The sequence below is a fragment of the Streptomyces sp. NPDC005202 genome, from assembly GCF_040608235.1.
In the GTDB taxonomy this organism is placed as follows: domain Bacteria; phylum Actinomycetota; class Actinomycetes; order Streptomycetales; family Streptomycetaceae; genus Streptomyces.
In genome coordinates this window covers 1-56223 of the sequence record NZ_JBEXHW010000003.1, presented here as the reverse complement: position 1 = coordinate 56223, position 56223 = coordinate 1, and the positions used below count along the sequence as shown (strand labels likewise).

At 71.3% G+C, this 56223-nt stretch carries 44 protein-coding genes and 12 pseudogenes (1 of these 56 only partly in view); 32 read left to right on the top strand and 24 right to left on the bottom strand.

Annotated features, from left to right (window positions below; translation table 11 throughout):
- Positions 1 to 325, bottom strand: partial view of a LysR family substrate-binding domain-containing protein gene (locus tag ABZV31_RS06920; protein WP_355889188.1) — the start only. The gene continues 455 nt to the left of window position 1, outside the view; 325 of the gene's 780 nt are visible here — the first part of the coding sequence; the start codon lies at positions 323 to 325; the stop codon falls past the left edge of the window.
- A 58-nt stretch (positions 326 to 383) separates the two neighbouring features.
- Between ABZV31_RS06920 and ABZV31_RS06915 the strand changes: the two genes are divergently transcribed.
- Complete coding sequence (locus ABZV31_RS06915; protein WP_355889185.1) at positions 384 to 788, top strand: DUF5997 family protein; 405 nt, start codon at positions 384 to 386, stop codon at positions 786 to 788.
- Positions 789 to 1268: 480 nt separating this feature from the next.
- Positions 1269 to 2140: pseudogene (locus ABZV31_RS06910) on the top strand (cytochrome P450); the annotation flags it as partial.
- Between the two features lie 54 nt (positions 2141 to 2194).
- On the opposite strand, the pseudogene ABZV31_RS06905 reads toward ABZV31_RS06910, so the two are convergent.
- The 4 genes and pseudogenes from ABZV31_RS06905 to ABZV31_RS06890 form a co-directional block, all read right to left on the bottom strand.
- A pseudogene (locus ABZV31_RS06905) lies at positions 2195 to 2638 on the bottom strand (XdhC family protein); the annotation flags it as partial.
- Positions 2631 to 4769 carry a xanthine dehydrogenase family protein molybdopterin-binding subunit gene (locus tag ABZV31_RS06900; RefSeq protein ID WP_355889183.1) on the bottom strand — a complete coding sequence of 713 codons (2139 nt, stop codon included), beginning with the start codon at positions 4767 to 4769 and terminating at the stop codon, positions 2631 to 2633. The pseudogene ABZV31_RS06905 and the gene ABZV31_RS06900, both read right to left, overlap by 8 nt.
- Positions 4766 to 5758 (bottom strand): xanthine dehydrogenase family protein subunit M, encoded by a 993-nt coding sequence (locus ABZV31_RS06895; RefSeq protein WP_355889180.1) that lies wholly within the window; start codon positions 5756 to 5758, stop codon positions 4766 to 4768. The genes ABZV31_RS06900 and ABZV31_RS06895 overlap by 4 nt, the downstream gene beginning before the upstream one ends.
- The gene (locus ABZV31_RS06890) at positions 5755 to 6327 is read right to left on the bottom strand and encodes a 2Fe-2S iron-sulfur cluster-binding protein (protein WP_355889177.1); all 573 of its coding nucleotides are present in this window, start codon (positions 6325 to 6327) and stop codon (positions 5755 to 5757) included. The genes ABZV31_RS06895 and ABZV31_RS06890 overlap by 4 nt, the downstream gene beginning before the upstream one ends.
- Positions 6328 to 6626: 299 nt before the next feature.
- On the opposite strand from ABZV31_RS06890, the gene ABZV31_RS06885 reads away from it, so the two are divergent.
- A complete protein-coding gene (locus tag ABZV31_RS06885) occupies positions 6627 to 7205 on the top strand; it encodes a TetR/AcrR family transcriptional regulator (RefSeq protein ID WP_355889174.1) in 579 nt (192 codons plus the stop codon).
- Positions 7206 to 7267: 62 nt separating this feature from the next.
- Here ABZV31_RS06885 and ABZV31_RS06880 read toward each other — a convergent pair whose 3' ends face one another.
- Positions 7268 to 7696 carry a secondary thiamine-phosphate synthase enzyme YjbQ gene (locus ABZV31_RS06880; protein ID WP_355889171.1) on the bottom strand — a complete coding sequence of 143 codons (429 nt, stop codon included), beginning with the start codon at positions 7694 to 7696 and terminating at the stop codon, positions 7268 to 7270.
- A gap of 123 nt (positions 7697 to 7819) precedes the next feature.
- Here ABZV31_RS06880 and ABZV31_RS06875 point away from each other — a divergent pair, with 123 nt between their 5' ends.
- The 4 genes and pseudogenes from ABZV31_RS06875 to ABZV31_RS06860 form a co-directional block, all read left to right on the top strand.
- Complete coding sequence (locus ABZV31_RS06875) at positions 7820 to 7903, top strand: putative leader peptide (RefSeq protein ID WP_313884353.1); 84 nt, start codon at positions 7820 to 7822, stop codon at positions 7901 to 7903.
- A gap of 137 nt (positions 7904 to 8040) precedes the next feature.
- Entirely contained in the window at positions 8041 to 8943 is a 903-nt protein-coding gene (locus ABZV31_RS06870) for an ABC transporter permease (RefSeq protein WP_355889168.1), read from the top strand.
- A complete protein-coding gene (locus ABZV31_RS06865) occupies positions 8916 to 9653 on the top strand; it encodes an ABC transporter ATP-binding protein (RefSeq protein ID WP_355889165.1) in 738 nt (245 codons plus the stop codon). Before ABZV31_RS06870 ends, ABZV31_RS06865 begins: the two co-directional genes overlap by 28 nt.
- A 37-nt stretch (positions 9654 to 9690) precedes the next feature.
- Positions 9691 to 10230: pseudogene (locus tag ABZV31_RS06860) on the top strand (ABC transporter substrate-binding protein); the annotation flags it as partial.
- Here the strand turns inward: ABZV31_RS06860 and ABZV31_RS06855 are convergent.
- Positions 10192 to 11065, bottom strand: a pseudogene (locus ABZV31_RS06855) (LLM class flavin-dependent oxidoreductase); the annotation flags it as partial. The pseudogenes ABZV31_RS06860 and ABZV31_RS06855 overlap by 39 nt on opposite strands.
- Before the next feature lie 69 nt (positions 11066 to 11134).
- Between ABZV31_RS06855 and ABZV31_RS06850 the strand changes: the two are divergent.
- The 3 genes and pseudogenes from ABZV31_RS06850 to ABZV31_RS06840 form a co-directional block, all read left to right on the top strand.
- A pseudogene (locus ABZV31_RS06850) lies at positions 11135 to 11506 on the top strand (ABC transporter substrate-binding protein); the annotation flags it as partial.
- Between the two features lie 2 nt (positions 11507 to 11508).
- Positions 11509 to 11883: pseudogene (locus ABZV31_RS06845) on the top strand (LLM class flavin-dependent oxidoreductase); the annotation flags it as partial.
- 42 nt (positions 11884 to 11925) lie between these two features.
- Complete coding sequence (locus ABZV31_RS06840) at positions 11926 to 13005, top strand: NAD(P)-binding domain-containing protein (protein ID WP_355889162.1); 1080 nt, start codon at positions 11926 to 11928, stop codon at positions 13003 to 13005.
- 40 nt (positions 13006 to 13045) lie between these two features.
- Here ABZV31_RS06840 and mltG read toward each other — a convergent pair whose 3' ends face one another.
- Together mltG and ABZV31_RS06830 are read right to left on the bottom strand one after the other, a co-directional pair.
- Entirely contained in the window at positions 13046 to 13891 is an 846-nt protein-coding gene (mltG, locus tag ABZV31_RS06835; RefSeq protein ID WP_355889159.1) for an endolytic transglycosylase MltG, read from the bottom strand.
- A 43-nt stretch (positions 13892 to 13934) separates the two neighbouring features.
- Complete coding sequence (locus tag ABZV31_RS06830; RefSeq protein ID WP_355889156.1) at positions 13935 to 15737, bottom strand: ABC transporter ATP-binding protein; 1803 nt, start codon at positions 15735 to 15737, stop codon at positions 13935 to 13937.
- Positions 15738 to 15850: 113 nt separating this feature from the next.
- On the opposite strand from ABZV31_RS06830, the gene ABZV31_RS06825 reads away from it, so the two are divergent.
- Positions 15851 to 16306, top strand: coding sequence for a MarR family transcriptional regulator (locus ABZV31_RS06825; protein ID WP_355889153.1), 456 nt, complete (start codon positions 15851 to 15853; stop codon positions 16304 to 16306).
- Positions 16307 to 16583: 277 nt separating this feature from the next.
- Here ABZV31_RS06825 and ABZV31_RS06820 read toward each other — a convergent pair.
- Positions 16584 to 16967: pseudogene (locus ABZV31_RS06820) on the bottom strand (peptide-N4-asparagine amidase); the annotation flags it as partial.
- Between the two features lie 134 nt (positions 16968 to 17101).
- Positions 17102 to 17848 (bottom strand): L,D-transpeptidase family protein, encoded by a 747-nt coding sequence (locus tag ABZV31_RS06815; protein ID WP_355889149.1) that lies wholly within the window; start codon positions 17846 to 17848, stop codon positions 17102 to 17104.
- 407 nt (positions 17849 to 18255) lie between these two features.
- Here ABZV31_RS06815 and ABZV31_RS06810 point away from each other — a divergent pair.
- From ABZV31_RS06810 to ABZV31_RS06795, 4 genes and pseudogenes are all read left to right on the top strand, one after another.
- Positions 18256 to 20244, top strand: a pseudogene (locus ABZV31_RS06810) (ABC transporter ATP-binding protein).
- A pseudogene (locus ABZV31_RS06805) lies at positions 20241 to 22022 on the top strand (ABC transporter ATP-binding protein). The pseudogenes ABZV31_RS06810 and ABZV31_RS06805 overlap by 4 nt, the downstream one beginning before the upstream one ends.
- 558 nt (positions 22023 to 22580) lie before the next feature.
- Entirely contained in the window at positions 22581 to 23051 is a 471-nt protein-coding gene (locus ABZV31_RS06800; RefSeq protein ID WP_355889146.1) for a DUF5709 domain-containing protein, read from the top strand.
- Between the two features lie 63 nt (positions 23052 to 23114).
- Positions 23115 to 23393: a type B 50S ribosomal protein L31 gene (locus ABZV31_RS06795; RefSeq protein ID WP_355889143.1), complete on the top strand. Its 279-nt coding sequence runs from the start codon at positions 23115 to 23117 to the stop codon at positions 23391 to 23393.
- Between the two features lie 59 nt (positions 23394 to 23452).
- Here the strand turns inward: ABZV31_RS06795 and ABZV31_RS06790 are convergent, their stop codons facing one another.
- Positions 23453 to 24247: a metal-dependent hydrolase gene (locus tag ABZV31_RS06790; protein WP_355889140.1), complete on the bottom strand. Its 795-nt coding sequence runs from the start codon at positions 24245 to 24247 to the stop codon at positions 23453 to 23455.
- A 145-nt stretch (positions 24248 to 24392) separates the two neighbouring features.
- Here ABZV31_RS06790 and ABZV31_RS06785 point away from each other — a divergent pair, with 145 nt between their 5' ends.
- Entirely contained in the window at positions 24393 to 26906 is a 2514-nt protein-coding gene (locus tag ABZV31_RS06785; RefSeq protein WP_355889137.1) for a DUF3516 domain-containing protein, read from the top strand.
- 19 nt (positions 26907 to 26925) lie between these two features.
- A complete protein-coding gene (locus tag ABZV31_RS06780) occupies positions 26926 to 27792 on the top strand; it encodes an acyl-CoA thioesterase II (protein ID WP_355889134.1) in 867 nt (288 codons plus the stop codon).
- 138 nt (positions 27793 to 27930) lie between these two features.
- Here the strand turns inward: ABZV31_RS06780 and ABZV31_RS06775 are convergent, their stop codons facing one another.
- Positions 27931 to 28878 (bottom strand): DUF6397 family protein, encoded by a 948-nt coding sequence (locus ABZV31_RS06775; protein WP_355889131.1) that lies wholly within the window; start codon positions 28876 to 28878, stop codon positions 27931 to 27933.
- A 124-nt stretch (positions 28879 to 29002) separates the two neighbouring features.
- Positions 29003 to 29416, bottom strand: coding sequence for a roadblock/LC7 domain-containing protein (locus ABZV31_RS06770; protein WP_355889128.1), 414 nt, complete (start codon positions 29414 to 29416; stop codon positions 29003 to 29005).
- A 93-nt stretch (positions 29417 to 29509) separates the two neighbouring features.
- Between ABZV31_RS06770 and ABZV31_RS06765 the strand changes: the two genes are divergently transcribed.
- On the top strand, positions 29510 to 29938 hold the full coding sequence (locus ABZV31_RS06765; RefSeq protein WP_355889126.1) for a PPOX class F420-dependent oxidoreductase: 429 nt from the start codon (positions 29510 to 29512) through the stop codon (positions 29936 to 29938).
- A 62-nt stretch (positions 29939 to 30000) separates the two neighbouring features.
- Here the strand turns inward: ABZV31_RS06765 and ABZV31_RS06760 are convergent, their stop codons facing one another.
- The 4 genes and pseudogenes from ABZV31_RS06760 to ABZV31_RS06745 all read right to left on the bottom strand — a co-directional run bounded on the left by ABZV31_RS06760 (position 30001) and on the right by ABZV31_RS06745 (position 34193).
- The gene (locus ABZV31_RS06760; protein ID WP_355889123.1) at positions 30001 to 30606 is read right to left on the bottom strand and encodes an ATP/GTP-binding protein; all 606 of its coding nucleotides are present in this window, start codon (positions 30604 to 30606) and stop codon (positions 30001 to 30003) included.
- Between the two features lie 239 nt (positions 30607 to 30845).
- Positions 30846 to 31259 (bottom strand): DUF742 domain-containing protein, encoded by a 414-nt coding sequence (locus ABZV31_RS06755; protein ID WP_355890047.1) that lies wholly within the window; start codon positions 31257 to 31259, stop codon positions 30846 to 30848.
- A 149-nt stretch (positions 31260 to 31408) separates the two neighbouring features.
- Positions 31409 to 33360, bottom strand: a pseudogene (locus ABZV31_RS06750) (ATP-binding protein).
- 59 nt (positions 33361 to 33419) lie between these two features.
- Entirely contained in the window at positions 33420 to 34193 is a 774-nt protein-coding gene (locus tag ABZV31_RS06745) for an MHYT domain-containing protein (protein WP_355889120.1), read from the bottom strand.
- 152 nt (positions 34194 to 34345) lie between these two features.
- On the opposite strand from ABZV31_RS06745, the gene ABZV31_RS06740 reads away from it, so the two are divergent.
- The gene (locus ABZV31_RS06740; RefSeq protein ID WP_355889117.1) at positions 34346 to 34945 is read left to right on the top strand and encodes a class I SAM-dependent methyltransferase; all 600 of its coding nucleotides are present in this window, start codon (positions 34346 to 34348) and stop codon (positions 34943 to 34945) included.
- Between the two features lie 4 nt (positions 34946 to 34949).
- Here ABZV31_RS06740 and ABZV31_RS06735 read toward each other — a convergent pair whose 3' ends face one another.
- Complete coding sequence (locus ABZV31_RS06735; protein ID WP_355889114.1) at positions 34950 to 35705, bottom strand: alpha/beta hydrolase; 756 nt, start codon at positions 35703 to 35705, stop codon at positions 34950 to 34952.
- 129 nt (positions 35706 to 35834) lie between these two features.
- On the opposite strand from ABZV31_RS06735, the gene ABZV31_RS06730 reads away from it, so the two are divergent.
- On the top strand, positions 35835 to 36368 hold the full coding sequence (locus ABZV31_RS06730; RefSeq protein WP_355889111.1) for a PadR family transcriptional regulator: 534 nt from the start codon (positions 35835 to 35837) through the stop codon (positions 36366 to 36368).
- On the opposite strand, the gene ABZV31_RS06725 is transcribed toward ABZV31_RS06730, so the two are convergent.
- A complete protein-coding gene (locus ABZV31_RS06725) occupies positions 36345 to 37250 on the bottom strand; it encodes an oxygenase MpaB family protein (protein WP_355889109.1) in 906 nt (301 codons plus the stop codon). The two genes, ABZV31_RS06730 and ABZV31_RS06725, sit on opposite strands and share 24 nt — an antisense overlap.
- 98 nt (positions 37251 to 37348) lie before the next feature.
- Here ABZV31_RS06725 and ABZV31_RS06720 point away from each other — a divergent pair, with 98 nt between their 5' ends.
- From ABZV31_RS06720 to ABZV31_RS06710, 3 genes are all read left to right on the top strand, one after another.
- Entirely contained in the window at positions 37349 to 37645 is a 297-nt protein-coding gene (locus ABZV31_RS06720; RefSeq protein ID WP_355889106.1) for a hypothetical protein, read from the top strand.
- A 135-nt stretch (positions 37646 to 37780) separates the two neighbouring features.
- Positions 37781 to 38623 carry a hypothetical protein gene (locus ABZV31_RS06715; protein WP_355889104.1) on the top strand — a complete coding sequence of 281 codons (843 nt, stop codon included), beginning with the start codon at positions 37781 to 37783 and terminating at the stop codon, positions 38621 to 38623.
- A 217-nt stretch (positions 38624 to 38840) separates the two neighbouring features.
- Positions 38841 to 40229, top strand: coding sequence for a tannase/feruloyl esterase family alpha/beta hydrolase (locus ABZV31_RS06710; protein WP_355889101.1), 1389 nt, complete (start codon positions 38841 to 38843; stop codon positions 40227 to 40229).
- Positions 40230 to 40233: 4 nt separating this feature from the next.
- On the opposite strand, the gene ABZV31_RS06705 is transcribed toward ABZV31_RS06710, so the two are convergent.
- Positions 40234 to 40416: a hypothetical protein gene (locus ABZV31_RS06705; RefSeq protein WP_355889098.1), complete on the bottom strand. Its 183-nt coding sequence runs from the start codon at positions 40414 to 40416 to the stop codon at positions 40234 to 40236.
- 70 nt (positions 40417 to 40486) lie between these two features.
- Positions 40487 to 41644, bottom strand: a pseudogene (locus ABZV31_RS06700) (acyl-CoA desaturase).
- A gap of 521 nt (positions 41645 to 42165) precedes the next feature.
- On the opposite strand from ABZV31_RS06700, the gene ABZV31_RS06695 reads away from it, so the two are divergent.
- On the top strand, positions 42166 to 43506 hold the full coding sequence (locus ABZV31_RS06695; protein WP_355889096.1) for an esterase-like activity of phytase family protein: 1341 nt from the start codon (positions 42166 to 42168) through the stop codon (positions 43504 to 43506).
- A 5-nt stretch (positions 43507 to 43511) separates the two neighbouring features.
- Here ABZV31_RS06695 and ABZV31_RS06690 read toward each other — a convergent pair whose 3' ends face one another.
- Both ABZV31_RS06690 and xylA read right to left on the bottom strand, forming a co-directional pair.
- Complete coding sequence (locus ABZV31_RS06690) at positions 43512 to 43781, bottom strand: hypothetical protein (RefSeq protein WP_355889093.1); 270 nt, start codon at positions 43779 to 43781, stop codon at positions 43512 to 43514.
- A gap of 495 nt (positions 43782 to 44276) precedes the next feature.
- Positions 44277 to 45443, bottom strand: coding sequence for a xylose isomerase (gene xylA, locus ABZV31_RS06685; RefSeq protein ID WP_355889090.1), 1167 nt, complete (start codon positions 45441 to 45443; stop codon positions 44277 to 44279).
- Positions 45444 to 45623: 180 nt separating this feature from the next.
- On the opposite strand from xylA, the gene xylB reads away from it, so the two are divergent.
- The 8 genes and pseudogenes from xylB to ABZV31_RS06645 all read left to right on the top strand — a co-directional run.
- The gene (gene xylB, locus ABZV31_RS06680; protein WP_355889087.1) at positions 45624 to 47069 is read left to right on the top strand and encodes a xylulokinase; all 1446 of its coding nucleotides are present in this window, start codon (positions 45624 to 45626) and stop codon (positions 47067 to 47069) included.
- Positions 47070 to 47112: 43 nt separating this feature from the next.
- Positions 47113 to 48321 (top strand): ROK family transcriptional regulator, encoded by a 1209-nt coding sequence (locus ABZV31_RS06675; protein WP_355889085.1) that lies wholly within the window; start codon positions 47113 to 47115, stop codon positions 48319 to 48321.
- Positions 48322 to 48538: 217 nt separating this feature from the next.
- Positions 48539 to 49747: pseudogene (locus tag ABZV31_RS06670) on the top strand (APC family permease); the annotation flags it as partial.
- Between the two features lie 273 nt (positions 49748 to 50020).
- A complete protein-coding gene (locus ABZV31_RS06665) occupies positions 50021 to 51034 on the top strand; it encodes an acetamidase/formamidase family protein (protein ID WP_355890045.1) in 1014 nt (337 codons plus the stop codon).
- Between the two features lie 49 nt (positions 51035 to 51083).
- The gene (locus tag ABZV31_RS06660; RefSeq protein WP_355889083.1) at positions 51084 to 51683 is read left to right on the top strand and encodes an N-acetylmuramoyl-L-alanine amidase; all 600 of its coding nucleotides are present in this window, start codon (positions 51084 to 51086) and stop codon (positions 51681 to 51683) included.
- Between the two features lie 178 nt (positions 51684 to 51861).
- Complete coding sequence (locus tag ABZV31_RS06655; RefSeq protein ID WP_355889081.1) at positions 51862 to 53139, top strand: GAF domain-containing protein; 1278 nt, start codon at positions 51862 to 51864, stop codon at positions 53137 to 53139.
- Between the two features lie 211 nt (positions 53140 to 53350).
- A complete protein-coding gene (adh, locus tag ABZV31_RS06650) occupies positions 53351 to 54874 on the top strand; it encodes an aldehyde dehydrogenase (RefSeq protein WP_355889079.1) in 1524 nt (507 codons plus the stop codon).
- A 1127-nt stretch (positions 54875 to 56001) separates the two neighbouring features.
- Positions 56002 to 56223, top strand: a 222-nt coding sequence (locus ABZV31_RS06645) for a hypothetical protein (RefSeq protein ID WP_355889076.1), incomplete at its 3' end; no start/stop codon positions are given.

The following is a 56223-nucleotide window of genomic DNA, read 5'->3' as shown; positions in this document are numbered from 1 at the left end:
GGGGATGGAAGACGACCTCGTCGGCGAGATCCTCGACGGACACCTCGTCCACGGCCGTCACCAGGTGGTCCTTGGGAACCACGACCACGGTCGTCTCGGTGTAGAGGGGGATCGCGCTGAAGACCGAACGGTCGACCGGCAGCCGTACGATCCCCGCGTCCGCCTCGCCGCTGCGCAGCACATCGGAGGCCTCGGCGGCCGGGACCTGCACGAGAGTCAGGGGGACGTCGGGCAGGCGCTCGTTCCAGATCCGCACCCACTTGGCGGGCACCACCCCGGGGACGTACGCGAGCCGGAACGAGGGGGATGCTTCCAAGCCTGTCACACCGCCAGGTTACCCGGCGTGGTCGGACCTCTCGTCCCGGGTCGATAGCCTTGACACCATGAAGTCGCACCAGACCACCCAGACGATGAAGCCCGCGACCGCGGCGAAGAAGCTGGGTGTGTACCTCCCCGCCACGCCCGCCGAATTCCAGGAGGGCGTCGTCTCACGTGCCGAGCTCGACGAGCTCCACGCCAATCCGCCGGAGTGGCTGCGGGAGCTGCGACGCAACGGTCCGCACCCCCGTCCGGTCGCCGCGGCCAAGCTGGGCGTCTCCATCGCCGGTCTTGCGCGCGGCGGGGTCACGGAACCCCTCACCACCGAGCAGATCAAGGCCCTGACGCAGGCCCGGCCCGAGTGGCTGGAGAAGGAGCGCGCCACCCAGGCCGAGGTCCGCAAGGGGGCAGCACGCCTCAGGAAGCGGAACGCCGAGCGCGCCGAGCAGAGCGCGGAGCCGCGCTCCTGAGCTGTCCCTCGGGGATCAGCCTCCTTCCCACGGCCCGCCGCCTCCCCCCTGCCTGTGCCCCCTGCTCCGGTCGCCTCGGGCGGAAACGTACGCGGAAGACCGCTCGGGCGACGGAAGCAGTTGTCAATTGATGCCACACGCATCAAAGACGAGTCACCCAGCGCTCCCCCGCGCTCCCCCGCGCTCCTGTGCGCCCCCGCGGACAGAGGATTCGGGAGCCGAGAACAGGTTGAACTGGGCAGGACATGAATCGAGCACCAAGCCAGTGAAAGACCGCGCAACTTTCGTGTGTCGACCGAGGCAGGTGGTATTCGATGAACGGTGCCGGGCCCGAAACAGAGCGCGCATGGAAGGTGGGTAGGCATATTCCCGTTCTTCAGTCACGGTATTTCCTTGTTCTGGCGGCCGCTGGCCTTTCTGAATTCCTTACCCGCGCAGGGAGACCTGGTCCAGATACGCCTGGGCCCCCTGCGCGCCTGGATGGTGTGCCACCCCGAACTCGTCCACCGGATGCTCATGGACACGCGCACCTTCGACAAGGGGGGCCCGCAGTACGACAGGCTCCGGATGCTGATGGGCGACGGCCTGGTCACGAGCCGTCAGGAAGCGCATCGCCGACAGCGGCGGCTGCTGCTGCAACCGCGCTTCCGCCCTTCCCACATCGCCGAGTACACGGAACTGATGGGCGAGGAAGCCGAGTCGGTGTGCCGCGCCTGGCGGGCAGGGCAGAAGATCGACGTCAGCGCGGCGATGATGGCGCTGACGACACGGGTGACCAGCCGCGTCCTGCTCTCCGACACGCTTGACGAAGCGACGGCCGCCGAGGTGAGGGACTGTCTGTCCACCATCGTGCGCGGCCTGTTCGTCCGCACGGTCGTACCGGTCGACGCCCCCTTCCGCGTCCCCACACCCGCGAACCGCCGTTACCGGCACGCGGTCGACCGTCTTCACGCGATCATCGACTCGACCATCGCGGAGCGCCGTCGGAGCGCTCCCCGCGACGACCTGCTGGGCACCCTGCTGGCAGCCGCGCAGGGTGAGGACGCAGCAGCAGCGATCACCGAACAGGAAGTCCACGACCACCTCATCACGCTTCTGCTCACCGGAGTCGAGACCACCGCGCTGTGCCTGGCCTCCGCCTTCAGCCTGCTGGCCCGCCATCCGGAGATGGAGCGCCGCACGCCGAAGTTGACGCGGTGCTCGCCGGACGACCGCCCGGCCTCGAGGAGTTGCCGCGCCTCGTCCACACCCGATGCGTCGTCACCGAGACGCTGCGCCACTGCCCGCCCGGCTGGCTCTTCACCCGCGTCACCACCAAAGAGACGGATCTCGCCGGGTGCCGTCTCCCCCGGGGAGCCACCGTCCTGTACAGCCCCTACCTCCTGCACCACGACCCCGCGTCGTTCCCCGATGGGGCGCACGAGCAGGGCCCCGCCGAGGAGTTCGACCGGGCCGCGGGCGACCCGGGCGACGGCCGCCGGCTCGCCCCGGACGGCGGCCGACAGTGCCGACCGGAACACCGCCCTGACGGGCGCTTCCGCGCCGACCGGCGTGATCAGGACGTCGACGACCCCGCCGCAGGTCAGCCCGACGGCGAAGGCGTCCTCGTCGCTGTAGCCGAAGCGTTCCAGGACGGTCGTGTTCTCCTGGAGTGCCTGGAGGCACAGGTCGTACACCGCTCCTTCCACGCAGCCGCCGGAGACGGAACCGATGGCCGTGCCTTCGCTGTCGACGGCGAGAGCGGCGCCGGGCTCGCGCGGCGCACTGCCGCCGACGGCCACGACGGTGGCGACGGCGAAGTCCCGGCCCTCCTCGACCCAGCGGTGCAACTCCTCGGCGAGGTCAAGCATCCCGGGCTCCCGTACCCGCCCGCAGGACGCGGTCGGGCCGGATGGGCAGGCTCCGGTGGCGTACGCCGGTCGCGTGCCAGACCGCGTTGGCGATCGCCGCCGCGGCGCCCACGATGCCGATCTCCCCGATGCCCTTGATCCCGACCGGATCGTCCGGGTCCGGGTCGTCGATCCAGTCCGCCTCGATGAGCGGTACGTCGGCGTGCGTGGCGACGTGATAGCCCGCGAGGTCGGCGCCGACGTGGCCGCCCGAGGCCTGGTCCCGGATCGCTTCCTCGTGCAGGGCCATGGAGATGCCCCAGGTCATACCGCCGACGAACTGGTTGTGCGCGGTGAGCGGGTTGACGATCCGGCCCGCCGCGAAGATGCCGAGCATGCGCCGCACCCGCACCTCGCCGGTGATGACGTCCACGGCGACCTCGGCGAACTGCGCTCCGAAGGAGTGCCGTTCCTTCTGTGCGAGGGCGCCGATGGCCGCGGAGGTGTCCGACCGTACCGTGATCCCCTCCGGCGGAATGCCGGCACTCAGGGCGAGCCGCTCCCGCAGCTCTCCGGCCGCGGCCGTGACCGCCCACGCCCAGGAGCGGGTGCCCATCGAACCTCCGGCGATCATCGCCGGTCCGAAGTCGCTGTCCCCGATCCGCACCCGGACACGGTCCGGCGCCACCTCCAGCGCGTCGGCGGCCACCAGGGTGAGCGCAGTCCGTGCCCCAGTTCCGATGTCCGCCGCGGAGATCCGGACGGTGAAGGTGCCGTCGGCCTCCGCCGTCACGGCCGCCGTGGACGGTGCGGCCCCCGCGGGGAAGGAGGCCGCCGCCGTGCCGGTGCCGAGCAGCCGGTGCCCCTCACGGCGCAGGCCGGGGCGCGGATCCCGGTCCGCCCAGCCGAACCTGCGGGCGCCCTCCCGGAAACAGGCGAGCAGGTTGCGGCTGCCGAACGGCAGCCCGGACACGGGACCTCGCTCGGGCTCGTTGCGTGCGCGCAGTTCGATCGGGTCGATGCCGCACTTCTCGGCGAGTTCGTCGAGCGCCGACTCCAGCGCGAACGATCCCGGTGCCTCACCCGGCGCGCGCATCCACGTCGGTGTCGGCACGTCGAGCCGTACGACCCGGTTGGCGGTGTGGTGGGCGTCGGCGTCGTACATCGCCCGTGCCACTCCGGCGCTCGGCTCGACGAATTCGTGCACGGTGGAGGTGAGGCTCAGGGAGCGGTGCTCCAGCGCGCGCAGCCGCCCGTCGGCGTCGGCGCCGAGCCTGATCCGCTGCGTGGTGGGGCTGCGGTAGCCGGCGAGCGAGAACATCTGGCGGCGAGTCATGACGACCCGCACCGGGCGCTGCAGGACGGTCGCGGCCATCACGGCGGCGACCTGGTGCGCGCGGACCCCTTTGCTCCCGAAGCCGCCACCGACGTGTTCGGACCGCACTCGCACGGAGGCCGGGTCGAGCGAGAACAGTTTGGCGAGTTCGCTCGCGACCCAGGTGGTGCCCTGGTTGGAGTCGACGACCTCGAGCCGGCCGCCGTCCCAACGGGCCGTCGCCGCATGGGGTTCCATGGGGTTGTGGTGCTCTTCCGGGGTGGTGTACTCGGCGTCCACCACGACGGCGGACGCGACGAGTGCCGACTCCAGGTCCCCCTTCTCCGTCACCGCCGGCATGTGGCCGTCCAGCGGGTAGGCGTCCGGGCGTCCGGCGGAGAACGCCACGTCGTGCGGCTCCTCCTCGTAGTGCACCACGAGCGCTTCGGCGGCCTCCCTGGCCTGCTCGGACGTCTCGGCGACGACCAGCGCCACCGGCCAGCCCATGTGGGGCACCCGGTCGTGCTGGAAGACGGCACAGGTCGGGTCCGGCGGAACGCCCAGCAGGCCGACGTAGTCGGTATCGACACGCGGGGCGTTGTGGTGGTGCAGGACGGTGAGAACGCCCGGCATCCCGAGGACGGGGGCGGTCTCCAGCGAGCGGATCCGGCCGCGGGCGACGGAGGACAGCACCAGCCAGCCGTGGGCGAGGTCGGCGAACGGGATCTCTCCTGCGTAGCGGGCCGCTCCGGTGACCTTGTCCCGGCCCTCCACGCGGGTGTGCGCGGTGCCGACGGAACCCTGCGCCGTCGTGGTCGGGGTCGTGGCGGTGGTCATCGGGCGGCCTCCTCGACGAGTTCGGTCAGCACGGCCACCACGAGGTTGCGCATCAGTGTCACCTTGTACTGGTTGTGGGGCAGCGGCTCTGCCGCCGCCAGTTCGGTGTCCGCGGCGGCGGCGAAGGTCTCGCCGTCGGCCGGTGCCCCGGTCAGCACCCGTTCGGCCGCCCGGGCCCGCCACGGCCGGGACGCGACCGCCCCGAAGGCCAGGCGGACGTCGTGGACGACGCCGTCGCGGACGTCGAGCGCGGCGGCGATCGAGCCGATCGCGAACGCGTACGAGGCACGCTCGCGCACCTTCCGGTAGCGCGAGCGGGCGGCGACCGGAGCGGGCGGCAGGGTGACGCCGGTGATCAGCGCTCCTGGCGGCAGGGCGGTCTCCCGGTGCGGGGTGTCGCCCACCGGCAGATAGAACTCGGTGAGCGGCAACTCGCCCGGCCCGTCGGCTGTTTCGTACGCGACGACGGCGTCGAACGCCGTCAGTGCCACGCCCATGTCCGAGGGGTGGACGGCCACGCAGTGGTCGGAGGCGCCCAGGATCGCGTGGTTGTGGTGTTCGCCCTGGATGGCGGGACAACCGCTGCCGGGGACGCGCTTGTTGCACGATTTGGTCACGTCGGTGAAGTAGCCGCAGCGAGTGCGCTGGAGCAGGTTCCCACCGACCGTGGCCATGTTGCGCAGTTGTCCGGAGGCGCCGGCCAGTACCGCCTGCGTCAACGCCGGGTAGCGGCGGCGGACTTCGGGGTGCGCGGCGAGGTCGCTGTTGGTGACGGTCGCGCCGATGAGCAGGCCGCCGTCCTTGGCCGGCTCGATCCGGTCCAGGGGAAGTGCGCGGATGTCGACGAGCCGGGCCGGCCGCTCGACGCCGGTCTTCATCAGGTCGACGAGGTTGGTGCCGCCGCCGAGGAAGCGTGCGTCCGGATCGGCACCGAGCAGCGCGACCGCGCCGGCGACGTCGGACGCCCTCTGATAGCCGAACTCCCTCATGCCAGCGCCTCCGTGGCTTGCGCCCCGACCGTGGTGTCCGCCTCGGCCGCGGCCGCCCGGGCGACCGCCTGGACGATCGACACGTACGCGCCGCAGCGGCACAGGTTGCCGCTCATCCGCTCCCGGATCTCCTCGGCGGTCAGCGGGGGTGGGCCCGCTTCGGGCCGGATGTCATCGGTGACGGCGCTGGGCCAGCCCGCCGCGTGTTCCTGGATCACCGCGACGGCCGAGCAGATCTGCCCCGGGGTGCAGTAGCCGCACTGGTAGCCGTCGAGGTCGAGGAAAGCCTGCTGCACCGGATGCAGGCGGCCACCCTCGGCCACGCCTTCGATGGTGGTGATCTCGCGCCCCTCGGCCGCCACCGCGAGTTGCAGACAGACCACGGTCCGGCGCCCGTCGAGCAGGACGGTGCAGGCACCGCATTGTCCCTGGTCACAGCTCTTCTTGGTGCCGGTCAGGTCGAGGCGCTCGCGCAGTGCATCGAGCAGGGTGGTGCGGTGGTCGACGGACAGCGTGTACTTCTCGCCGTTGATGTTCAAGGTGACGGCGCTGGACGTCGATGGGCCCATGATCAGCTTCTTTCGCGTATCCGGAACGCGTCGAGGGGACGGTCCGGCAGACAGACGAATCAGGAGTAAGGAGATGGCGCTGTACGTGGAACGAGTGAGGGCTGTACGCGGCGAGAGGGCTTCGGGAGCAGGCCGGATGCGGGGAAGGAACGCCGGTGGCGAGGGCCACGGCCGCCCGGGCAGGCCGCATCCGCCGCTATGGTGGAGCTGACCGGACAGCTGTCCGGTATCAGCGAACCTACCGGACAGTTGTCCGGTTAGCAAGGCCCGGACTGGCCACGAGCCCGCGAGGAGGACGAGTGCAGCAGAAGAAGGACGCGCCTCTTCGCTCGGACGCGCAACGGAATCGTGAGCGCATCCTGGAAGTGGCACTGGCCGAGCTGACGCGCTCGGCGGACACCCCGCTGAGCGTGATCGCCAAGAAGGCGGGCGTCGGGCAGGGCACGTTCTACCGCAACTTCCCCCATCGCGAGGCGCTCGTCCTCGAGGTGTATCGCTACGAGATGCAGCAGGTCGCCGACAGCGCGGCCCAGCTTCTCGAGAGCCGGGAACCCGACCGGGCCCTGCGCGAGTGGATGGACCGCCTCGCCCGGTTCGCCATGGCCAAGGCCGGCCTGGCGGACGCCATCCGGCAGGCCACCAGCGCACCGGGGAGCCCGGCGAAACCCGGACACACCCCGGTGAGCTCCGCGGCCGAACTCCTGCTCCGCGCCAACGAGGAGGCCGGCACCATCCGCCCGGGAGTGAGCGCGGACGACTTCTTCCTCGCCATCGCCGGCCTCTGGCAGATCGACCCCCGTGGGGACTGGGAGCCGCGCGCCACCCGGCTCCTGGACCTCGTCATGGACGGTCTGCGCGCGGGAGCACCCGGGCGGTGAACGCCGCCCGGCCCGCACGGGCCGGCCCCGATGTCCAACACCACGGGGAGATCGAGGCGGGCTCACGAACCCGCAAGGAAGCTCAACCGCACCTCTCGGTTCGGGTTGTCCTTGTTGGTGTCCACCAGGCACACCGACTGCCACGTCCCGAGCTCCAGGCGTCCGCCGAGCACCGGGATCGTCGCGTGCGGTGGGACCAGGGCCGGGACGACGTGGTCGCGGCCGTGGCCGGGGCTGCCGTGGCGGTGCTGCCAGCGGTCGTCGGCCGGGAGGAGGGTGTGCAGGGCGGCGAGGAGGTCGTCGTCGCTGCCGGAGCCCGTCTCGATGATCGCGATTCCGGCGGTCGCGTGCGGTACGAACACGTTCAGGAGGCCGTCGCGGCCGGCGGCGGTCTCCCGCAGGAAGGCCTCGCAGTCGCGGGTGAGGTCGACGACCGTCTCCCGGGAGCCGGAGGCGACGGTCAGCACTCGGGTGGTGAAGGCATCTGACATGCCTCCATCCTCACCCCTGCGCCGGGTTTCGCACGCGATCACCCGCCCGCCCGGTGATACGAGGGGTCCACTCCGCGAGACACCCGTTGACCATGCCGGCGCCACCTGGCTACTTTCATCGGCATGTTGCGTTCAGCCCTGCTCACCACGCGCGGTCACATCGACCTGCTGCGGGTGGCCTCTGCCGCGTGTCGCCGCGGCCGCTGACGCCCTTTCACCGTTTTTCTCGCCTTCGCCCGCCCCACCCGCACGTCCGGTCCGAGCTCTGACCCGAGCCTTCCCTGACACGGCGGCGCACAGGCGCGTTTCCCCACCCGGCCGCTCTCCTCCCCCATGGAGCACTCATGAGCATCAGCCACGCCCCGCCCGGCTCGACCGAACCCGATATTTCAGATATCTCCCGGCCTGACCTGGGCAAGACCGACGCCCCCGACCGGTCTGCCATCGATCTCGTCCCCCTGGTCCCCAGCTCCTCCCGCCGCACCCGCGTGCCCCGCTGGCTGCGCCGTACCACCGGGCCGCTCCTGCTGCTGGCGATGTGGCAACTCCTCAGCAGCACCGGCGTGTTGAGGGCCGACGTGCTCGCCTCCCCCGGCCGCATCGCCCAGGTCGCCGGGGATCTGATCTCCGACGGCTCGCTGCCCTCGGCCATGGGGACGTCGCTCCAGCACGTCGCTGTCGGTCTGCTGCTGGGCACCGTCATCGGCACCGGCCTCGCCCTGGTCTCCGGGCTGTTCCGGATCGGCGAGGATCTCGTGGACGCGCCCGTCCAGATGCTGCGGACCGTGCCGTTCGTGGGGCTCATCCCGCTGTTCATCATCTGGTTCGGCATCGGTGAGGCCCCGAAGGTCGCGATCATCACGCTGGGCGTGACCTTCCCGCTCTACCTCAACGTCTACGCCGGCATCCGCGGCGTCGACGCCCAGCTGATCGAGGCCGGGGAGTCCCTCGGGCTGTCGCGCTGGGGACTGGTGCGGCACATGGTGCTGCCGGGCGCGCTGCCCGGCGCGATGACCGGGCTGCGCTACTCCCTCGGCATCTCCTGGCTCGCCCTCGTCTTCGCCGAGCAGGTCAACGCGGACTCCGGCATCGGCTTCCTCATGGTGCAGGCGCGGGACTTCCTGCGGACCGATGTGATCGTGGTCTGCCTGATCGTCTACGCCTTCCTCGGCCTGCTCGCCGACTTCGTCGTCCGCTCCCTCGAAAGGCTGCTGCTGCAATGGCGACCGACGTTCACCGTCTGGTGATCAACCAGACGGTGCACGTCGAGGGGCTGACCCGCTCCTTCGACGGCCGCACCGTCCTCGACAACCTCCAACTCGACGTTCGCCCCGGCGAGTTCGTCGCGCTGCTCGGCCGCAGCGGCTGCGGCAAGTCCACGCTGCTGCGCATCCTCGCCGGCCTCGACCGCGACATCGAGGGCACCGTCCTCGTCCCGCGGCGCAAGGCCGTCGCCTTCCAGGCACCCCGGCTGATGCCATGGAAGAAGGTGTGGCGCAACGTGCTGCTGGGCCTGCCCGGCAAGCCCGCACGCGCCGTCGCCGAGCAGGCGCTCACCGAAGTCGGTCTCTCCCACCGCTCGGACGCCTGGCCCAAGACCCTCTCCGGTGGCGAGGCCCAGCGTGCCTCCCTGGCCCGGGCGCTGGTGCGCGAGCCCGATCTGCTGCTGCTCGACGAGCCCTTCGGCGCGCTCGACGCGCTCACCCGCATCAAGGCCCAGCGCCTGGTGGGCGAGCTGTGGCAGCGCCGGGGCTGCGCCGTGCTGCTGGTGACGCACGACGTCGAGGAGGCGGTCCTGCTCGCCGACCGCGTCCTGGTGATGGCCAGCGGCGTCATCGCGCACGAGCAGTCCATCGAGCTCGACCGCCCGCGCGACATCACCGACCCCCGGTTCGCCGAGCTGCGCGCCGGACTGCTGGAACGCCTCGGCGTCGACACGGCCGCCGAAGCCGCCTGATCCCTCTTCATCTCCCTTGAACACGAACGGAACCGCCATGCGACGACGCGTCGTCCCCGCCGCGCTGCTCCTCCCTTTCGCCCTTCTGCTCACCGCCTGCGGCGGGAACTCGGCAGCCGAGACCTCGGCCGGCGCCGGCCGCACCGACGGCAAGGGCTTCCTCACGCTCAACGTCGGTGACCAGAAGGGTGGTTCGGAGGCCGTACTGCGCGCCGCCGGTGAACTGAAGAACCTCGACTACAAGATCAAGTGGTCGACCTTCACCTCCGGCCCGCCGCTGCTGGAGGCCGTCAACGCGGGGGCCGTCGACGTCGGCGGCGTCGGCAACACCCCGCCGGTCTTCGCGGCGGGCGCCAACTCGAAGATCACGGTGGTGGCGGCCTGGCACGGCACGTCCGAGGGCGACGCCATCCTCGTACCGAACAACTCGAAGCTGACCGAACCCCAGCAGCTCAAGGGCAGGTCCATCACCGTCGCGCAGGGTTCGTCCGCGCACTACCAGCTGATCGCCTCCCTCAACAAGGCCGGGCTGAAGCTCGCCGACGTGAAGGTGAAGTACCTCCAGCCGGCCGACGCACTGGCCGCGTTCACCAGCGGCAAGGTGGAGGCGTGGGCGGTGTGGGACCCGTACTCCAGCAGCCGGTCGGCGGTCGCCCAGGCCTCGGCGGCGGAGTCGCGGGAGATGGTGTGCAGCCGGATGCCGAAGCGGACCGTGCGGCCCTCCTGCTCGGCGAGCGACCGGATCCAGTCGATCTTCTCCTTCACCTGGGCCGGCGGCTCGCCCCAGGTCAGGTACACGTCCGCGTGCCGCGCCGCGACCGGCCCGGCCGCCGCCGACGAGCCGCCGAAGAACAGCTGCGGCACGGGGTCCGGCGGCAGCGCGGTCAGCCCGCCGTCGATCTGGTAGTGCGCGCCGTGGAAGTCGTACGGCTCTCCCCGCCACACCCCTCGGACGACGGACAGGAACTCGTCCGTGCGGGCATAGCGCAGGTCATGGTCGAGCCGGTCGCCGAAGCGGCGCTGCTCGGTGGAGTCGCCGCCGGTGACGACGTTGAGCAGCAGCCGCCCGCGGGTGACCCGCTGATACGTCGCCGCCATCTGCGCGGCCAGCGTCGGCGAGATCAGCCCCGGCCGGAACGCGACCAGGAACTTCAGCCGTTCGGTGTGCTGGGCGAGGGCCACGGTCGTCAGCCACGCGTCCTCGCACCAGGTACCGGTCGGGGTCAGCACCGCCTCGAAGCCCAACTGCTCGGCCGCCTTGGCGATCTGGGCGAGGTACTCGATGTCCGGCGGACGTACCCCGCGTACCTGCCGGGCGGCGCCGACGTCGGGTTCGGCGCGTACGCATGCCGGTCGACGAGCGTACGGCCGTCGCCGCCAGTCGGCAGGAACCAGTGGAGACGGACGGTCATCTCAGGACCCCTTCAGGACGCGGGGGGCCGAAGTGGACGGCGGCAGGCTGCCGTTGAACTCGGTGAAACTCACAGGTGCTCCAGGCCAAGCAGGGCCGGGTCCTCACCACCGGCGAGGGGATCACCAACGGCCTCACCTTCCAGGTGGCGGCGCCGAGCGCGCTGAAGGACAAGAAGAAGGCCGCGGCCATCAGGGACTACCTCCAGCGGCTGCGGCGTGCCCAGGACTGGGTTTACGCGCACCCGGAGGAGTGGGCCAAGGTGTGGGCGAAGAACACAGGTCTGCCCTACGAGGTGGCGCTCGCCTCCGTGAAGCGCACCAACGCCTCCCGGGTCCCGGTCGCCGTGGACAAGCCGCTGATCGCCTCCGAGCAGCAGATCGCGGACACCTTCACGAGCCTGAAGCTCATCCCGCGCAAGGTGGACTTCGGCGACTTCGTGGCGACCTCGACGCGGACACCATCGCGGCCGCGCAGGCGGCGCTCGGGCGCAGCGAGTCGGTGGGCCAGCAACGCATGCTGGCCCTGCACGGCGGCTCCCGCGACAAACTGGAGATCCACCCCAACCTGTGGGCGGGCGTCGGTCTGGTCCGCGGCGGCGCGGGCACCGCGCTGGTCGGCAGCCATGCCGAGGTCGCCGACCGGATCGAGGAGTACCACGCCCTCGGCGTGGAGCACTTCGTGCTCTCCGGCTATCCGCACCTGGAGGAGGCGTACTGGTTCGGGGAAGGGGTGATCCCGGAGCTTGCGGCCCGCGGGCTGCTGAACGGTGCGGCCGGTCCGGCCGGTGCGCCGGTCCTCGTCGCGAGCGGGCGCTGAGCGGGCGGGAAGATCCACGCCCGCGGCGCCGTAAGTAGAAGCGTGAACAACACGCGCGAGGTCGAGGTAGTCGTCATAGGCGCTGGTCAGTCCGGACTGTCCAGCGCCTATCACCTGCGGCGCACCGGCTTCGAGCCGGACCGCGACTTCGTGGTGCTCGATCACTCCCCCGGTCCCGGCGGCGCCTGGCAGTTCCGGTGGCCGTCGCTGACGTACGACAAGGTGCACGGCATGCACGCGCTGCCGGGGATGGAGCTGACGGGCGCCGATCCCTCGCGGCCCTCCTCGGATGTCATCGGCGAGTACTTCGCCGCGTACGAGCGCACCTTCGATCTGCGGGTGCGGCGGCCGGTGGATGTACGCGCGGTGCGGGAGGGTTCCGGCGGGCGGCTGCTCGTCGAGACCTCCGACGGCACGTGGTCGACGCGGGCGCTGATCAACGCGACCGGCACCTGGGACCGGCCGTTCTGGCCGCGCTATCGGGGCCAGGAGACCTTCCGCGGGCGGCAGTTGCACACCGCGCAGTACGCAAGACCCGAGGAGTTCGCCGGGCAGCGGGTCGTCGTCGTGGGCGGGGGCGCGTCCGGCACGCAGCACCTGCTGGAGATCGCCCCGTACGCGGCCGCCACCACGTGGGTGACCCGACGGCTGCCGGTCTTCCGCGAGGCGCCGTTCGACGAGAACGCGGGCCGTGCCGCAGTCGCGCTCGTCGAGGAGCGGGTGCGGCAGGGACTGCCGCCCAGGAGTGTCGTCTCGGTCACCGCCCTGATCCTCAACGACGCAATCCGGCAGGGACTGAAGGACGGGATCCTTGACCGGCAGCCGATGTTCGACCGGATCACCCCGGACGGCGTCGAATGGAAGGACGGGCGGCGGGTGGACGCCGACGTCATCCTGTGGGCGACCGGGTTCCGGGCCGCCCTCGACCATCTGGCGCCGCTGAAGCTGCGCGAGCCGGGGGGCGGGATCCGCGTCGAGGGCACCAGCGCAGTCGCCGACGCCCGCATCCATCTGGTCGGTTACGGCCCCTCGGCGAGCACCATCGGCGCCAACCGGGCCGGGCGTGCGGCCGTACGGGACATCAGGCGGCTGCTGGCGGAGGAGCCGGCCGCCGCCGCGTGAGGCCTCGCGTGAGGCCCCCGCGTGACGTCCTCCACACGGCTCACTTCGCCGGCTGCGGGCTGCGGCTTTTTGGGACGGCGTTGAACTCGGCGATGTTGCGCAGGTGCTCGGCGTAGTCGGCCGTGAAGCGCGTGTCGCCCGGCTTGACCGTGACGAAGTAAAGCCAGTTGCCCGGGGGCGGGTTGATCGCGGCGCGCATCGCGTCCTCGCCGGGGCTGTCAATGGGAGTCGGCGGCAGCCCCATGCGCTGGTAGGAGTTGTACGGGCTTTCCACCCGCGTGTCGTTCGCGCTCGTGCGGAGCGTGGAGCGGTTCAGGGCGTAGTTGATGGTGGAGTCCATCTGCAGCGGCATGCCGCGCTCCAGCCGGTTGAAGACGACCCGGGCCACCTTTCCCAAGTCGGCCTTCGAGGCGGCCTCGGCCTGGACGATGCTCGCGATGGTGACCGCCTGGTAGAGGTTCATCGAGTTGCGCTGCGCGCCGGCGGCGATCGGGGCTCCGTTGAACTTCTTGTTCGCGGTGTCGACCATGAAGGACAGCAGCGACTCCGGGGTCGCCTTGTCGTCGACCGGGTACGTCGCCGGGAAGAGGTAGCCCTCCGGGTTGCCCTCGGCCTCGTTCGGCAGCTTCAGGTCGGCCCTCGCGAGCGACTTCTTCGTGGTGCCGGCGGGCAGGGCGAGGGCCTTGTCGACGGCGTCGTAGACCTGGCTCGCGCGCCAGCCCTCGGGGATCACGAGGGTTCTGAGGCGCGTGTCCCCGTCGTCGCCCAGGGTCAGCAGCGGCACCGCCACGGCGATGCCGGCCACGACGGCCCCGGACACGACGAGGGCCAACCGGCCCCGGCGCGTCAGTCGGATCGTGCTCCGTGACGGAGTGTTCGTCTGCATGCGGGCACGGTAACCCGCACAGGGTCACAAACCCGGCATATGGTCAGCTTGTCGGCTCCAGTTGCGCGTCCCGGCGGACCAGGGCCGCATAGCGCCCGTCGAGCCGGAGCAGCTCCTCGTGCGTGCCGCGTTCGGCCACGCGCCCGGAGTCGAGGACCACGATCTGGTCGGCGCTGCGGATGGTGGACAGGCGGTGCGCGATGGTGAGGGTGGTGCGGTTGGCGGACAGGGCGTCGATGGCCTCCTGAACGGCGGCTTCCGTACGGGTGTCCAGGGCGCTGGTCGCCTCGTCGAGGAGGAGGACCGGCGGGTCGCGCAGAATGGTGCGGGCGATGGCCAGGCGCTGCTTCTCGCCGCCGGAGAAGCGGTGGCCGCGCTCGCCGACGATCGTGTCGTAGCCGTCGGGCAGGGCCGCGATGTGGTCGTGTATCTGGGCCGCCTTCGCCGCCGCGTACAGCTCCTCGTCGGTGGCGTCGGGCTTGGCGAAGCGGAGGTTCTCGGCAACCGAGGCGTGGAAGAGGTACGTCTCCTGGGAGACGACACCGACCGCGCGGGCGAGGGTGTCGAAGTCGAGGTCGCGGACGTCGACGCCGTCGAGGGTCACGCGGCCGCCCGTCACGTCGTACAGCCGGGGCACCAGATAGCCGAGCGTGGACTTGCCGGCGCCGGTCGGGCCGACGATCGCGAGGCTGCTGCCCGCCGGGACCGTGATGTCGATGCCGTCGAGGATCGGGCCGCTCTTGTCGTCGTAGTGGAACGTGACGTCCTCGAAGCGGACCTCGCCCTTGACGCGGTCGAGGTGGACCCGCTCCTCGCGCTCGGTGATGTCGATCGGCAGGTCCAGGTACTCGAAGATGCGCTGGAAGAGCGCGAGCGAGGTCTGGATCTGGACGCCGGTCGACAGCAGGCTGACGGTCGGCCGGAACAGGCCCTGCTGGAGCGAGACGAACGCGACGATCGTGCCGATGGAGACCTTCGGGCCGCCGAGCTGGAGAGCGACGCCCGCGGTCCAGTAGATGACGGCCGGCATGGCGGCCATGACGATCGCGATGACGGCCATGCGCCAGCGCCCGGCCATGTTGGACCTCACCTCGAGGTCGACCAGGCTCTCGGACTCCTCGGCGAAGGCCCGGGTCAGCGAGTCGGAGCGGCCCATCGTGCGGCCGAGCAGGATGCCGCTGACGGAGAGCGACTCGGTGACCGTGGCGGCCATCGCGGCCATCTGCTCCTGGCGCTGCGTGGTGATCTTCTTGCGTTCGTTGCCCACGCGGCGGCTGATCCACACGAACACCGGCAGCAACAGCAGCGAGACGACGGTCAGCCGCCAGTCGAGGGCGACCATCGCGACGATCGTGGCGACCACGCTGGTGAGGTTGGAGACCAGGGAGGTGGCGGTGGAGGTGACGGTGGCCTGCATGCCGCCGATGTCGTTGGCGATGCGGGACTGCACCTCGCCCGTGCGCGTGCGCGTGAAGAAGGCGAGCGACATGCGCTGGAGGCGGCCGTAGACGGCGGTGCGCAGGTCGTGCATGACGCGCTGGCCGACGGTCGTGGAGATCAGGGTCTGCAGGACGCCGAAGACGCTGGTGAGAACGGCACTGAGGATCATGCCGAGGGCGAGCAGGCTCAGCAGGCCGGTGCGGCCCTGCGGGATCGCGATGTCTAGGGTCGCCCTGAGCAGGAAAGGCGTGGCGACGGAGACCAGCGAGGCGGCGCCCACCAGCAGGCCGACGATCGTGAGACGACCACGGTAGGGACGGAAGAGCTTCAGGATGCGACGGACCTGCCGCGGCTGTTCCCTGGCATCGGCAGGCGGGGTCCAGGAGGGCTGATGGTCGGGATGCATGGGCTCCTACGGAGAGGGGAGGGCGCCGACCCATGAGCCGGCCACGACGCTGACACATCCTACCTTATTGTTACCCATACTCACAATGAACAAGGTCCTGATATTGTTCCCGCATGACCACCCCCGATCACGACGGCCCGCTCGCCGAGCAGCTGCTGCGGCTCACCCGCCGGGTGCACCGCATCCAGAAGCGGCATCTGGAGCAGCGCGACCTGGGCATCACCCCGGCCCAGTCCCGGCTGCTGCGCACCCTCGCACACTTCAGCGACCCGCCCCGCATGGCGGATCTCGCCGAGTCCCTGGAGGTCGTGCCCCGCGCGGTGACCACGCTCGTGGACGGGCTGGAGGCGAGCGGCAAGGTGCGCCGCGTCCCCGACCCCGCCAATCGCCGGGTGATCCGGATCGAGCTCACCGACGACGGGCGCAAGGCCCTGCGCGAGCTCCGCTCCGCGCGCAGGGCCGCCGCGGAGGAAATCCTCGCCCCTTTGACGGACGGGCAGCGCGAGGTGCTCGGCGAGCTGCTGGACACGCTGGTGGGAGACATGCCCGAGCGGGGACGCCGCTGCTGAGCCGGGCCTTGGCACCCGAACTCCGAGGCGCAGCACAGTGACGGGCCGCGTCCTGCCCAGGAGCAGGAACGAGCGGCCCGTTCGGGCGCCGGGATCGACTGACCTGCGTGGTCGAGGTTGAAGGAGTAGCCGGTGGGCGGCACCAGACCCACGGCGTCGTCGCGGCAGCCGTCCTGGTGCAGCTTCTGCACCAGGAGATGGTGTTGATCCCGTCCGAGACCGCCGTGTCACAGCGGTGTACATCACGCGCCGAGTGACGCATCGCACACAGGCCGGCTCAGCAGCCGCTGCGGTCCTCCGTGAGCACTCCCTGCACGGCGGTCAGCGCACGGTCGTAGCACCCGTCGGAGCCGTACAGCCGGTAGCACTCGCTCGTCGTGCCGACCGCGTGCCGCTGGTCGCGCGGCACGTTCAGCGTGTACGTGGCGTCCCCGGCGCAGGTGTCCTCGAGCCGCGACCAGGCGGTGCGCCCACCGCCCCGCGCCCCGACGACCACCGCGCGGTCGCCCAGGGTGAGGACGGTGCGCAGCCGGTCGTCCGCGCCGATGGTCGTGGTGCCGTTCATCGTGTACGTCCGGTGGGTGTGCGTGGCCTTGGGCGGTCCGACGTGCCCGGCGACGGTGACCGTCTCGTCGTCCGTCCAGGTGGCGTCGAGTCCGTCGGTGGTCTTGCTCCGGTGAGCATGGACATGACTACCCCGCTTCTCATGGTTCGTGCTCTACGGGGAGTTGGCCGCCACCGCAATGAGGACACGGAACCGCAGGGCCTCGATCAGCCATTGCCCCTAGGCCTCCCCTAGGCCTGCAGATTCGCCCTGTCTCCCATCACCACCACAGGGTTCTGCTTCGGGTCGAGCGTGCGCAGCAGGTACTCCATCGCGAACTCAGGGACGCTCACGCAGCCCAACGTGCCGTTGCCGTGGTCCAGATGCAGCCAGATTCCGCCGCCCTTCTCCTCACCCTCGGGCCGGGTCGGGTCGAACGGCGGAGTGCCCCGGAGGCGGTTGTAGTCGATGGCGATGACGTAGTCGAAGTCGCGCCAGTGCGATTCGTCCCAGGAGAAAGGAGAGACGAAGGCTTCCTTGTCCTGCAGGTACGGGAGTCGGGTGCCCGGGTCGTCGAGGATGCCTCCTGCGTCGGAGAGCGTGAACACGCCTACGGGGCTGCGCTCGTCGTCCATGTGATGGTCGGTGGCCCAGCCCTGCCTGCCGTTGTGCGCCGGCCAGCTGCCGGTCCGGTCCCACGTGGCTCCGCGCTTCTCGTACAGCACTAGCGTGGAGTTCGGGGAGTCCTCTTGTTCGCCGTAAACAGCCACAACCTGGCCGGTGTCGACGGGGACCTGCTGCCACAGCCGGTCGCCGACACCCGGAACACGGGACGGCTCCGCGGGGCCCGGCCGGGTGGTTCCCTCTGTGCCGCCGGGTCTGGGCACCGCACCGTGGTCGGCCCCCGTCCGCGGATTGCCGCACGCGGCCAGAGCCGTCAGAAAGAAACCGCAGGTCGCCGCCGCGACCGCCGCACGCCTCGCATCGCCGCTCCGCATGACCTCATCGTGGCATCGCAATCAGGACTATTCCTTCGGAATACGGCCGATTGACCCTATCCCTGACATTTGGGCGCACAGACTGACATGTGGTGCACACGGATCCCTGGCATGAGGTGCACACGGATTCCTGACATGTGGTGCACACGGATCCCTGACATGAGGTGCACACGGATTCCTGACATGAGGTGCACACGGATCCCTGACATGTGGTGCACACGGACTCGGACTTCTGGGCGCCGACGGAACACTGCCGGACGGTCGCCGACCCACGACAGCTCACAGCCGAATACGTCCCCCGCCGCAGAAAACCGGTTGCCTCCGACCACGCTGCGACGCCAAGCTGTCCGGCTTGTTGCCGCCCGTCGCGGTCCCTTCCGCCCTCTGACACGAGCCACTGGGACGTCATGCAGATTCAAGACCTTCCGTATCCCGAACCGGGTGTGCCGGACGCGCGCTCGGGTCCCCGATTCCTGTGGTGGCTGGGGCGGAACCAGCTGGGCGGGCAGGTGAAGGCGCTGGCCTGGGGGCTGCTGCACTTCACCTCGGTCTCCGCCCTGCCGTTCTGTGTCGGCCTCGCCGTCCAGGCGGTCGTCGACCGCTCCGGTGCGCGGCTCGCCACCGCGGGCGGGCTGATGGCACTGTGCTGCGCCGGCAACGCGCTCGGTGACACCTTCCTGCACCGCGCGGCGGTCACCAACTGGATCACCGCCGCCGCCCGCGTCCAGCAGCTGCTCGCCCACAAGGCCGCCCAGCTGGGCCCGGCGCTGACGCGACGGGTCGCCGCCGGCGAGGTCGTGGCCGTCTCCACCGGCGACGTCGAGAAGATCGGCTGGTTCGTGGAGGCCCTGTCCCGGTTCACCGCGGCGGCAGTCACCATCGTGCTGGTCTGCGTCGGCCTGCTGGTCTACCAGCCCGCACTCGGCGTCGTCGTCGCCGTCGGCCTGCCCGTGCTGGCGCTCGCGGTGCTGCCGTTGCTGCCCCCCGCCACCCGGCGCGCCGACGTCCAGCGCGAGAAGGCGGGCCGCGCCACCGAACTGGCCTCGGACACCGTCGCCGGCCTGCGCGTGCTGCGCGGCATCGGCGGCGAGGAACTCTTCCTCGACCGCTACCGCCGCGCCTCCCAGGAGGTCCGGCACGCGGCCGTGCGCAGCGCCCGTATGTGGTCCCTGATCTCCGCGATCCAGGTGCTGCTGCCCGGTCTGCTGCTGATCGTGGTCATGGCACGGCGTTCACCTGGCCCGCGCGGGCCGGATCAGCGTCGGCGAACTGGTCACCGTCTACAGCTCGGTCATGGTCCTCACCTATCCGTTGCGGCACTTCCAGGAGATCGCCATGGCGTACTCCTTCTCCCGGCCGTCGGCCAGACGGGCCGCCCGGGTGCTGTCACTGGAGCGGGCCACCGACACCGCGGGGACGCGCTCGGCCGAGGCGCCGTCCGGGGACCTGTACGACCCGGCGACCGGACTGCTGGCGCCCGCCGGACGTCTGACCGCCGTGGTGTGCGGCGACCCGGACGCGGCGGGCCGGCTGGCCGAACGGTTGGGCGGCCACCCCGCCGAGCGCGGTGCATCGGTGCTGCTGCTCGGCGGCGTACCGCTCGACGAACTGCCGCTCGACTCCGCCCGTACGGCCGTCCTGGTCCAGGACAAGGACCCGGTGCTGCTGTCCGGTTCGCTGCGTGAGCTGCTCGATGTGCCCGCGTCGGGAGACGTGACTGCCGAGGAGGCGCTGGCGGCCGCGCAGTGCGGGGACCGTCCTGGAAAGCGCTCGCACAGGCGTCTGTGGACGCCGAGCACCCGACGGACGTCCGGATCACCGAGCGCGGCCGGTCCCTCTCCGGCGGCCAGCGCCAGCGTCTGACCCTGGCCCGGTCCCTCGTCACCGACCCGGAGGTGCTCGTCCTGGACGAACCGACCTCCGCCGTCGACTCGCACACCGAGGCCCGGATCGCGAAGGGCGTGCGCAGCCTGCGCGCCGGGCGCACCACGGTGGTGTTCACTTCCTCGCCGCTGCTCCTGGACCTCGCCGACCGGGTGGTGCTGGTGCACGAAGGCGAGGTCGCGGCGGTCGGCGTACACCGCGACCTGGTGCACACCGAGCCCCGGTACCGGGCGGTGGTGACGCGGGAGACCGACGAAGAGCGCGCCTTGAACGACGTGCTGCTGGAGGACAGCGGGGCGCCGCGGGGCTCCTCGGAGGACGAGGAGGCCGCGGTGGAAGTGGAAAGGGGCGGACCGGGCGGCGTCGAAGCAGCCCCGCGGGGTCCGCTGGGCGACGACGAGGCAGCCCTACGGGGGGCACTGGACGACGACAAGGCAACCCCGCGAGGCGCACTGGACGACGACGAGGCAGCCCTACGGGGCGCACTGGAAGGGATGGAGGAGACCGCATGATCGGCGTGGCGCCACCGGCGTACGACCCGGCGGCCCCAACGACGGCGAACACCCTGCCCGTCGGCGCCCCCGCGACCGTACGCGCCTACGTGGCCGAGCTGTTCCGCCGGCACCGCCGTGCCTTCCTGCTCCTCATCATCGTCAACACGGTCGCCGTGCTGGCCTCGATGGCGGGCCCGTGGCTGCTGGGCGCCCTGGTCGAGCGGGTGTCGGACGGCGCGCGGGAGCTCCATCTGGGGCTGACGGCGGGGCTCTTCGTGCTCGCGCTGCTGGTCCAGGCCGTGTTCGTACGACAGGTGCGGCTGCGCGGCGCGATGCTCGGCGAGCAGATGCTGGCCGACCTGCGCGAGGACTTCCTCGTACGGTCGGTCGGCCTGCCGCCGGGCGTGCTGGAGCGGGCCGGCACCGGCGACCTGCTGTCCCGCATCACCACGGACATCGACCGGCTCGCCAACGCGATGCGCGAGGCCGTGCCGCAGCTGGCGATCGGCGTGGTGTGGGCAGCGCTGCTGCTCGGCGGCCTCGTCGTCACCGCGCCTCCGCTTGCCGCCGCCGTGCTGCTCGCCCTGCCGCTGCTGGTCGTCGGCTGCCGCTGGTACTTCTGGCGGGCACCCTCCGCCTACCGCTCGGAGGCCGCCGGATACGCCGCCGTGGCCGCGGCCCTCGCCGAGACGGTCGACGCCGGACGCACCGTGTAGGCACACCGCCTCGGCGATCGCCGCGTCGCGCTGTCGGAACGCCGGATCAAGGAGTGGACGGCGTGGGAGCGCTACACGCTCTGGCTGCGCTCGGTGCTCTTCCCAGTCATCAACGTCACCCACGTGACCGTGCTCGGCTCCGTGCTGATGGTCGGCGGCATGTTCGTCCTGCAGGGATGGGTCGGGGTCGGCCAGCTGACGACGGGCGCGCTCATCGCGCAGATTCTCGTCGACCCGGTGGGGCTGATCCTGCGCTGGTACGACGAGCTGCAGGTGGCCCAGGTGTCTCTGGCCCGGCTGGTCGGCGTCCGGGACATCGAGCCGGACGCCGGGGACGCCTCGCTGGCGCCGGACGGACGGGACGTGCGCGCCGACCGGGTGCACTTCGGCTACCGCGAAAGCGTGGACGTGCTGCGCAACGTGTCCCTGGAGGTCGCGCCGGGCACCCGGCTGGCTCTGGTGGGCCCCTCCGGCGCGGGCAAGTCCACGCTGGGCCGGCTGCTCGCCGGGATCTACGCCCCCCGGGACGGCCGGATCACCCTCGGCGGTGCCGAACTGTCCCGGCTGCCCGCCGAACGCGTCCGCTCCCACGTCGCCCTCGTCAACCAGGAGCACCACGTCTTCGTGGGCTCCCTGCGCGACAACCTCCTGCTTGCCCGCACCGACGCGGCCGACGCCGAACTGTGGGCGGCGCTGGGTGCGGTCGACGCCGAGGGCTGGGCACGTGCGCTCGAGGACGGCCTGGACACCGAGGTCGGCTCGGGCGGCCTCGCGCTCACGCCGGCGCAGGCCCAGCAGATCGCGCTGGCCCGCCTGGTGCTGGCCGACCCGCACACGCTGGTCCTGGACGAGGCGACCTCGCTCCTCGACCCACGCGCGGCCCGTCACCTCGAGCGGTCCCTGGCCCGCGTCCTTGACGGCCGCACCGTCGTCGCCATCGCCCACCGGCTCCACACCGCTCACGACGCGGACGTCATCGCCGTCGTCGAGAACGGCCGCGTCAGCGAACTGGGCAGCCACGACGAGCTGGTCACGGCGAACGGCGCCTATGCGGCCCTGTGGCGATCGTGGCACGGGTGAGCGGGGCAGATCCGGGCCGCAAAGGGGCCGTGCTGCCGAGCTGAGCCATGGCAGGGCCGCCCCGGTGAGGCCTGGGGCGCGGCCGGGGCAGCCCGGCCGGGACAGGCCGAGGACACCCACCGCGCCGCGCCCTCGGCACTCCCCGGCACAGGCGGCCGAGGCGGCTCGACGACACGGGTCGGCCCCACGCTCGCGGCGCCGTCCGGGGCGGTCCGTCGCGGCAGGGTCACCCAGCCGACCTTCGCCGCGGCGCAGACCACGACATCTCCTCCCCGGCGGTCCCGGCCGCCGTCCCCGCCCTGTGAGTGCAGTCGTCCGCGGCTGCGGTGACCAGGGCCGGAGCGGGCCGACGGCGGGGCGGTGCACGGATCGGTGACCGGCACCGTGTCGTGCCGTTGCGCAGTGCCGAACAGGGGTGGAAGGCTGGATATCGGCACCGGCTCGGGGAGCGCCCGGGAACCCTCCGGTTCGCGCCGGGTGAGGCCTGTGCCCCGCGCATCGGCGGTCGGCCGCCGGCCGCGGTGAGAACGGGCCCGTCCCCACCACCTGGAGGTACCCGTGGACAGCGCCGACGGATGGGGAGACGACGTCTATCAGCCCGACGCATCCGAGATCCAGGACGACGCGGGACTGCTCGACGCGGAGGACACGCTGGAGAACGACGGTGTCGGCGATCCCCTGGACCGCGGCTGGTCCCCTCCGGAGCGGCCGTGGGCGGTGGAGCACTCCGGTGTGACCGCAGCGGAGCGCCGGCAGGGGGAGAGCCTGGACCAGCGCCTCGCCGAAGAGCTGCCTGATCTCGTCGGCCCCGACGGCGACGGCATCGGCGACTGCCAGGGCACCGACGGGGAACCCCTGGACGACGAGGTCGGCGCCGCCCGCTCCGGCCGTCTTGTCGCGCCGGACGAGGGCGCACACGAGGACGAGGAGAGCGCGCTGATCGCCACGGACGTGGGCATCGACGGCGCGGCCGCCTCCGCCGAGGAGGCCGCGATGCACGTCGTCGACGACGACACCCAGTACAGGTGATGACGCCGCCGTCCACGCGCCGTCGCCCTCTCCCCCGCCTCGCCCGCGGCACAAGGAGTACGCATGCAACAGGACAAGCACCCCGACTACCACCCCGTCGTCTTCCGCGACCGCGCCGCCGGATACGCCTTCCTGACCCGGTCCACCGCGACAAGCGACCAGACCATCGAGTGGGACGACGGCGAGACGTACCCGGTGGTGGACGTGGAGATCTCCTCGGAAAGCCACCCGTTCTACACCGGCAAGGCCCGCACGGTCGACTCCGAAGGCCGCATCGCCCAGTTCGAACGGCGATACGGCGGCGGCGCGGGGCAGGGCTCCGGCGGGGACGGCATGGCCTGAGCCGGCACCTGCGGAGGGGCGGAGCGTCGAGCCGGGGTGAGCGTGGGTGTGCCTGGTGCTCAGATGAAATTGAGCGCGGCCGCGCAGCCCACTCCGCCGAGCAGCATGAACGCCGGCATCAGCACCTTGAGCTCGACCCAGCTGCCCGCCCGGAACCGCATGGCCTTCGGCGGACCCACCGGGTACCAGCGCTTGCGGCCCACCGGTATCGGCCACAGAATCGGGCACCCGGAGACGGTCAGCGCGTCCCCGATGTCGTGCACCAGGGCGCCCAGCACGATCGGCAGCCCCAGCCACAGGTACTCCTGGCCCGGTGCCGTGAACAGCCAGTCCGAGCCATTGCCCGGTTTGTCCAGGATTCCGGCCAGGATCCACGCGCTGGTCGCGGCCAGCAGCCACACCAGGATGTCGCTGCTGGACCCGCGGGCCGCCCGCCACAGCAGGCCCTCGATGGCCAGCACCATGTGCACGAACAGGATCGCCAGCACCGCCCAGCGCCCTCCGGCGATCGCCGCGACGGAGGTGCCCGCACCGATCAGCACCGCCCACAGCCAGGTGTGCGTGAGCGTCCGGTGCCCGCCGGAGCGGCGCGGGTCGCCCTGCTTCCTGGTCGCCTTGTAGACGGCGTACGAGAGCTTGTCGACGATCTCGCAGAGCCCGCGCGAGAGCGGCCCGAAGGCGCGCGAGATGGTGGCGGCCTTGTGGTCGAGGTCCGGGGCGAGCGCGGCGCCCGCGCAGATCAGCGCGCCGCACAACAGGACCGGCCAGGGCATCGGATGCCCCGCCGCGGCGGCCGCCGCTCCGACGCCGAGCCAGGCCGCGGCGCCCGACAGTGAGTGTGCTGGTCCCATCATGGCCGTTCCCCGCCCCATTCCTCGTGTGCCGCTGACCAGTTGGCCCGGTGCGCTGATGCCCCGTCGGCGACACAGCGTAGCGGTCGTGATCTTCGGCCCGGGATCCGATTCCCGCCTCGGTCGCCAGGCCAGGCAAGATGGAGGCGTGACCCTCATCGATCAGCTACCGCCGACCGCCGACCCCGACGCCCTCTACGAAGCCTTCGAGTCGTGGGCCCAGGAGCGCGGTCTCACGCTCTACCCCCACCAGGAGGAGGCGCTGATCGAGGTGGTCTCCGGTGCGAACGTGATCGTGTCGACGCCCACCGGCTCCGGCAAGAGCATGATCGCCGCCGGTGCGCACTTCGCCGCGCTGGCCCGGGACGAGGTCACCTTCTACACGGCTCCGATCAAGGCGCTGGTGTCGGAGAAGTTCTTCGAGCTGTGCAAGCTCTTCGGCACCGAGAACGTCGGCATGCTCACCGGCGACGCCTCCGTGAACGCCGACGCGCCCGTCATCTGCTGCACCGCCGAGGTGCTCGCGTCGATCGCGCTGCGCGACGGCAAGGACGCCGACGTCGGCCAGGTCGTCATGGACGAGTTCCACTTCTACGCGGAGCCCGACCGCGGCTGGGCCTGGCAGATCCCGCTGCTCGAACTGCCGCAGGCGCAGTTCATCCTCATGTCGGCCACGCTCGGCGACGTCTCCTTCTTCGAGAAGGACCTCCCCCGCCGCACCGGCCGCCCCACCGCGGTGGTCCGCTCGGCGACCCGCCCCGTGCCCCTGTCCTACGAGTACCGGCGCACCCCGCTCACCGAGACCCTCACCGACCTGCTGCAGAGCCGGCAGGCGCCGGTCTACATCGTGCACTTCACCCAGGCCCAGGCCGTGGAGCGGGCGCAGGCGCTGATGAGTATCAACATGTGCTCGCGCGAGGAGAAGGAGCAGATCGCCGAGCTGATCGGAAACTTCCGCTTCACCACCAGGTTCGGCCGCAACCTCTCCCGTTACGTCCGGCACGGCATCGGCGTCCACCATGCCGGCATGCTGCCCAAGTACCGGCGCCTGGTGGAGAAGCTCGCTCAGGCCGGTCTGCTGAAGGTGATCTGCGGCACGGACACGCTCGGCGTGGGTGTCAACGTCCCGATCCGCACGGTGCTGTTCACTGCGCTCACCAAGTACGACGGCAACCGCGTCCGCACGCTGCGCGCCCGTGAGTTCCACCAGATCGCCGGCCGCGCCGGGCGTGCGGGCTTCGACACGGCGGGCTTCGTGGTCGCGCAGGCTCCCGAGCACGTCATCGAGAACGAGAAGGCGCTCGCCAAGGCGGGCGACGACCCGAAGAAGCGCCGCAAGGTCGTCCGCAAGAAGGCCCCGGAGGGCTTCATCGGCTGGACGGAGAACACCTTCGAGAAGCTCATCGCCTCCGAACCGGAGCCACTGACGTCCCGGTTCCAAGTGACGCACACGATGCTGCTGTCGGTGATCGCCCGTCCCGGCAACGCCTTCGAGGCGATGCGGCACCTGCTGGAGGACAACCACGAGCCGCGCAAGCAGCAGCTGAAGCACATCCGGCGCGCGATCGCAATCTACCGCTCGCTGCTGGACGGCGGCATCGTCGAGAAGCTCGACAAGCCGGACGCCGAGGGCCGCATCGTCCGCCTCACGGTCGACCTGCAGCAGGACTTCGCGCTCAACCAGCCGCTGTCCACCTTCGCGCTCGCCGCGTTCGAACTGCTGGACCCCGAGTCGCCGTCCTACGCGCTGGACATGGTGTCCGTCGTGGAGTCCACGCTGGACGATCCGCGGCAGATCCTCGTCGCCCAGCAGAACAAGGCGCGGGGCGAGGCGGTGGCGGCGATGAAGGCGGACGGCGTCGACTACGAGGAGCGCATGGAGCGCCTCCAGGACATCACCTACCCCAAGCCCCTGGAGGAGCTGCTCTTCCACGCGTACAACACCTACCGCAAGAGCCACCCCTGGGTCGGCGACCATCCGCTGTCGCCGAAGTCCGTCGTCCGGGACATGTACGAACGGGCGCTGTCGTTCACGGAGTTGGTCTCCTTCTACGAGCTGGCCCGCACCGAGGGCATTGTGCTGCGCTACCTCGCCAGCGCCTACAAGGCCCTGGAGCACACCATCCCGGACGACCTGAAGTCCGAGGACCTTCAGGACCTCATCGAATGGCTCGGCGAGATGGTGCGCCAGGTCGACTCCAGCCTGCTGGACGAGTGGGAGCAGCTGGCCAACCCGGAGGAGATGACCGCCGAGGAGGCCCAGGAGAAGGCCGACCAGGTGAAGCCGGTCACCACCAACGCGCGCGCCTTCCGCGTCCTGGTCCGCAACGCGATGTTCCGCCGCGTCGAGCTCGCCGCCCTCGACCGGATCGAGGAGCTGGGCGAGATGGACGCCGAGTCCGGGTGGGATGCCGAGGCCTGGGGCGAAGCGATGGACAAGTACTGGGAGCAGTACGACGACCTCGGCACCGGTCCCGATGCCCGCGGCCCCAAGCTGCTGGTGATCCAGGAAGAGCCGCAGAACGGCTTGTGGCGTGTGAGGCAGATCTTCGACGACCCGAACGGCGACCACGACTGGGGCATCAGCGCGGAGGTCGACCTTGCGGCCTCCGACGCGGAGGGCCGGGCGGTCGTCCGCGTCACCGACGTCGGCCAGCTGTGAGCACAGGAGAATCCCACCCATGACAAACCCGGCCGAAAGGCTCGTCGACCTGCTCGACCTGGAGCAGATCGAGGTCAACATCTTCCGCGGCCGCAGCCCGCAGGAGTCCCTGCAGCGGGTCTTCGGCGGCCAGGTGGCGGGCCAAGCGCTGGTAGCCGCCGGGCGCACCACGGACGGCGAGCGCCCGGTGCACTCGCTGCACGCGTACTTCCTGCGTCCTGGCCGACCGGGGGTGCCGATCGTGTACCAGGTCGAGCGGGTGAGGGACGGGCGGTCCTTCACGACCCGCCGGGTCACCGCCGTGCAGCAGGGCCGCACGATCTTCAATCTGACCGCCTCCTTTCACCAACCTGAACAGGGGAGCTTCGAGCACCAGCTGCCGCCGGCCCGCAAGGTCCCGGACCCGGAGTCCCTGCCGACGGTCACGGACGAGATCCGGGAGCACCTGGGCGAGCTGCCCGAGCGGTTCGAGCGCATGGCGCGCCGCCAGCCCTTCGACATCCGTTACGTGGACCGGCTGCGCTGGACCCCCGAGGAGGTCAAGGACGCCGAGCCGCGCAGCGCCGTGTGGATGCGCGCGGTCGGGCCGCTCGGCGACGACCCGCTCGTGCACACCTGCGCGCTGACCTACGCCAGTGACATGACCCTGCTGGATGCCGTGCGCATCCCGGTCGAGCCGCTGTGGGGCCCGCGCGGCTTCGACATGGCGTCGCTGGACCACGCCATGTGGTTCCACCGGCCGTTCCGCGCGGACGAGTGGTTCCTGTACGACCAGGAGTCCCCGATCGCGACGGGCGGCCGGGGTCTGGCCCGCGGGCGCATCTACGACGTGGAGGGTCGCCTGCTGGTGTCGGTCGTCCAGGAGGGGCTCTTCCGCGCGCTGTAGGCAGGCGCCCGGCCGGTGGGGGGCCGGTGGACCGGGGGCTCCTTGTCCGGGGACCTGTTGTCCGGGGGCTCGTGGACCTGTTGTCCGGGGACCGGTGGTCCGGCGAACGGTGGTCCGGTTGTCGCTTCGTCCGGCGGCTCAGGCACCTCTGCGGAAGAACCGGCCCAGCAGGCCGCGTGACCGCTCGGACTGCTCGGGCGCGGTCGGATGCCGTTCCGGTTCCGGACGCCGGTCGGTGCGCCGCGGGGCCGGTCGTGGCGCCGGTCGTGGCGCGGGTCGTGGCGCCGGCCGGTGGGCTCGCGCCTCCTCCAGTGCTTGGGTCAGGTCGGCCCGCAGCCAGCCGATCTCGTCGGGGTCGTCCGCCGTCATGATCCGCTCGGCGAGGTGGGCGGCGGGCGAGCCCGGTGTGCCGTGGGCGGGCGGCCGCGGCCGGAAACGGTTCAGGTAGGCGCGTTCATACGGGTTGCTGATGATCTCCGAAACCTGGACCGGGTCGAGCAACGACGCCACGGCGGCCGCCCGCTCCCACGGGTCGTCGGCCTGGCGCAGCAGGAAGCCCATGTGGCGTCCGCGCCAGTTGCGCGGGCGCAGGTCCAGGCCCGCAGCCAACTGGTCCCTCAGTCCCTCGGGCAGGGGCCGGTTCAGCAGCGAGGCGCTCTTCGCGTCGGCCGCGAACTGCCGAAGCTCGTCAGCCAGATACAGCCACACCACGGCCCGGTAGCGGTTGAGGTAGAACGTGACCGGTACCACAAGTCCCAGGCGGGCGAGTCGCGTGAACCTGGCTGCGGTCACCTCCATGATGGCCGCGCCCTCCTTGGTGCCCACGGCCTCGACGCGCTTCTGCAGCGCTTCCGGGAAGCCCTCCTGCGCACGCAGCCGCTCGATCTCCGCGCGGGGGACGCGGCGGCCGCCTCCCCCTTCGTCGGGGACGGTGCGGATGTGGCCGAGGTGGACGGCCAGGTCGAACTGGCTCCGCTTGAGGCCCAGTTCCCTGGCCGCTCGGCTCTGGGTGAAGGGCGTTTCGCGCTTCCCTGTGACCTGTTCCGCCGTGGGCGTGACCTCATGCGTGATGGTGTTGCTGGACATGCTCGTCTCCCCCGTGGAGTGTGTGGCTCGCGCCGTGTGCGCCCGCCCGGAAAAACCGTAGCCGGTGCTGCGGATCTCGTGGCGAGCCTGTGGATAACTCCACGGGAGACGACGAACGCGCAGGTCAGAGGTCCGTTGCCGGAGCTCGTTCGGGCTGGCGGGCGTCCACGTCGAGGTGCTCACCGACTCGGTTCACGAGCAGGGTCATCTCGTAGGCGATCTGGCCTATGTCGGCCTCCGCACCGGTGAGGACGCACAGGCAACTGCCCGCGCCGGCGGCCGTGACGAACAGCACCGCGTCGTCGAACTCGACCATCGTCTGGCGCACCCTGCCCGCGCCGAAGTGACGTCCCGAGCCCTTGGCCAGGCTGTGCAGCCCGGACGAGACGGCTGCGAGGTGCTCCGCGTCCTCGCGTCGCAGTCCCGTGCTCGCGCCCGTCACCAGACCGTCGTTGGACAGGATCAGTGCGTGCCGTACGTGTTGGACACGCTCGGTCAGGTCGTCCAGCAGCCAGCCAAGTGTTGGCTTCTGCGCCATGATGCGATCTCCCCGTGTGATGGATCCCCCCTGGCCGGAGGATCTCCCGCCAGCCTTCCCCACGACCGCTGTCCCGGCAAGGAGGATGGGGACATGGCGCAGAAGATGACCGACGAGGAATGGCGGGCGTTCGTCTCGCACGGTACCCGCACCGGCAAGCTGTCGACCGTCCGGGCCGACGGGAGCCCGCACGTGGCGCCGATCTGGTTCGTGCTCGACGGGGACGACGTGGTGTTCAACACCGGGAAGGAGACCGTGAAGGGACGCAATCTGGCACGTGACGGCCGGGTCGCCCTGTGCGTGGACGACGAGCGGCCACCGTTCTCCTTCGTGGTGCTGCAGGGCCGCGCCCGTCTGTCGGAGGACCTCGAAGAGCTTCGGCACTGGGCCACCCGCATCGGCGGCCGCTACATGGGCGAGGAGCGCGCCGAGGAGTTCGGCGTGCGCAACGGCGTCCCGGGCGAACTGCTCGTCCGTGTCACGATCGACAAGGTGATGGCGCTGAGGGACCTCGCGGACTGAGGGCGGGTGCCGTCCGGAAGCCCGCGCCGGCTGTCCACCTGTCGGCGTCCGAAGGATTCCGGTCAGCCCACGGAGTCGAGCAGCCGGGCGGTGTGCATTCGCCCGGCGTACTCGACGAGCCGGATCAGCACCTCCTTCCCGGAGTCGCGGTCACGGGCGTCGCAGAGGACGACTGGCGTTCCCCGGTCGAGGTCGAGGGCGCGGGAGACGTCGTGGGCGCCGTAGGTGCGGGCGCCTGCGAAGCAGTTGACGGCCACCACGAACGGGATGCGCCGGTGCTCGAAGTAGTCCACCGCGGGGAAGCAGTCCTCGAGCCGCCGGGTGTCCGCGAGGACCACGGCGCCGAGGGCTCCCTGCGACAGTTCGTCCCACAGAAACCAGAAGCGGTCCTGGCCCGGCGTGCCGAAGAGGTAGAGGGAGAGGCCGGACCGGATGGTGATGCGCCCGAAGTCCATGGCGACGGTCGTGGTGACCTTGTGGTCCACGCCGTCGGTGTCGTCCACCAACTGGCCGGCTTCGCTCAGCAGTTCCTCGGTCCGCAGCGGCCGGATCTCACTGACCGCGCCCACCAGTGTGGTCTTTCCCACGCCGAATCCGCCGGCGACCAGTATCTTCAACGCCAGGGCGGCCGTCTCGCCACCCGGGGCATCGGAGCGCTCGGAGACCATGGATCACTTCTCTCAGGAGTGGCGGCAACGGTCGACGTGTTGAGGGCTTGCCGCGCACTGGCGCGGCGTCCGCGCGGGGCTTCGGTGCAGGGATGCGAAGTCAGCATCATGACAACTGCGGCACCCCTTCGAGGGATTGGACCGCAATTTCTCCGATGTGACCGTCTCACGCCCATTCGGTGCCAGGACGGGTGCGCAACGGGGACGCGTGCGCTCGGCGATGGGGTCTGATCCGTCATCTACAGCGCCCGCAATCCCTCGATCACCTCACGCAGAATCCTTTCGTCGGGGAGCTGCGGGGGCGGCACCGGACGGCTGACGGTGACGCAGCCGAGTTCCAGGACGTCTCCGAGGAGCACCCTGACCACCCCGACGGGCAGGTCGGCGCCCGCGGCGAGTTCGGCGACCGACTGCGTCTCCCCCCGGCACAGGTCGATGAGGGTCCGGTGTTCCGGCCCAAGCGCGGTGTCGTCGTCCACGCCGGGCGCGCCCGGGTCAAGCGTGACGAGGGCGATCAGGTCGAAACGCACACCGGTGGGACCGGGCTTGGTGCGCCCGCCCGTCATGGCGTACGGGCGGACTAGCGGTCCGGCCTCGCTGTCGTACCACTGACTGCCCGGCTCGCGCTGGGCGCCCCTCATGTCCTCGGTCATCTGCGCGGACCGCCCTTTCGCCTTATCCGGCGGCGGGCGGCCGCGCCGTGCCACGTGGCCGCGAGCCGGCGCATCGTGCAGCACCAAGTCGTCCAGCAGCCAGTCGAGTTCGCCTGACCGCTGGGCGGCCCTCATGCTGGGGTCCTGGATCATGCGGGGTCTCCTTCGCTGCTGTCGCTGCCGGCTTCGGGCTCCGGGGTGGCACCGCGACCGGGCTGCCTGCTGCCGCCGCGTGCCCAGCCGTCGCGGTACGCGGCCATGCGGTCCCGTACGATTTCGGGCGTGCGCCGGTCGTCGCTGCGGGGGGCCTGAGCGCGCGCCGGTTCCTCAGCGCGCTGCCCGCGCAGTTGCGGGGCGAGGCTCGCCTGCCGCACACGCCGCGGGAGGTCGTCGGAGCCGTCGGGGTCCTCTGGGGGACGGTGCAGCCGCACGGTGGTGACTTTGGGGGGCGGGGTGTCGGTCGTAGTCTCCGGTGCGGCCTGCACCGAAGCGGCCAGTGCGGGCCGGTCGGCCGGTGCCGGAACGGACTCCTGGTGCTGTGCGGCACCGGGCACGCGCGCGTACTCGCGTTGCGCGGACCGCTCCTGGTCCGCCGCGGCGCGGGGGGGGAAGGGGGGAACGTTCCGCCGCGGCACGGGGGGAACGTTCCGCCGCGCCGCTGTGCAGCAGGGCCGTGGGCAGCAGGACGACCACGGTGGTGCCGCCGTAGGGCGAGGTCCGCAGGTGCACCTTGATGCCGTGGCGGGCAGCGAGCCTGCTCACCACGAAAAGTCCGAGCCGGTCGCTGTCGAACAGGTCGAGCGCCTCTGACTGGGCGATGCGGCGATTGGCCCCGGCGAGGGTCTCCTTCCCCATGCCCAGACCCCGGTCCTCGACCTCGACGGCGTAGCCGTTGCCGACAGGTTCGCCAGTGATGCGCACGCGCGTGTGGGGCGGTGAGAACTGGGCGGCGTTCTCCACGATCTCGGCGAGCAGGTGGGTGAGGTCGGCGACGGCCGCTCCGATGACGGACGCCTCGGGGAGCTGTCGTACCTCCACGCGCGCATAGTCCTCGACTTCGGAGACAGCCGCGCGGACCACGTTCGTCAGGGAGACCGGCATGCGCCAGTCGCGGCCGGGCGCCGCTCCGGAGAGGATGATCAGGCTCTCCGCGTGGCGCCGCATGCGGGTGGTGAGGTGGTCGAGCCGGAAGAGGTCGCTCAGCTCGTTCGGGTCCTCGGAGCGCCGCTCCATGCTGTCCAGCAGGCTCAGTTGGCGGTGGACGAGGACCTGACTGCGGCGGGCGAGGTTGACGAAGACCCCGGAGATGCCGCTGGCGAGTTCGGCGCGCTCCACGGCGGCGCGGTGCACGGTGCCCAGAGCCTCGGCGACCTGTCCTGCCTCGTCCTCCGAAGGCGGCCCGGGCGGGGCCTCGGCCCGGATGTCGATCTCCTCGCCCGCGTGCAGTTTCCGCATGGCCTCGGGAAGTTTGCGGCGGGCGATGTCCAGGGCGCTGTTGCGCAGGCTCACCAGCTCGACGACGAGGCCACGTGACGGCGGCGTCGGTGAGGGTGCGGCGCGTGTCGACGGTGCCCGTGAAGATCCTCAGCCGCTCTCCCTCCAGGCCGCCCGCCAGGCGGGCGCTGGAGAGCACCACGTGTTCCTGGGCCAATGCCTCACCTGCGCGGGAGAATTCGAGCAGCACGCGCGCGTCGGAGCCGAGGTCGGCGTCCTGGATGCCGGTGAGCGCCCCGCCCACGCCGAAGGCCGCCGAGATGGCCCTGGTGTACCGCCCGTATGCCGCGACGGGGGCCCGCACCTCGGAGTCCACGCGCTGCAACTGCCGCAGCCGGGAGATGTCCTGGGCGGTGCTGACGGTGGCGTACGCCCACAGGGCGAGCAGGGAGACGACCGGCACCATGAGCAGGCAGACGATCTTGGCTCGCACGGTGCGGGGGCGTGTCCGCCAGCGTCCCGCACGGGTGGGTGTGTCGTCCTGCCCCGCGGCGACCGGTTCGTCGCCCCCTTCGTCGGCGGGCGGCCCGGCATGCGCACGGCGGCCGCGCACGGGCGGCGGGGAGGGCGTCTCGACGCCTGTGGGGGTCCTGCGGGGTGTGCGCATGGCTCCTCGCTCGGGAGTGGTCTGGGGGCGTGCCGTCCGGGCCGTCGCCGGCCGTCCTGCTAGCGGACGGCGCTCTCGACCGGCCGCTGGGCCGAGGCGGACGCCTCGCGCTCCCCCGCCGTGGGCGACAGCGCGACGAAGGCCGACGTCAGGAAGAGGTAGGACCCGAGGCCGACGGCGAGGGGGAAGATGAACTGCATCGCCGTGGCCCCGGGGAGGAGCGCGTCGGAGGGTGTGATGTGCACACGCACCGCGAACATCCCGGTGTAGTGCATGCTGCTGACGGCGGCCCCCATGACGAGGGAGGCGGCGGTGACCGCGATGGGCGACTTGATGTTGAGTCCGGCCCACAGGGCGGCGGTCGCCGCGACGACGGCGATCACGACGGAGAGGGCGACGAGCAGCGGGTCGTAGCGCACGTCGCCGTGCAGACGCACCGCCGCCATGCCCAGATAGTGCATGCTCGCCACGCCCAGCCCGGTGGTGAGTCCGCCGAGGAACAGGGCGCGACGGCGGTCGCAGCTGTAGCCGACGGCGAAGACGACCGCGCACACGACGACCACGGCGACGAGGAGGCTGAGGATAGTCAGCGGCACGTCGTAGCGGATGTCGGTGCCGCCGACACCGAAGCCGAGCATTGCCACGAAGTGCATGGTCCAGATGCCGGTGCCGATCGCGGAGGCCGCGGTGACGAGCCAGTTGCGGCGGGAGCGTCCGGTGGCGGCGAGCGCGCGGGCCGTGCAGCGCAGCCCCAGCGCGGCGCCGATGCAGGCCATCGCGTACGACAGCACGGGGGTCAGCCAGCCGAAGGTGGCGTGGTCCAGGTGTCCCATGGCCCCGGGACGCTAGTGGGCGTAGGGGCGCACAAAGGGGGCGCATTTCGAAAGGTGATGGAATATGTCGCCGAGAGGTCCCTGAACGATCGCGTCACGCTCGAACGTGTGCGCCGCGACGTCATCCGTGCCGGTGAGGGATCATGCGGAACATGAGCGACGACCGCACACACGTCCAGGAGTTCTTCACCCCCCGCGCGGCCGACTGGGACACCAAGTTCCCCGACGACGGCCCCGCCTACGCGGCCGCGGTCGCCGAGCTCGGGCTGCGCGAGGGCGACCGCGTGCTCGACGCGGGATGCGGCACCGGCCGCGCCCTTCCGCCGCTGCGCGCGGCTGTGGGGCCCTCGGGCGTGGTCGTCGGGGCGGATCTGACCCCGGCGATGCTGCGGGAAGCCGTACGGGCCGGCCGGAACCGCGACGGGCGGCTGATGCTCGCCGACGTCAGTGCGCTGCCCCTGATGCCGGAGTCTCTCGACGCTGTGTTCGCCGCGGGCCTCATCGCGCACCTGCCGCACCCCGCCGACAACCTGCGGGAGTTGGCGCGCGTGGTGCGCCCCGGCGGCATGCTGGCGCTGTTCCACCCGATCGGCCGGGCGGCGCTCGCGGCACGCCAGGGGCGCCGGATCACACCGGACGACCTGCGCGCGGAACCCAACCTCCGTCCGCTGCTGGCCGGTTCTGGGTGGCGCATGACGTCGTACGTCGACGAGGAGGCCCGCTTCCTGGCGCTGGCCGTACGGGAAGGCTGACCCGTCACAGCCGCCCTGCGACGGCTGCCGCGAAGACGTCGGGATTGTCGAACATGACGTTGTGGCCGGCCCCGGGCACGGTCACCACGCGCACTCCCGCCGCTTCCAGCTCCTCCCTGCCTCCGAGTTCGCCGCTGAGCTCACCCTGCAGGTACACGCGGTCGACGGTGAGCCCCAAGAGGATGCTGCGCATCGTGGGGGCCGAGCCGCGCCTGAGCCCCACCGCGCTGCGGTGCAGTCCGCGCGGGTCGGCAAGACGCATGGTCGCCGCCCAGAGCGGACCGACCTTCTCCAGCACGCGCGCGTGGTCGCCGTTGACGAACGCGTCCTCCTCATGGGAGGCGATCCCGCTGCTGCCCGCGGTGGGCGGCGGAAAGGGGTCGAGGTTGGCCTCCGTGAGGACCAGGCGGGAGGCGAGGTCGGGCCTGCGGTGGGCGAGCACGATCGCGACGGCGCCGCCCATGCTGTGCGCGATCAGCTCGGCGCCGGTCAGCCCCGCCTCGTCCAGCGCGGCGGCCAGGGCGTCGGCATGCTCCTCGAGGGTGTAACCGAATTGTTCGGGTCGGTCGCTGATGCCGTGTCCGGGCAGATCGACGAACAGACTGCGCCGGCCCGCGACCTCGGGACGGGCCGCGATGTGCGCGTGATAGACGGCCGAGACCGAGCCCAGTCCGTGCACGTACACCCGCGCGGGCTCCTCACCCGGCGTTTCCGTCCAGCGGATGCAGCTGCCTCTCCCGTCGAACTCGGCCTGTTTCATGCCCGCCCTCCCTCTAGTGCCACCGTTGGCGTTTCTGATCACCTCACAGGTGATACCTCGTGCCCGATGTATAGCAAACACGGTGTATTCAGCTTTCGATGTACAGCGCCCCTGCGAGAGAATGCCGCCATGCTGGAGTTGGCCATCCTCGGATTCCTGTACGACGCCCCCCTGCACGGGTACGAGCTGCGCAAACGCATCACGGCGCTGACGGGACACGTGCGGCCCGTCGCCGAAAGCACGCTCTACCCGGCGATCAAGCGGCTGGAGAAGGCGGGTCTGCTGGAGCGGGCCACGGAGCCGGGGTCCGTGGCCGCGCCGCGCCATGTCCTGACGCTCACCGAGGAGGGCAGGCGCGAACTGCGCCGTCGGCTGGCCGAACCGGTCCAGCGGGACATCACCGACGAGAACCGCTGGTTCACCCTGCTCGCCTTTCTCAGGCACCTGGACGACCCCGACGCCCAGGCAGCCGTACTACGGCGCAGACTGGCCTTCCTGGAGACGCCCACAAGTTTCTTCTACGAAGGTGACAGGCCGGTGCGCGCCGAGGAGCTCGACGACCCCTTCCGGCGGGGCATCCTCACCATCGCTCGGGCCACGACCCAGGCCGAACTGGCCTGGCTGCGCGCCACGATCGACTCACTGGGCGGAGCCGCCCGCTGAGCCGGCGGCGTGCCGCACGGGGCAGCCCCGGACGCCGGGGACGGGGCGGGTGCCGAGGTCGGCGAGCCGGTAGCCGTTCGGATAGCTCTTGATCTCCCAGTTCTGCCGCGCGAAGTGCGGAGCCCGCCGCGGCGGCAGCAGGCGCACGACGCGTCCTCGGGTCCGCACCGCACGGCGCACGAACGCACGGGTGAGACCGGCCGGGGACTCGTAGCGGAAGGCCCGCAGCAGCGCCTCGTCGAGCAGGGCGAGGGTCGTGGTGCGCAGGAGGGGCGCGAGGGGACGCGGATACCAGGAGGCCATCAGGTCGAGCGTGGCGTCGGAGACCCGCCGGGCCTGCTCGTCCCAGCCGAAGTGGGCCTCCTCGTAGGCGTCGAGGTGGGCCTCGAACTCCTCGTAGGACTCGGGGATGTCCTTGATGCCCATGTGCCGGCCCAGCGTGCGGTAGTGGACGGCGGACGCGACCACCTCGTGCCGGGAGAGCCGACGCCATCCATAGGCGTCGATCCACCGCTTGGGCATGACGGCGAACGTACTGAGCACGTACCGCATGTCGTCGTTGCTGATGTCGTAGCTGCGGTGCATCCGGTTGATGCGGCGGATCGCCGTGCGGCCCTGCTCGCTGCCGAAACCGTGCTCCACGACGGCGTCGAGGAGCAGCGACGTGTCGTCGTAGCGCCTCTGCGTACGGTCGGTGAGCTCCGCCGTCTCGGCGAGCAGCCGGCCGATGCTCGGGACGGCGTAGGTGCGGTAGAGGGCCAGCTCCAGGGCTCGCGTGTAATCCCAGGGGAACTCGTATGCAACGGTGAGCCGGAGGATCTCCGACGCGTCCGCCACCGGATCCATCCGGCGGATCTGTTCAAGCCGGTCGAATCGCTGCACCGCACCGTCCCCCTTCTGCCGTCGAAGCTCCAACTCTACGTTGAGTAGCAGCAGATGAACGTTCAGCGCTGGAAACCACGCAGGGGAAGGTGGTCCGCATGTTGGCCAGGCTCCGCAAGTCCTTCGCCGGATTCGTCACCTCCTTGCGCGCGGAGATGGGCAATGGCCGGGAAACCCGCGCGCACAATCTGTTCGAGGCCGCTGCCGCCTATGTGTCGGCCTGCGCGGAGGACGATCAGGAACGGATCGACGAGGCCACGACCTGGGTGTCGCCGGAGGCCCTGTCGTTCGGGGTGAGCGAGCTGGCGTGCCGTGCCGTGATCGCGCTGGCGCGGGAGCGCGACGAGTCGCCGCGGACGGTGGCACGGGCGCTGCTCGGGCTTCCAGCGGCCTGAGCCGCGGACGCCCAACGGTCGTTTCGCCCCCGTCCAGGTGGAAAACTGCAGGTCCGAGTGCCACAGGAGTCGTGACAACCGCCTTCCGCTCGCACTAGGGTGCGCGCCGTTGGACCAACCGATGGGGAGGCTGGGATGGCCGGGACGGACGAGGACGCCGTCGCCGCCGCGGACGATGCGCTCTATGTGCTCACGGCGGTACTGCTGACGCCGGCGCAGTTCCCGAGTGTGCTTGGCGACGACTATCCGGAGGCCTGTGCGGCGCTCGGTCTCGCGCCGTGCGCCGACGGGTACGGCCTGGTGCTCGGCCAGGACGGTGACGGGGCACGATGGACAGTCGTCATCGACGACGTCTCGCTGGTCGCCGTTGCCATCGCGTCCTGGGACTGCGGCATGGAGTACGACCTGTCGCCCGACGAGCGCACGGTCGTCGCCGCCCTGCCGGGCTGGCCCCTCGCGGTCGCCGTCGCGGCTCCCGGCGTGCCTGCACCGCACGATCCCGACCCCGAGGTCGCGGACGGGCCCGTGCTGTCGCCGCCGGACACCAGTACCTGGGGCCCGGCCCAGCGTCGACTGGGCGCCGACGAGATCGCACTGCAGTGGGCGGTGTGGCGGGAGCAGATCGACGACGCCGACTTCCCCGCTCCGGTCGGCAGGTCCGAGGCGAACGACGGCTCGTCGGACGAGGCCGACGAGAACGCGCCAAAGGGCCACAGCGGCATCCGGCGCGTGCTGGCGGAGGCCCGCGCGTACGTGGACTCGCCACCGCCGCTGGGCCGCGTCAGGTCGTCCTTCGCCCCGGGCGACGCGCGGACCCTGCGGGCCGACGGCCCGGGCTGGTCGCTGGTGGCCCGCACCGACGACATCGCCTTCGTGCTCCTCGACGAGGAGCCCGGCGAAGTCCTGCCGATCGGCCGTGGCCCGGAGCTGCCCGGCCTGCTGGAGGCCCTCGACAAGCTGGCGGTCCGCCCGAGCTGACCGCTGCGGGCAACGGCAGCGGCTCGGCGGGACAGCTCGCAGATCGTTGCGGAGCACGGGACTGCACCTCCGATGCATGTCTTGGCTCCCTAGGGCGAGCCGCCACTTGGTGTGGCGCCAACCCATGGATGACGCGGAGGCAGGCCCGCACGATGGGGCAGCTCCGGGCTCCACTGCCCGTGCTGTTCCCCCGCTCGTCGCGTCCTGGAGGCCCGTCATGCGTCTGTCCCGAGGTGTTCCGCTCGTTGCCGCCACGCTGGTGACGGCCGCTCTCACATGGCCGTCACCCGCCGAAGCCACGGCAGGTCACGACGGCCACTGCGCGCGTCAGGAGCGCGTACGGGTGCCGGGCGCGGCCTTTCAGCAGAGCGCCTGTCTGCCGGACCTGACCACCACGGCACTCGGCGGGACCCCTTACACGGACACCGCCGACCAGGCAGGGCTCACGGCCCGGGCGACCCGCACGCCGTCCGGCGTGCCCGGGGTGCAGATCGACGGCTACTTCCCGGACTCCTCGCACTTCAACACCACCCACGGCTGGCGGCACGACGCGCAGTTCGTGATCCGGCTGCCGGACCGCTGGAACGGCGGTCTCGTGGTCACCGGAGCGCCCGGCACGCGCAAGCAGTACGCCACGGACAAGGCGATCTCGGACCAGGTGCTGGCACAGGGCTATGCCTATGCCGCAACCGACAAGGGCAACAACGGAGCCGACTTCTACCGCGACGGCACCCGGCCCGGTGACGCCGTCGCCGAGTGGAACTCACGGACCACCCAGCTCGCCCGAGCCGCCAAGGACGCGGTGGCCCAGCGCTACGGGCGCGCCCCGCGCCGTACGTACATGACCGGCATCTCCAACGGCGGATACCTCACACGCTGGCAGTTGGAACACCACCCGGAGCTGTACGACGGGGGCGTGGACTGGGAGGGTGCCCTGTGGACGGCCGACGGCCCGAGCCTGCTCACCTCGCTGCCCGCCGCGGTCGCGCGGACACTGGGCTCGGCGAGCGAGGAGGACCTGTACGCGGTGGGCTTCGCGCGGGGCTCCGAGTTCCTGTGGCCGTACCACGAACAGGCCTACTGGGGCGTCACGCAGAAGATCTACCGCGCCGAGTTCGACCCGGGGTACGACCCGAGCTGCCCTGGCCCGTCCGCGGGGACCACGCCGGAGCAGATCCTGGCACCGTGCGCCTCCGACGCCGCATACGACTTTGCGGCCCGTCCGGCGTCCGTCCACCGGGCCGTGGCCCGCGTGGCGCTGACCGGGCGCATCGGCAGACCCCTGATCACGCTGCACGGCGACCTGGACGCGCTGCTGCCCAGGCGGGCGGACTCGGACGTGTACGCGCGCATGGTCGACGCGAGCGGACGTGGCCGGCTGCACCGCTATTACACGATCCAGGGCGGCACGCACGTCGACGGGCTGTACGACACGTATCCGGACCGGCTGCGGCCGATCCTGCCGTGCTACCGGTCGGCGTTCGACGCGCTGGCGTCGTGGGTGGAGCGCGGTGTCAAGCCTCCCGCGGACCGGACCGTCGGCAGGCCCGCGGGAGGCGATGTGGTCGACGCCTGCGCCTTGGGGGGTACCGCGTCGGCACGGTAGTTCCTCAGCGGCCGAGCTCCTTGTGGGTGACACGGCGCAGCCTGCGCCGCTGCGAGGGGTCAAGCGCGAGGTACGCGGCGGCCGGGACTCCCAGGACTATCAGGAGTGCGGCCCACCAGGGCAGCCAGATCAGCAGGATGAGCCCGGCCGCCACACCTCCTGCGGCGATCTTCGCGTTCTTCGACATCTGTCGCCTCCTTCGCGGCCACTGCCGCTCTCTGTGGTGAGAACGGCTCCGCCCTTCCGGCAGTTCCGGATCACGACCCTGAGACGCCCCTGAGACGTCCCTGAGGCTCGCCCCTACTGGCCGCCTCGCGCCGAGTCTCCTCGCCGGTCCGGCGCAGCATCGCCTGCTCCGCTCTGAGGGGCTCGCCCACCTCGTGCATATGGCGCAGGGCCTGCCGGTAGGAGTCGAGGGGGCCGGTCTCCACGAGGGGACGCCCAGGTCCCGGCAGTGGGCGCGTACCAGGGGCTGGGCGAGCCGCAGGTGCGGACGGGGCATGCTGGGGAACAGGTGGTGCTCGATCTGGTAATTGAGGCCGCCGAGGAACCAGTCCGTCAGGGCTCCGCCGTGGATGTTGCGGGAGGTGAGCACCTGGCGGCACGGGTGACCCCAGCGCTCGCCGCGCGGATCCGGCATCTCCATGCCTTGTGATTGGGTGCGAAGGCCAGGCCCAGGTGCAGGCCGAACAGCGCCTGGTGGAGGGCGGCGAAGGCCAGCGCCTTGCCGGGGGACAGGCAGCCGAGCAGCAACGACGTGTAGGCGGCGACGTGGCCGACCAGCAGGGCGCCTTCCAGGGCCCGCTCCCCGGGAGCCTGTCGGCGCAGGTCCTTGAAGCTGTGGACCTTGAGGGCGACTCCCTCCAGGAGGGTGAGCCGGAAGAACAGCCACGCCTGGTTGCGGGTGAGCCAGCCTCGCAAGCCCGTCCGCTGCCTGGCCTGCTCCCCGGTGAAGACCAGGACGTCCGCTGCGACGTCCGGATCCTTGTCGATGTGATGGGGGTTGGCGTGGTGGCGGTTGTGCTTCGCGTTCCACCACGAACAGCTGAGCCCGAGCAGCAGATTGCCGTGGATCAGGCCGATGAGCCGGCTGATGGCCTTGTTGCCGGTGATCTGGGAATGGCCCGCGTCATGGCCTATGAACGCCGTGCGTGCGCAGAGCACGGCGAGCAGCGGAGCCAGGAGCAGCGCGGAGCAGCGCCCACCAGGAATCGCCGACCAGAGGAGCCCGGTGACGGTACCGGCCAGCGCGAGAGCGTTGGCGGTGATGCCGCGCACGTACCAGGCATGTCGCCGCTCCGGGAGGCGCGCGCCCTTGACCGTGCGCAACAGGGGCGCGCGAATTCGCTGCCGGCGGGTGAGGCGCCGGTCGTCTCCTCGGAGCTGACCGCGACGGCTGCGGTGGGCTGGGGCATGGCTGGTCTCCGGCTCTCTCGGCAACGGCCTGACCTGAGGAAACGTACGTATCGGAGGCCTGTGGCCACCATGGCGCCATCCCCCGGGTCAATGCGGGGGTCAGCCCCGCGCCGACAGGGGGGTGACGGCACCCCCTACGCCGAGGTGACCCACGTCACCGTCACTCCGTTCCGTGTAGCCGTCGGCGTGCTGTACCCCGGCGGCCCTTGCCCCCGGTGGTCGAATTCGAGGGTCGGCGTCGCTGTGCCCGGGATTTCCGCGGCAGCACCACCCGAGATGGCCGAACTGACCCAGTGCTGCGCCGTGTTCGTGCCGGTCGACCCGCCCCGCAATGGATGTCACCGCCTCCCACGCTCGAGCGCGAGCCGGCGCGGGACGGCGCCCCCTCGGACACCGCTTCCAGGGGGCACGTCCCAGCCCGACCGGTGGTTGATGCCTGACATTCATCCGCCGGTCGCCCGGTGTTACGCACCGGGCCCAACTCTTGCCGCTGTCATCGCACTTGTCCCCAGGAGGCCCGATGTCCCCGCACGCCCCCGGCCGGCGCCGCATCCACCGTTCTCTCGCAGCGGGTGTCCCCCTCGCCCTGGTGGCCGCCCTCGCGGCGGCGGGAACGGCGGCGGCCGCCCCGTCGGGGAACGCGTACGTCACCCGCACGGCGACACTCGGCGACATACCGCTCGGCGCGTTCAGCAACGCGCTCCTGCCCGGCACCGTGGGCGACGACCGGGGCGTGGACCTCGGCGGCATCGGCAGCGACATCTTTCCGGCGGGCCGCAAGGGCGAGTTCTGGACCGTCACCGACCGCGGCCCCAACGGCCAGATCAAGGTGGACGGCAAGAAGCGCCGCACGTTCCCCGTGCCGGGATTCGACCCGGCGATCGTGAGGATCCGAGTGTCCGGCGACACCGTCGAGGTGCTCGACGCGCTCCCCCTCACCACCTCCTCCGGCAAGCCCGTGACAGGCCTGCCCAACCAGGCGGGACGCGACGAGGTGCCCTACTCCTACGACGCCGGGACGCTGCTGTCGTACAACCCCAACGGCCTCGACACCGAGGGCATCGTGCGGGCCGAGGACGGCTCGTTCTGGCTCGTCGACGAGTACGGCCCTTCCCTGATCCATGTCTCCGCGCGCGGGAAGGTGCTCACGCGCTATGTGCCCAAAGGGCTCGGTCTCACCGGCACCGACTACCCGGTGGTGGAGGCGCTGCCGTCCGTCCTGCTGCACCGGAAGATCAACCGCGGCTTCGAGGGACTGACCCAACTGCCCAGCGGGGACCTCGTGATGGCTTTGCAGAGCCCGCTGTCCCTGCCGGACGGCGACGCGGGAGGCGCCTCGCGCACGACCAGGCTGCTGCGCTTCTCGCCGACGAAGCAGGCGGTCACCGCCGAGTACGCGTACCGCTTCGACCCGGTGAACGTGGTCGATCCGAACGAGGACGACACCTCCGAGCTGAAGATCTCCTCGGTGGTCGCCGTGGGCCGTGACCGGCTGCTGATCGAGGAGCGCACCGACAAGGCGGCCCGACTGCAGCTGGTGAAGCTCCGGCGCGACGCCGACATCCTCGGCGGGCCCTGGGACGACGACACCACGTCCCCGTCGCTGGAGCAGCTCGACGACCCTGCGGCCGCCGGCGTGCCGGTCCTCGCCAAGCGCCTGGTCGTCGACCTGGGTACCGTGGCCGGTGTGCCCGGGAAGATCGAGGGCATCGCGCGCGTGGACGACGACACCCTCGCCCTCATCAACGACAACGACTTCGGGATGACGGACGGCGCGGGCGCGTTCGACGCGCAGGGCCGGCTGATCGACAGCGGCATCGAGACCACCGTGACCTTCGTGCGTCTGCCCTGCCGTATCTGATGTGGTTACGGGAGCCCGCCGCCCTCCAGGGAGGGGAGCAGTGATTCGAGGTCGCTCGGAACTCCGCTCGGCAGGTTGCTCGGGAAGTCGGAGGGCAGGGACGGCAGCTTACTGGGGAGCTTCGTCGGCAGCACGGTCGGGATGCTCAGGGAGGGACCGGGCGAGCGGCTGGTGCGTGGACTGCTCTCGGCGGGGCGTTTCCTGTCCGACGATCCGCCGCTCCCCCCGGAGGCCATCACCAACACGACGGCGATCGCCCCGGCGGCCACGATCACGGTGGCCAGGATGAGCAGCGGGTTTCTGCGCCTCCGCGGCTCAGGCGGCGGCCAACCGCCGTACGCAGGCGACCCGTTGTCTCCAGGAGGTGGTCCGAAGCCGCCGTCCGGCGGCGGCGTGTCGCCTGGTGGTCCGGGCGGCTGAGGCGGTACGGGCGGGATGGCCATACCGCCAAGCGTTGCCGCGAACCGGTCAGGGCGCGACCCCCGCGCGGACGTTGATACGGACCCATGTCATGGACCGCATGATTCCGGAGCATTCCGCGCGGGGTTGGCCCGCTCAACGGCGTGGCTCAAGGCGGCTCGGCCGAGAGCACGCGCGCGTGACGCCCAGGATCCGCACACGCGCGCCGGACATCGAAGCTCCGCACGCACGCACGTGACGCCAAACCCTGCACGCGCACGTGACACCGAAGCCCTGCACGCGCACGTAACGCCGAAGCCCTGCATGCGCGCGTGACGCCGTAACCCCGCACGCGCGCGTGCACCTCGACCTCAGCCGCGCGCCCCCAGCAGATGGTCCATCGCGAGCTGGTCGAGGCGCTCGAAGGCCATCCCGCGGGCGGCGGCCGCCTCCACGTCGAAGTCCTCGAAGGCCGTGCGGTCCGCGAGCAGCGCCTGCAGGCCGTCCGCCGCGGTGGGCTGGGCCAGCTGGTCCAGCCGGGAGGCGCGCAGGGCCTCCTGGACTTCCGGGTCGGCGCGGAAGGCGGCCGAACGCTCCTTGAGGATGAGGTAGTTGCGCATGCACCCGGCCGCCGACGCCCACACGCCGTCCAGGTCCTCGGTCCGCGGCGGCTTGAAGTCGAAGTGGCGCGGGCCGTCGTAACCTGCGCTCTCCAGCAGGTCGACGAGCCAGAAGGCGGCGCGCAGGTCACCGGCGCCGAAGCGCAGGTCCTGGTCGTACTTGATGCCGGACTGGCCGTTGAGGTCGATGTGGAAGAGCTTGCCCGCCCACAGTGCCTGCGCGATGCCGTGCGGGAAGTTGAGCCCGGCCATCTGCTCGTGGCCCACCTCGGGGTTGACGCCGTAGAGCTCGGGGCGCTCCAGGCGCTCGATGAACGCCAGTGCGTGGCCGACGGTGGGCAGCAGGATGTCGCCGCGCGGCTCGTTCGGCTTGGGCTCGATGGCGAAGCGCAGGTCGTAGCCCTGGGACGTGACGTACTCGCCGAGTAGGTCGAACGCCTCCTTCATGCGGTCGAGGGCGACGCGTACGTCCTTGGCGGCGCCGGACTCGGCGCCCTCGCGGCCGCCCCAGGCCACGTACGTCTTCGCACCCAGCTCGACCGCCAGGTCGATGTTGCGGATCGTCTTGCGCAGCGCGTAGCGGCGCACGTCGCGGTCGTTTGCGGTGAACGCGCCGTCCTTGAAGACGGGGTGCGTGAAGAGGTTGGTGGTGGCCATCGGCACGGTCATGCCGGTCGCGTCGAGCGCCTGGCGGAAGCGCTTGATGTGCGACTCGCGCTCGGTGTCCGAGGAGCCGAAGGGGATCAGGTCGTCGTCGTGGAAGGTCACTCCGTAGGCGCCGAGTTCGGCCAGGCGCTGCACCGTCTCGACCGGGTCGAGGGCGCGGCGCGTGGCGTCACCGAACGGGTCCCTTCCCTGCCAGCCGACGGTCCACAGGCCGAAGGTGAACCTGTCCTCGGGGGTGGGCTGGTAGCTCATGCCGCGGCTCCTTGCTCGCTTGCGACTATTTCGTCATGGCGATTTACAAATTAGTATGCGGACGCATCCCTGGGAAGGGACAAGATGGCCCCGAAAGGGGTGGCGCCCGGGTCGCCGCGGCCCGGACACCGCAGAAACACCAGGTCAGATCCCGCGAGCCGCGGAAAGAGGGAGAGCCCGATGTCAGCAGCCGAGGGTCCGCTCGTCGTCGGTGTGGACTCGTCCACCCAGTCCACCAAGGCGCTCGTCGTCGACGCAGCCACCGGGCAGGTCGTGGCGAGCGGCCAGGCGCCGCACACCGTCTCTTCCGGGGCCGGCCGCGAGAGCGACCCCCGGCAGTGGTGGGACGCCCTGTGCGAGGCGCTGCACCAGTGCGGGGACGCGGCGCGCGAGGCCGCCGCCGTGTCGGTCGCCGGCCAGCAGCACGGGCTCGTCACGCTGGACGCCCACGGTGATCCCGTACGGCCCGCCCTGCTGTGGAACGACGTGCGCTCGGCCCCGCAGGCCCGCCGTCTCGTCGAGGAACTGGGCGGCGCCAAGGCGTGGGCGGAGCGCACGGGCAGCGTGCCCGGTGCCTCTTTCACGGTCACGAAGTGGGCGTGGCTGGCCGAGAACGAGCCGGAGGCGGTGCGGTCGACGGCGGCGGTGCGCCTGCCGCACGACTACCTCACCGAGCGCCTGACGGGCCTGGGCACGACCGACCGCGGCGACGCCTCGGGGACGGGCTGGTGGGCCTCCGCGACGGATGCGTACGACGAGGAGATCCTCGCTCACGTGGGGCTCGATCCGGCGCTGCTGCCCCGGGTGGTGCGGCCTGGCGAGGTGGTGGGGACCGTCCGGGACAGCCACGACCTGCCGTTCTCCAAGGGCACCCTGGTCGCGCCCGGCACTGGCGACAACGCCGCCGCCGCGCTGGGCCTCGGGCTGCGCCCCGGCACGCCGGTGCTGAGCCTCGGCACCTCGGGCACGGTGTACGCGGTCTCCCGGCACCGCCCCGCGGACCCGTCCGGCACGGTGGCGGGCTTCGCCGACGCGCGCGGGGACTGGCTGCCCCTGGCCTGCACCCTGAACTGCACGCTCGCCGTCGATCGCGTCGCCGGCCTGCTGGGCCTGGACCGGGAGGCCGTCGAGCCCGGCACCACCGTCACCCTGCTTCCCTATCTGGACGGCGAACGCACCCCTAACCTGCCCAACGCCTCCGGGCTGCTGCACGGGCTGCGCCACGACACGACCGCGGGGCAGCTGCTGCAGGCCGCGTACGACGGTGCCGTCCACTCGCTGCTCGGCGCGTTGGACCTGGTCCTCGACCAGGACGCCGACCGCACAACGCCCCTGCTGCTGATCGGCGGCGGCGCCCGGGGCACCGCATGGCAGCAGACCGTACGGCGGCTGTCGGGGCGGCCGGTCCAGGTGCCCGAGGCCAAGGAGCTGGTCGCGCTGGGCGCCGCGGCCCAAGCGGCGGGGGTGCTCACCGGCGAGGATCCGGCCGCGGTCGCCCGGCGCTGGAAGACGGCCGACGGGCCGGTGCTGGACGCGGTGGAACGGGACGAGGCGACGCTGGCCAGGATCGCCGGGGTACTCTCCGACGCGGCCCCGCTGCTGGAGCGGGGGACGGACACCCGCTGACCGTTCACCCACTGACGAACACCGACCGAGGACGGACGGAGGCATGACCGCACCGCTGCACGAGGCCCACCGGGCAGGTCGCGGGCGCACGCTGCCCGACACCCAGCAGGGCATGCGCCGCCGCAACCTCGCCCGGGTCATGCACACCGTCAGCGCCGAGGGGCCGCTGTCCCGGGCCGCGGTCGCCTCGCGCATCGGGCTGACCCGTGCGGCGGTGTCGACGCTCGTCGACGAGCTCATCCGCTGGGGGCTGCTGGAAGAGCTGGGCCCCGAGCGGCCCGGCCGGGTGGGCCGACCCGGCTCGGCGCTCGCCGTCAGCGGGCACGGCCCGGCCGGGGTCGGCGCCGAGGTCGGCGTCGACCACCTCGCGGCCTGCGTGGTCGATCTGCGCGGGGAGGTACGGGCGCGGGCCGTGCGGCACGGCACTAACCGGGGCCGTTCCCCCGCACTGGTGACGCAGGAGCTCACCGCGCTGATACGTCAGGTCGTCGCCGAGGCCGAGCAGCAGAGCCTGTGGCCGGCGGGACTCGCGGTAGCCGTGCCCGCTCTGATCGCCGGCGACGGCCGTACGGTCGTCCGCGCTCCCAACCTCGACTGGCACGACATCGACCTCGGCGCCCTGCTGCCGGCCGAGCTCCGGCCGACCGTGGACAACGAGGCCAACTTCGGCGGGCTCGCGGAACTCTGGCTGGGCGACGGCATGCCGCGCGACTTCCTGCACGTGTCGGCGGAGATCGGCATCGGTGCGGCGCTCGTGGTGGACGGGCGGCTGTTGCGCGGCACGCGCGGCTTCGCGGGCGAACTGGGGCACGTACCGGTCGAACCGGACGGGCCCGCGTGCCCCTGCGGCGGGCGCGGATGTCTGGAGCAGTACGCGGGCGAGGAGGCCGTGCTGCGGACGGCCGGTCTGGAGCCGGGCGAGGACCGGGTCGGGCTGCTCGCCACGCGCGCCGCCGCGGGCGACCAGGATGTGCGGCGTGCCCTGCGCGACGCCGGTACGGCGCTCGGCGTCGCGCTGACCGGGGCGGTCAATCTGCTCGACCCCGAGACCGTCGTGCTCGGCGGCGCGCTGGCCGGGCTCGCGCCCTGGCTCCTGCCCTCGCTGGAGGCCGAGTTGGCGCGGCGCACCGCCGGCCCCGCCTGCCCGGTCTCCGTCTCCCGGCTCGGTCCCGAGGGTCCGCTGCTGGGTGCCGCGCACTCGGTGGTGCGTGCCGTCCTCGACGACCCGGCAGCGGTGGCCGAACGCGCCTGATACCGGGCTCAACAAGCCGGACTCCAAGCCCAACGAGCCCGACTCCAGGACCACTTCACTCGTTCGAGTGGCCGAGTTGTCCACAACTCCCTGCGCGTCCACCGAACCACGCCGCGCTCTTCTGCCCAAACCGCAAGCGCCGTACCGTGATTCACGCGAGGCGCAGCCGTCGTATCGGGTCGGCGGCAGGCGTGTCGAGGTGGACGAGGGGGTTCACATGTCGGGGGAAACATCTGTCGGACTGCGGCGCGATGCCATCGGGCTGCGCGAGGTTCTGTTCCAGAGCATCACGGCCATGGCGCCGGCCGCGGCGGTCGCCGCGTCCATTCCCTCGGGCGCGGCCTTCGCGGGCGGCAGTCTGCCGCTGTCGGTGCTGATCGCGCTGGTGGCCTGCCTGTTCACCGCGTCGTGCGTGGCCGAGCTGGCGCGCGAGCTGCCCGCAGCCGGCTCGGTCGCCACCTATGCGGCCCAGGGGCTGCACCCGGCCGTCGGCTTCCTCGTCGGCTGGGGTTACGTGTTCGTGGAGGCGCTGGTGCCGCCCCTGCTCCTCCTGCAGCTCGGCTTCACCACCGCGGGCACGCTGCACGAGGAGTGGTCGTCGTACCCGGCGGACCTGTGGTGGCCGTGGGCGCTCGCGGGTGCCGCGGTCATCGCGGCAGCGGGGTACTTCGGAGTGCGGGCCTCGGCCCGCTTCGGCACGGTCCTCGGCGTCTTCGAAGTCATGGTCCTCCTCGTCTTCGCCGTCTGGCTGATCGGCAAGGCGGGCGGGGACAACACCCTGTCGGTGTTCGGGACGTCGCACACGGTCAAGGGCTACGAGGGGCTCAGCGGGGTCTTCGCCGGGTCGGTTTACACGGTGCTGGCCTTCGCCGGGTTCGAGGCCGCGGCCCCGCTCGCCGAGGAGACGAGGGACCCGCGCCGGACGATGCACCGCGCGGTGCTCGGCGCGGCCCTCGCGATCGGCCTGTTCTACGTGGTCACCACCTACGCGATGACGGTGTTCTTCGGCCCGGACCGCTTCGGGACGTTCGGCGCATCGGGTGCCGCCTCCTGGGAGGGCGTGGCGCGGGCGTCGTTCGGGCTGTTCTGGGTGCTGGTGTTCCTGGCCGTGGTCAACTCCACGATCGCCAACGCCAACGCGTGCGCGAACGTCTCGACGCGGACGGCGTTCGCCCTGGCCCGCATCCGTGTCCTGCCCCGCTTCCTGGCCGCCCTGCATCCGAGCTACCGCTCCCCCGTCGCCGGGATCGCCGTGCAGACCGTCGTGGCAGTCGGGGTGGTGCTGGGGCTCGGGTTCGGCTACGACCCCGTGACGGCGTTCCTGCTGCTGGCCACGGTGATCGTCACGGTCGTCATCAGTGTCTACATCGTGGTGAACGTCGCCTGCGCGGGCTACTTCCTGCGCCGCCGGCGCGAGGCGCTCAAGCCGGTGCGGCACGTGCTGTTCCCGCTGCTCGGCACCGTGGCCTTCGTACCCGCGCTGCTCACGGCGGCGGGACTGCCGGTTTTCGACTTCGTGTCCGAGCTGACCGGCCCCCGTCTCATACGCGGGACCGGTCGTCGGCGTCTGGATGGCGGCCGGGGCAGCGGTGCTGCTCGTGCTGATGCGCCGGCACCCCGAGCGCATAGCGGAAACCGCTCGCGTCCACCTCGACGATTCCCCTTCCACCGGTCTTCGTCAGAACGGAGCTGTGCAGCGATGAGCGACCCCCGCATCCTGTCCGTGCGGCCCGAACCGGGCGAGTACGCCTGGACGTTCGGCGGCGCGCCGCCCGTGGCGCGCATCGCGCCGGGCACGGTCCTGGACCTGTACACCGAGGACTGCTTCGCCGGGCGGGTGCGGTCCGAGAAGGACCTGGTGTCGCAGGTGTGCGAGTTCCCGTTCCTCAATCCGCAGACGGGTCCCTTCCACGTGGAGGGCGCGGAGCCCGGGGACACGGTCGCGGTGCACTTCGTGTCGATAGAACCGGCCCGGGACTGGGCGGCGTCGACGACGGTCCCGCTGTTCGGCGCGCTCACCTCAACCCACACGACGGCCACGCTGCAGCCTCCGCTGCCGGAGACGGTGTGGATCTGGCAGTTGGACCGGACGCGGCGCACGGCGTTGTTCCGGGCGCGAGAGGGCGACATCGAGGTCGAGCTGCCCATCGACCCGATGCACGGCACCGTGGGCGTGGCCCCCGCGAATCTGGAGGTGCGGTCGGCCCTGGTGCCCGACGCCCACGGCGGCAACATGGACACGCCCGAGATGCGCGCCGGCGTCACCTGCTACCTCGGTGTGAACGTCGAGGGGGCGCTGCTCAGCCTCGGCGACGGGCACGCCCGGCAGGGCGAGGGGGAGACCTGCGGGGTGGCCGTGGAGTGCGCGATGAACACGGTGGTGATCGTCGAGCTCCTCAAGGGGGTGGCCACTCCGTGGCCGCGCCTGGAGTCGGACACGCACATCATCTCGACCGGCTCGGCGCGCCCGCTGGAGGACGCGTTCCGGATATCCCAGCTCGACCTGGTGCAGTGGCTGGTGCGCGACTACGGGTTCAGCGAGCTGGACGCCTACCAGTTCGCGACCCAGGCCGTCGAATCCCCGTTGGCCAACGTGTGCGACACCAACTACACGTGCGTGGCCAAGCTCCGCAAGGAGTGGCTGCCCGTGCGCGAGACTCACCGCGGGCTGCACACACGGCTGCGCGAGACGGCGGCGGCACTCCGGCGCTGAGTGCGTGCCGACCGCCGACGAACATCCCCCCACAGAAAGGCCATCGCCAATGGACCGGGCAAGACCTCTTCCCAGCAGACGACGGCTTTTGAAGGGCGCCGCCCTCGCCGCCGTCCCCTACGGGTTACTCCCCACCGCACGGGCCGCTGCCCGGTCCCAGACCGTCGACTACCCGCCAGCCGAGTGGCAGCCGGCCAGCAGCTCCAACTGCACGGCATCCAACCGGCCCACGGCCTATTCCCTCGACCGCGTGATCATCCACGTCACGCAGGAGACGTACGCCAACACCCTGGCCATCTTCCAGAACCCGCAGAAGAAGGTGTCCGCGCACTACGTCGTCCGGTCCACCGACGGACATGTCGCGCAGTGCGTCCGTGAGACGGACATCGCCTGGCACGCGGGGAACTGGGACTACAACACGCACAGCATCGGCATCGAGCACGAGGGGTGGGTGGACAGGCCCACCTACTTCACCGACGCCCTGTACGAGCAGTCGGCCAGGCTCACCGCGGCGATCTGCAGCACGTACGGGATCCCCAAGGACCGCGCGCACATCATCGGACACTACGAGGTGCCGGGCACGGACCACACCGACCCCGGGCCGAACTGGGACTGGGTCCGCTACATAAGGCTGGTCAACTTCGCCTGACGGCACCGGCCCATCGGGCGGGCCCCGGCCCGGCCGGGCCCGGCTCGGTCCGACCTGCTCGGCCCGGCCTGGCCGAAACGGCCCGCCCATCGTTCGGGGCACGACGGTCGAAGAGGTTGTCCGCGCGCACACCCGGAGTGACGATGTCCCCAGCCGTATCGCAGTCCAGGAGGCCGAGTTGACCGATCCGTGGGTGGCCCTGGAGCCGGGAGCCGACCCTGCCGAGCGCGTACGGGTGCTGCGCCGCGCACACGAGACGTTCACCGCGAGAGGCACGGTGCCGCGACCGGTGCGTCAGGTGGTGGCCGACTCGTGGCGGCGTTCCGCACGGGCCGGTGTCGGCCCCGACGGCACGGCGAGCGTGGAGCTCACGGACGGTGACCTCGGCACCTACCGGGCCGAGCATCCGCTGGCACCGGTGATGCCGCTGTTCCGGGAACTGCTGGGCACGTTCGCCGCCGACGGGGAACACCTGCTCGCGGTGTGCGACGCGCACGGCAGGCTGCTGTGGGTCGAGGGTCATCCGACGACACGGCGCAAGGCCGGGCAGATGAACTTCGTGCCGGGTGCGCGCTGGGCGGAGACCGCGGTCGGGACGAACGCGCCGGGCACGGCAGTTGCCGTCGACCGGCCGGTGCAGGTCTTCGCGGCCGAGCACTTCATCCGGCGAGTCCAGCCCTGGACGTGCGCGGCGGCCCCGGTGCACGATCCGCGCACCGGGCGGGTGCTCGGTGCCGTGGACATCACCGGCGGGGACGGACTTGCGCACCCGCACAGCCTCGGCTTCGTGCAGGCGGTGGCGCGCGCCGCCGAGTCGCAGCTGGCGCTGCTCGCCCCGCGCAGGCCCGCCGCCGACACGCCCGAGCTGACCGCGCTGGGCCGCGACGAGGCCCAGCTCCTGGTGGGCGGCCGCAGGATCCGGCTGAGCCGCCGGCACAGCGAGATCATGGTGCTGCTGGCCCGTCACCCGGAGGGCCTGACCGGCGACGAGCTGCTGTGCGCGCTGTACGAGGACGAGTCGGTCACACCGGTGACGCTGCGGGCCGAACTGGCACGGCTGCGCAGGCTGCTCGGCCCGGGCCTGCTCGCGTCGCGGCCGTACCGGCTCACCGTCCCCGTCGGGTCCGACGTGGCCGTCGTGGAGCGGCGGCTGGAGACCGGTGCGGTCACGGCGGCCGCGACGGCGTATACGGGCCCGCTGCTGCCCACCTCGCACGCTCCGGCGGTGGTGCGGCTCAGGCAACGCCTCGCCGACGCCCTGCACACGGCTCTGATCGCCCGCCGCGATCCCGACCTGCTGGCCGACTGGGCGCACGCGCCGTGGGGCGAGGACGACCTCGACGTGTGGCGGGCGCTGGCCGCCGTACGGCCCACGGCGCCGGTCCGGGCCCGCCTCGCCGCGCTCGAGGCGGAACTGGCGGCGCCGACCGGATGGTCCCGCCCGGCAGCCCGCTGACCGCAGGCCGACCCGAAGCCGACCGCAGGCCGACCCGGTGCCGACCGCACCTCGCCCACAGCTGACCGCAGCTCGGCCCCCGGCTGCTCACGCCCCGCCCACGGCCTGACGGGAACGAGCTCCACGCAACGTCGTTGCAACGTCGCCGTCCCTAGCCTCGCGCCGAGAGCTGCCCAACGGCGGGCAGCGCTGCTGAGGGAGGCAGACCAGGATGACCCGTTACGCGGCGCCCGGCACCGAGGGCGCGCTCGTCTCCTACCAGGCGCGCTACGACCACTTCATCGGCGGCGAGTACGTGCCGCCGACCCGGGGGCAGTATTTCGAGAACCCCTCGCCGGTGAACGGGCAGCCGTTCACGGAGGTCGCGCGCGGCACCGCGGAGGACGTGGAGCGGGCGCTGGACGCGGCGCACGCGGCCGCCCCGGGCTGGGGCCGGACGTCGGTGGCCGAACGCTCCGACATCCTCCTGAAGATCGCCGACCGCATGGAGGCACACCTGGAGCCCCTGGCGGTCGCCGAGAGCTGGGAGAACGGCAAGCCGGTCCGGGAGACGCTGGCGGCCGACATCCCACTGGCCATCGACCACTTCCGCTATTTCGCTGGCGCGATCCGGGCCCAGGAGGGTTCGCTCGGCGAGATCGACGACGACACGGTGGCCTACCACTTCCACGAGCCGCTCGGCGTGGTCGCGCAGATCATCCCGTGGAACTTCCCGATCCTGATGGCGACGTGGAAGCTCGCGCCCGCGCTCGCCGCCGGCAACGCGGTGGTCATCAAGCCCGCCGAGCAGACCCCGGCCTCCATCCACTACTGGATGAGTCTGATCGCCGACCTGCTGCCGCCCGGCGTGGTGAACATCGTCAACGGCTTCGGCGTGGAGGCGGGCAAGCCGCTGGCCTCCAGCCCGCGGGTGGCGAAGGTCGCGTTCACGGGCGAGACCACGACGGGGCGGCTGATCATGCAGTACGCCTCCGAGAACATCAAACCGGTCACGCTGGAGCTCGGCGGCAAGTCGCCGAACATCTTCTTCGACGACGTCTCGGCGCACAACGACGACTTCCGCGACAAGGCGCTCGAGGGCTTCACGATGTTCGCGCTCAACCAGGGCGAGGTGTGCACCTGCCCGTCCCGGGCGTTGATCCAGCGCGGCCACTACGCCGAGTTCATCGAGGCTGCGGTCGCCCGCACCGAACAGATCAGGCCGGGCCATCCTCTCGACACCGACACGATGATCGGCGCCCAGGCCTCCAACGACCAGCTGGAGAAGATCCTCTCCTACCTCGACATCGGCCGTCAGGAGGGCGCGCGCGTGCTCACCGGCGGCGAACGCATCGAGCACGACGGCGAGTTGAAGGGCGGCTACTACGTCCAGCCGACCATCTTCGAGGGCGACAACCGGATGCGGATCTTCCAGGAGGAGATCTTCGGGCCGGTGGTCTCGGTGACGTCCTTCGACGGCTTCGACGACGCCGTCAAGATCGCCAACGACACGCTGTACGGCCTCGGCGCCGGCGTGTGGACCCGCGACGCCAACACCGCCTACCGCGCCGGCCGCGCCATCCAGGCCGGCCGCGTCTGGACGAACTGCTACCACGCCTACCCGGCCCACGCGGCCTTCGGCGGGTACAAGCAGTCCGGCATCGGCCGCGAGACGCACAAGATGATGCTGGAGCACTACCAGCAGACGAAGAACCTCCTGGTGTCGTACTCACCGAAGAAACTGGGCTTCTTCTAGACGCCCGAAGAAAGGCGCCTGACCTGGGTTTTCACCCGTCAGGCGCCTTTCGCTCAGCCCGGGTCTCGACCGAGCCCGGCTTGCACGCCAACCCCCCATTCCTCCCACAGCTGTACCCCTCCTGACCAGTGCTTCCGGACCAGTCACGGACCAAAACCCCGGTTCAGCCCTCGGGCGCTTCACCTTGGCTGACGCGCTGCCACTCGTTCATGGACTGCTCGATGAGGCGGTTCGCCTGGAGGCGGCAGCGTCCACGTAGTTGCCAGCCTGGTTCCGGAAGAGTCGGCCGTCAGGTGCCACGTCGTACCGTTTCACATGGGCACGCAACATGCGTACGAATGGCGGCGGGATGGGAACAAGCCGCGTCGCGCTTGCCGCGCGACGCTTGAGCGAGTGCACCTCGTGCACCTCCCGCATAGCCGCGAAGTACATGCAGCCGAAGAACGCCTGGCCGTGCAGACGCAGAGACACAGCGCCGTGGACAGGGCGCCGTAGTCCTCCGTCTCCTGTGCGGTCCATGCGTTCAGGGTGCCGAGCGGCAAGAGGGCGGGGCAGTGAAGCGAGCGAATCGTGCGGGAGTCGACAGGTGGGCCTCCTCGGGGTGGGGCTCGGTCGCAGGATCGCGTGGCGCGGGCTGTGGAGTGACGTGGCGGCCGGCCTGTCTGCCGGTCGGCCGGGAAGCCCGCACCCCTCTGCTGACCTGGTGTTTTCCGGGTCGTTGTACGTTGACATGATCCTGGAGGAGGTTCCAGTCCGTTGGGGCTCTTTCTCGTCTGCCGTGAGCTGCGTGAGCTGAAGGACCCGGCAGGCGCTTACTCACTGCCCAGGGTGGTCCCGCTGCGTAGGGAGCTCAGACATGCGCCTTAGCTCTGCCTGATCAAGAGCCGTTCCGTGCGTCATCTGAGAGGCCGAGTGTGGCGCCTCCCGAGACGTCCTGAGACATCCGGTTGATCACCGCCCTGCCGCCGCGCCTTACGTCATAGTCGGCCGAGCATGGATCTCACTGCGTGGGCCCGTAACCTGGCCGCGGCATCCGGCCGATGACGGTCGGAGAGCCCTCCTGCCATTCCGCGTGCCGGTCAAGATCCTGCACGGATCGACCGGCGGTGGGCTGAATTACACGCTCGGTGGCTGCTGCACCCGTTGCCGAAGGTTCTGGTGGCGACCAGGTATCCATGCGTGCGGCTGATGATGACCCGAATATGACATATGCGGCATGTGTGACAATATGGTATGCGTACCATTTAGTGATGCCGGGAACTTCTTTGCTGAACCCTCGGCTGGGAGGTCTCAGACAGGCGAGAGGAGTCATCATGATCGCCAAGCTGCTCGGCAAACTGTCCTTCACC

What these genes read in the sequence shown, in the direction of transcription:
- ABZV31_RS06915 (WP_355889185.1), top strand. Translation starts at nt 384, where the DNA reads ATGAAGTCGCACCAGACCACCCAGACGATGAAGCCCGCGACCGCGGCG.
- ABZV31_RS06900 (WP_355889183.1), bottom strand. Translation starts at nt 4,769, where the DNA reads ATGACCACCGCCACGACCCCGACCACGACGGCGCAGGGTTCCGTCGGC.
- ABZV31_RS06895 (WP_355889180.1), bottom strand. Translation starts at nt 5,758, where the DNA reads ATGAGGGAGTTCGGCTATCAGAGGGCGTCCGACGTCGCCGGCGCGGTC.
- ABZV31_RS06890 (WP_355889177.1), bottom strand. Translation starts at nt 6,327, where the DNA reads ATGGGCCCATCGACGTCCAGCGCCGTCACCTTGAACATCAACGGCGAG.
- ABZV31_RS06880 (WP_355889171.1), bottom strand. Translation starts at nt 7,696, where the DNA reads ATGTCAGATGCCTTCACCACCCGAGTGCTGACCGTCGCCTCCGGCTCC.
- ABZV31_RS06875 (WP_313884353.1), top strand. Translation starts at nt 7,820, where the DNA reads ATGTTGCGTTCAGCCCTGCTCACCACGCGCGGTCACATCGACCTGCTG.
- ABZV31_RS06870 (WP_355889168.1), top strand. Translation starts at nt 8,041, where the DNA reads ATGAGCATCAGCCACGCCCCGCCCGGCTCGACCGAACCCGATATTTCA.
- ABZV31_RS06865 (WP_355889165.1), top strand. Translation starts at nt 8,916, where the DNA reads ATGGCGACCGACGTTCACCGTCTGGTGATCAACCAGACGGTGCACGTC.
- mltG (WP_355889159.1), bottom strand. Translation starts at nt 13,891, where the DNA reads ATGCAGACGAACACTCCGTCACGGAGCACGATCCGACTGACGCGCCGG.
- ABZV31_RS06830 (WP_355889156.1), bottom strand. Translation starts at nt 15,737, where the DNA reads ATGCATCCCGACCATCAGCCCTCCTGGACCCCGCCTGCCGATGCCAGG.
- ABZV31_RS06825 (WP_355889153.1), top strand. Translation starts at nt 15,851, where the DNA reads ATGACCACCCCCGATCACGACGGCCCGCTCGCCGAGCAGCTGCTGCGG.
- ABZV31_RS06815 (WP_355889149.1), bottom strand. Translation starts at nt 17,848, where the DNA reads ATGCGGAGCGGCGATGCGAGGCGTGCGGCGGTCGCGGCGGCGACCTGC.
- ABZV31_RS06795 (WP_355889143.1), top strand. Translation starts at nt 23,115, where the DNA reads ATGCAACAGGACAAGCACCCCGACTACCACCCCGTCGTCTTCCGCGAC.
- ABZV31_RS06790 (WP_355889140.1), bottom strand. Translation starts at nt 24,247, where the DNA reads ATGATGGGACCAGCACACTCACTGTCGGGCGCCGCGGCCTGGCTCGGC.
- ABZV31_RS06780 (WP_355889134.1), top strand. Translation starts at nt 26,926, where the DNA reads ATGACAAACCCGGCCGAAAGGCTCGTCGACCTGCTCGACCTGGAGCAG.
- ABZV31_RS06775 (WP_355889131.1), bottom strand. Translation starts at nt 28,878, where the DNA reads ATGTCCAGCAACACCATCACGCATGAGGTCACGCCCACGGCGGAACAG.
- ABZV31_RS06770 (WP_355889128.1), bottom strand. Translation starts at nt 29,416, where the DNA reads ATGGCGCAGAAGCCAACACTTGGCTGGCTGCTGGACGACCTGACCGAG.
- ABZV31_RS06765 (WP_355889126.1), top strand. Translation starts at nt 29,510, where the DNA reads ATGGCGCAGAAGATGACCGACGAGGAATGGCGGGCGTTCGTCTCGCAC.
- ABZV31_RS06760 (WP_355889123.1), bottom strand. Translation starts at nt 30,606, where the DNA reads ATGGTCTCCGAGCGCTCCGATGCCCCGGGTGGCGAGACGGCCGCCCTG.
- ABZV31_RS06755 (WP_355890047.1), bottom strand. Translation starts at nt 31,259, where the DNA reads ATGACCGAGGACATGAGGGGCGCCCAGCGCGAGCCGGGCAGTCAGTGG.
- ABZV31_RS06745 (WP_355889120.1), bottom strand. Translation starts at nt 34,193, where the DNA reads ATGGGACACCTGGACCACGCCACCTTCGGCTGGCTGACCCCCGTGCTG.
- ABZV31_RS06740 (WP_355889117.1), top strand. Translation starts at nt 34,346, where the DNA reads ATGAGCGACGACCGCACACACGTCCAGGAGTTCTTCACCCCCCGCGCG.
- ABZV31_RS06735 (WP_355889114.1), bottom strand. Translation starts at nt 35,705, where the DNA reads ATGAAACAGGCCGAGTTCGACGGGAGAGGCAGCTGCATCCGCTGGACG.
- ABZV31_RS06730 (WP_355889111.1), top strand. Translation starts at nt 35,835, where the DNA reads ATGCTGGAGTTGGCCATCCTCGGATTCCTGTACGACGCCCCCCTGCAC.
- ABZV31_RS06720 (WP_355889106.1), top strand. Translation starts at nt 37,349, where the DNA reads ATGTTGGCCAGGCTCCGCAAGTCCTTCGCCGGATTCGTCACCTCCTTG.
- ABZV31_RS06715 (WP_355889104.1), top strand. Translation starts at nt 37,781, where the DNA reads ATGGCCGGGACGGACGAGGACGCCGTCGCCGCCGCGGACGATGCGCTC.
- ABZV31_RS06710 (WP_355889101.1), top strand. Translation starts at nt 38,841, where the DNA reads ATGCGTCTGTCCCGAGGTGTTCCGCTCGTTGCCGCCACGCTGGTGACG.
- ABZV31_RS06705 (WP_355889098.1), bottom strand. Translation starts at nt 40,416, where the DNA reads ATGTCGAAGAACGCGAAGATCGCCGCAGGAGGTGTGGCGGCCGGGCTC.
- ABZV31_RS06695 (WP_355889096.1), top strand. Translation starts at nt 42,166, where the DNA reads ATGTCCCCGCACGCCCCCGGCCGGCGCCGCATCCACCGTTCTCTCGCA.
- xylA (WP_355889090.1), bottom strand. Translation starts at nt 45,443, where the DNA reads ATGAGCTACCAGCCCACCCCCGAGGACAGGTTCACCTTCGGCCTGTGG.
- xylB (WP_355889087.1), top strand. Translation starts at nt 45,624, where the DNA reads ATGTCAGCAGCCGAGGGTCCGCTCGTCGTCGGTGTGGACTCGTCCACC.
- ABZV31_RS06675 (WP_355889085.1), top strand. Translation starts at nt 47,113, where the DNA reads ATGACCGCACCGCTGCACGAGGCCCACCGGGCAGGTCGCGGGCGCACG.
- ABZV31_RS06665 (WP_355890045.1), top strand. Translation starts at nt 50,021, where the DNA reads ATGAGCGACCCCCGCATCCTGTCCGTGCGGCCCGAACCGGGCGAGTAC.
- ABZV31_RS06660 (WP_355889083.1), top strand. Translation starts at nt 51,084, where the DNA reads ATGGACCGGGCAAGACCTCTTCCCAGCAGACGACGGCTTTTGAAGGGC.
- adh (WP_355889079.1), top strand. Translation starts at nt 53,351, where the DNA reads ATGACCCGTTACGCGGCGCCCGGCACCGAGGGCGCGCTCGTCTCCTAC.